Source organism: Pseudomonas sp. S2_A05 (assembly GCF_054668485.1).
This window is the reverse complement of sequence record NZ_CP162775.1, coordinates 458,617-515,098: the sequence shown is the minus strand read 5'-3', so window position 1 is coordinate 515,098 and position 56,482 is coordinate 458,617. Positions and strand designations below refer to the sequence as shown.

The window sequence follows — 56,482 nt, the reverse complement described above, 5'->3', positions numbered from 1 at the left end:
AATCACCTGACGACGCAGCAAGTGGTAGATCTGCGCTGGCGTGGTCGGCATGCACACCTGAATGTTGTGCTCGGCGCACAGCTGCAGGTAACGCTCAAGACGTGCCGAGCTGTGCTCAGGGCCCTGGCCTTCGTAACCGTGTGGCAGCAGCATGGTCAGACCGCAGAGACGGCCCCATTTGTGCTCGCCGCTGGTGATGAACTGGTCGATCACGACCTGAGCACCGTTGGCGAAGTCGCCGAACTGGGCTTCCCAGATCACCAGCGCGTTTGGCGTGGTGGTCGAGTAACCGTATTCGAATGCCAGTACCGCTTCTTCCGAGAGGAACGAGTCGTACAGGTCGAAACGTGGCTGACCGTCGTACAGGTTCTGCAGCGGAATGTAGGTGCCCGCGTCTTTCTGGTTGTGCAACACAGCGTGACGGTGCGAGAACGTACCGCGGCCGATGTCCTGACCGGTCATGCGGATCGGGTGACCTTCGAACGCGAGGGTCGCGTACGCCATGGTTTCAGCGTAACCCCAGTTGATCGGCAGGCCGCCGGCTTGCATCTTCTGACGGTCTTCGTAGATCTTCGCGACCTGGCGCTGAACGACGAAGCCTTCCGGAATTTCCAGCAGCTTGGCGGACAGCTCTTGCAGGGTCTTGAGATCGAAACGCGTGTCGTGACGCGCAGTCCAGGCGTGGCCCAGGTACGGACGCCAGTCGACGAACAGCTCTTTGTTCGGCTCTTTGACCAGCGATTTCACTACGTGCAGACCGTTGTCCAGCGCGTTGCGGTATTCGTCGACCTTGGCCTGAACGCGTTCAGCGTCAAGCACACCGGCCTGAGTCAGGCGATCAGCGTACAGCTCACGGGTGGTGCGCTGCTTGGTGATCTGCTGATACATCAGTGGCTGGGTGCCGCTTGGTTCGTCGGCCTCGTTGTGGCCGCGACGACGGTAGCAGACCAGATCGATCACCACGTCACGCTTGAACTGCATGCGGTAGTCGATGGCCAGTTGGGTCACGAACAGCACGGCTTCCGGATCATCGCCATTCACATGGAGGATCGGCGCCTGGATCATCTTGGCAACGTCGGTGGCGTACTCGGTGGAACGCGAGTCCAGCGGGTTGCTGATGGTGAAACCGACCTGGTTGTTGATCACGATGTGCACGGTACCGCCGGTCTTGAAACCGCGGGTCTGCGACATCTGGAAGGTTTCCATGACCACGCCCTGACCGGCGAATGCCGCGTCACCGTGGATGGAGATCGGCAGAACTTTCTCACCGGTCAGGTCGTTGCGACGGTCCTGACGGGCGCGCACCGAACCTTCGACCACCGGGGAAACGATTTCCAGGTGGGACGGGTTGAACGCCATGGCCAGGTGAACTTCACCGCCGGTGGTCATCACGTTGGACGAGAAGCCCTGGTGGTATTTAACGTCACCGGAACCGAGCTCGACCTTCTTCTTGCCTTCGAACTCGTCGAACAGCTCGCGCGGGTTCTTGCCGAAGGTGTTGACCAGTACGTTCAGACGGCCACGGTGGGCCATGCCGATGACGACTTCCTTGGTACCGTACGAGCCGGAACGCTGGATCAGTTCGTCGAGCATCGGAATCAGGCTTTCGCCGCCTTCCAGACCGAAACGCTTGGTGCCCGGGTATTTGGTGCCGAGGTATTTTTCCAGGCCTTCACCGGCAGTCACGCGCTCAAGCAGGTGGCTCTTGATGTCGGCGGAGTACGTCGGACGACCACGCACGCTTTCCAGACGCTGCTGGAACCACTGGCGCTGCTCGGAATCGGTGATGTGCGTGAATTCAGCGCCGATGGTGCGGCAATATGTCTGCTGCAACGCTTCGTGAATTTCGCGTAGGCTCGCTTCCTCTTTGCCGATGAACAGGTCGCCGGCACGGAAGGTCGTATCAAGATCGGCATTGGTCAAGCCGTAATGATTGATCGACAGGTCTGCAGGTGCAGGACGCTGCCACAGCCCCAGCGGGTCAAGCTGGGCTGCCTGGTGGCCACGCATACGGTAGGCCTGGATCAATCGCAGCACTTCAACTTGCTTCTTCTCGTGCTCACTGCTCACGCTGCCGGCGGAAACCGGTTGGGCGCGGCGCTGGTTCTTTGCCAGCAGCACGAAATGATCGCGAATCGTCGAGTGCGAAACATCAGTGGCAGAGTTGCCGTCGGCTGGCAACTTCTGAAAGTAGGTGCGCCACTCTTCTGGCACAGCGTTAGGGTCGTGCAGGTAGAGCTCATAAAGCTCTTCCACATAGGCAGCGTTTCCACCTGAAAGGTAGGCGCTGTTCCACATGCGCTGCATCACGCTTTCTTGCATGCTTGGTCACCCTCGGTTAGGGGAACACCATCGGTGTCGACACCGAGCAAACTTGCAGAAGTCCGAATGCAGCGACTAAAACAAGCCACCTAGGATCACACTGATAGTCCGGGTACCAGCCCGGATGCCCCTGCTTGTCTCATTTCTTCAAAAGAAGAGCTGCAGCTTATGGCTACTGCTCTGGTTATAGCCATGACGCGGGTTGAAGCCCGCGCCACAGCCTCTACGGTGCAACGGTTACAGCAGCTGAATCACACGCCGCTCGAAAGCAGCATGTTACGGATGTGACCGATGGCCTTAGTCGGGTTCAGGCCTTTCGGACATACGTTGACGCAGTTCATGATGCCCCGGCAGCGGAAAACGCTGAACGGGTCGTCAAGTGAAGCCAGACGCTCGCTGGTCTTGGTGTCGCGGCTGTCTGCCAGGAAGCGGTAGGCTTGCAGCAGCGCAGCAGGACCCAGGAACTTGTCCGGGTTCCACCAGAAGGACGGGCAAGAGGTCGAGCAGCAGGCGCACAGGATGCACTCGTACAGACCGTCGAGCTTTTCGCGCTCTTCTGGCGACTGCAGACGCTCGATGGCCGGAGCCGGCGTGTCGTTCTGCAGGTAAGGCTTCACCTTCTCGTATTGCTTGTAGAAGATGCTCATATCGACGACCAGGTCACGGATAACCGGCAAACCTGGCAGCGGACGAACGATCAGCTTGTTGCCTTTTACAACGGCAGACAGCGGCGTGATGCAGGCCAGACCGTTCTTGCCGTTGATGTTCATGCCGTCGGAGCCGCAGACGCCTTCACGGCAGGAGCGACGATAGGAGAAACCTTCGTCCTGCTCTTTGATCAGGGCCAGCACGTCCAGCACCATCAGGTCTTTACCACCGGTATCGACCTGGAAATCCTGCATGAACGGCGCGGCGTCCTGATCAGGGTTGTAGCGATAAACACTGACTTGCAACATGGCGGTCACCCTTAATAAGTCCGGACTTTAGGTTCGAAAGTCGGAACAGTCTTCGGCGAGAAGTTCACGGCACGCTTGGTGACGCGCTTGTCACCCGGGAAGTACAGGGTGTGGCACAGCCAGTTTTCGTCATCACGGTCTTCGAAGTCTTCACGGGCGTGAGCGCCGCGGGACTCTTTACGTACTTCGGCCGCGATGGCGGTAGCTTCAGCCACTTCCAGCAGGTTCTGCAGTTCCAGCGCTTCGATACGTGCAGTGTTGAACGCTTGCGACTTGTCGTTGATCTTCACGTTGGCGATACGCTTGCGCAGATCGGCCAGCTGAGCGATGCCCTTCTGCATGTATTCGCCGGTACGGAATACACCGAAGTAGTTCTGCATGCAGCTTTGCAGCTCGCGACGCAGGGTGGCAACGTCTTCACCGTCGGTACGGTTGTTCAGCGCGTTCAGACGCGACAGTGCAGCTTCGATGTCGGACTCGGTAGCGTCGTCGTATTCGATGCCATCGGTCAACGCCTTTTCCAGGTGCAGGCCGGCAGCGCGACCGAAGACCACCAGGTCGAGCAGCGAGTTGCCGCCCAGACGGTTCGCACCGTGTACCGATACGCAAGCCACTTCGCCTACCGCGAACAGGCCAGGGATGATCTGGTCCTGACCTTCGGCGTTCTGGGTGATCGCCTGGCCATGAATGTTGGTGGCAACGCCGCCCATCATGTAGTGGCAGGTCGGCACAACCGGAACCGGAGCAACGACCGGGTCAACGTGGGCGAAAGTCTTCGACAGTTCGCAGATGCCTGGCAGACGGCTGTGCAGCACTTCCTCGCCCAGGTGGTCGAGCTTGAGCATTACGTGGTCGCCATTCGGACCGCAACCGTTGCCGGCGATGATTTCCTTAACCATCGAACGGGCAACCACGTCACGACCTGCAAGGTCCTTCGCGTTCGGAGCATAACGCTCCATGAAACGCTCGCCGTGCTTGTTGATCAGGTAACCACCTTCACCACGGCAACCTTCGGTAACCAGTACACCGGCGCCGGCGATGCCGGTCGGGTGGAACTGCCACATTTCGATGTCTTGTACCGGCACGCCAGCACGCAGAGCCATGCCGACGCCGTCACCGGTGTTGATCAGGGCGTTGGTGGTGGACGCGTAGATACGGCCTGCACCGCCAGTGGCCAGAACCGTGGCCTTGGCACGAATGTAGGAGGTTTCGCCGGTTTCGATGCAGATCGCGATCACACCAACGAATTCGCCTTCCTGGTTTTTCACCAGATCAACAGCGTAGTACTCGTTGAGGAACGTAGTGCCGGCTTTCAGGTTGCCCTGATAAAGGGTGTGCAGCAGCGCGTGACCGGTACGGTCGGATGCAGCGCAGGTACGTGCAGCCTGACCGCCCTTGCCGTAATCCTTGGACTGGCCCCCGAATGGACGCTGGTAGATGCGGCCTTGCTCGGTACGCGAGAACGGCAGACCCATGTGGTCCAGCTCGAAAACAGCGGCAGGGCCTTCCTGACACATGTATTCGATAGCGTCCTGGTCACCGATGTAGTCGGAACCCTTGACGGTATCGTACATGTGCCAGCGCCAGTCATCGTTCGGGTCGGCGGAAGCGATGGCGCACGTGATGCCGCCCTGTGCGGACACAGTGTGCGAACGGGTCGGGAAAACCTTGGTGATCACCGCAGTCTTGTGGCCGCCCTGTGCCAGCTGCAGCGCAGCGCGCATGCCGGCACCGCCACCACCAATAATGATGGCGTCGAAAGAAATCGTTGGAATGTTAGCCATGAATCAGATACCCCAGAGAATCTGCACACCCCAGACGAAGTAAGCGAACATCGCAACGCCGCATACTGCCTGGAAAAGGAAACGTATCGCCGTTGCGGACTTGCCGAACGCCATTGGCGTCAGGTAGTCGGTCGCGATGGTCCACATGCCGACCCAGGCGTGAGCGCCCAGAGCAACAAGGGCCAGCAGGCTGAAAATACGCATTCCGTTGTGAGCGAACAGTTCATGCCACTGGGCATACTCGAGGCCAGGGTTGGCGACGATGTATCCGATCAGAAAGATGAAGTAAGCCGCGAGAACGACCGCAGACACACGCTGTGCCATCCAGTCATAGAGGCCCGAACGCGACAGGTTAGTGACGTTAGTTACCATATCCAGACTCCTGCCAGAACGATTACCACCACGGAAACGGCGATAACGATTTTCGAGCCCAGTTTGCCGCCTTCCAGCGTCTCACCGATGCCCATGTCCATGATCAAGTGGCGCACACCGGCTACCAGGTGATACAGCAGAGCGGACAGGATGCCCCAAATCACTAGCTTGGCTAGCGGACTGGTCAGACACGCTTTCACCTGACCGAAGCCTTCCTCGGAGCTCAGCGACTTGTCCAATGCGTAAAGCATGATGGCAAGGCACACGAAGAGGATGACACCGGAGATACGGTGAAGAATGGACGTGTAAGCAGTGACTGGGAGTTTGATGGTCCTTAGGTCTAGGTTTACAGGTCGTTGGCTTTTCACGGCTTTTTTTTCACACTGAAGAGCCCCTAACAATCAGGGCAAAGTTGTTGGGGAGTGCACTGGTCAGGTAACCACCACCCGGGGATGCGACCCCCAATGAAAGCAAGCCCAAAAGCCCTTGGCGGTCGGTGGCCGAGTATAGACAGTTAGGCTACTAATGACAACGCGTTCACCTACCCCCAATAGCGGATTGCACAAGTTGCATAAAAGGCGTAAATGGCAGGCAATTTCGAGGAAAAAGTCGGCTTAAAGCCTTCTGGAGCAAGACTTTAGGCAAATTGACATTCGAATTTATCTCACTATAGTGGTGCGGGCCCTGCGTGGGGGGTCTGTCTGATGGTTCAAGCATAAATAGGAGGCCACATGGCTGACAAAAAAGCGCAGTTGATCATCGAGGGCGCAGCCCCCGTCGAGCTGCCCATTTTAACCGGCACCGTTGGTCCCGATGTAATCGATGTTCGGGGCCTGACGGCCACGGGCCGCTTCACTTTCGACCCGGGTTTCATGTCGACCGCTTCGTGCGAATCGAAAATTACCTATATCGACGGCGACAACGGCATTTTGTTGCACCGCGGCTACCCGATCGAACAGCTGGCTGAAAAGTCGGACTACCTGGAAACCTGCTACCTGCTGCTCAACGGCGAATTGCCGACCGCAGAACAGAAGGCCCAGTTCGTCAGCACCGTGAAGAACCACACCATGGTTCACGAGCAGCTGAAAACCTTCTTCAACGGTTTCCGTCGCGACGCCCACCCGATGGCCGTCATGTGCGGTGTAGTCGGCGCCCTCTCGGCCTTCTACCACGACTCCCTGGACATCAATAACCCGCAGCATCGCGAAATTTCCGCGATCCGTCTGGTTGCGAAGATGCCGACCCTGGCAGCGATGGTTTACAAGTACTCCATGGGCCAACCCATGATGTACCCGCGCAACGATCTGACTTACGCGGAAAACTTCCTGCACATGATGTTCAACACCCCGTGCGAGATCAAACCGATCAGCCCGGTACTCGCCAAGGCCATGGACCGGATCTTCATCCTCCACGCCGACCACGAGCAGAACGCTTCGACCTCCACCGTGCGTCTGGCCGGCTCTTCGGGTGCCAACCCGTTCGCCTGTATCGCCGCCGGTATCGCCGCACTGTGGGGCCCTGCCCACGGCGGCGCGAACGAAGCCGTGCTGACCATGCTCGACGAGATTGGCGATGTGTCGAACATCGACAAGTTCATCGCCAAGGCCAAGGACAAGAACGATCCGTTCAAGTTGATGGGCTTCGGTCACCGCGTCTACAAGAACCGCGACCCTCGCGCGACTGTCATGAAGCAGACCTGCGACGAAGTGCTGAAGGAACTGGGCATCAACAACGATCCGCAACTCGAACTGGCCATGCGCCTGGAAGAGATCGCGTTGACCGACCCGTACTTCATCGAGCGCTCGCTGTACCCGAACGTCGACTTCTACTCGGGGATCATCCTCAAGGCGATCGGCATTCCAACCAGCATGTTCACGGTGATTTTCGCCCTGGCGCGTACTGTGGGCTGGATTTCGCACTGGAAAGAAATGCTTTCGAGCCCGTACAAGATTGGCCGTCCGCGCCAGCTGTACACCGGTTACGAGTCGCGTGACATTACCAAGCTGGAAGATCGCAAATAAGGGTTTTTCTTTTTTGTGATGGTTTAGTGGTGTGTCAGGAACGGCCTCTTATATAGAGGCCGTTTTTGTTTGTGGTTTCAGCGGCCTTCGGGCCGACTGGTTCTTGGATTTTGGGGGCATATCCGTTGCTGCGGGTGCTGCCGCTGGCGGTTTCGCTCTTACAGCGAGTCACCTTTTCCAAACGCCAAAAAGGTAACCCAAAAGGCTTTGCCCCGGCGTACGGCCCGCTCGCTGGGGCTCGGGGTACCTTCGTTACGGGACCGATCCGGGCGCAGCGGCTCCGGTTGGCTTCGCTGCACCTACACTCGCTGTGTACGACTGCGTCGTACGGTCGCTGCGCTCCCACACCCGGATCGATCCCGTAACGAAGCCTGTCGAAGGGGCAAGAGATCAAAACAAGAACCAAAGCCAAAGCCAAAGCCAGATCAAGAGCCCCTCACCCTAGCCCTCTCCCAGAGGGAGAGGGGACTGACCGAGGTGTTTGGGCGAAACACGCCGACTTGCGATACCGAGTCGAATGCAGGTTTTGAACACCACACAAATCGGCTCCCTCTCCCTCGGGAGAGGGCTGGGGTGAGGGGCGAATCCACCGAAAATCTCAAGCCATGCGACGCTTCTAACCACTCAACAATGAGCGCAAGCTCGAGTGCTTTTGATCTTGATCCACGGGCGACGTCGGAAGGCTGAGCGGAGGGATTGATCCGGGCGTGGGAGCGCAGCGACCGTCTGGCGCAGCCAGACACAGCGGAAGGAGGTGCAGCGAAGCAAACCGGAGCCGCTGCGCCAGGATCAGTCCCGGAGCAAAGGAACCCCGAGCCCCAGCGAGCGGGCCGAACGTAGGAGCTAGCGTTTTTTGCTTACTTTTTTAGGCGCTTGTAAAAAAGTAAGTCGCCGTAAGGGCGAAACCGCCAGCCGCAGCACTGCAAAAAACGGATATACACCCAAAACCAACCATAACCACCCACAAAAAAAACGCCCCAATCTCTCAATCAGGGCGTTTTCTTGAAGCTTGAAGCTTGCAGCTTGCAGCTTACAACTGATCTCTTAGTGCGAAACCGCCCCACTCGCCCCCAACCCGGTCTGCGAACGCACAAACTGCGGGAAGAACAGCGCCCGCTCGTTATCCGCAGCCGCCGACTTGTCGGTAATCGAGAAGAACCAGATCCCGATGAACGCAATCATCATCGAGAACAGCGCCGGATATTCGTAAGGGAAGATCGCCTTCTCGTGATGCAGAATCTGCACCCAGATGGTTGGGCCGAGGATCATCAGACCAACAGCACTCACCAGACCCAGCCAGCCACCAATCATCGCGCCGCGAGTGGTCAGCTTCTTCCAGTACATCGAAAGCAGCAGTACCGGGAAGTTGCAGCTCGCCGCGATGGAGAACGCCAGGCCGACCATGAACGCAATGTTCTGGCTTTCGAACAGAATGCCCAGACCAATCGCCAGCACCGCCAGGGCGATGGTGGTGATCTTCGATACGCGAATCTCATCCTTCTCGTTGGCCTTGCCCTTCTTGATCACACTGGCGTACAGGTCGTGAGAAACCGCCGAAGCACCCGCCAGCGTCAGACCGGCTACCACAGCCAGAATGGTTGCGAACGCCACTGCCGAGATGAAGCCAAGGAAGATGCTGCCGCCCACCGCGTTGGCCAGGTGCACCGCCGCCATGTTGTTGCCGCCGAGCAAAGCACCCGCTGCATCTTTGAAGGCCGGGTTGGTGCTGACCAGCAGGATCGCGCCGAAGCCGATGATGAAGGTCAGGATGTAGAAGTAGCCAATGAAACCGGTAGCGTACAGCACGCTCTTGCGCGCTTCTTTTGCGTCACTCACGGTGAAGAAGCGCATCAGAATATGCGGCAGGCCAGCGGTGCCGAACATCAGCGCCAGACCCAGCGAGAATGCCGAGATCGGATCCTTCACCAGACCGCCGGGGCTCATGATCGCTTCGCCCTTGGCGTGAACCTTGATCGCTTCGGAGAACAGCGTGTTGAAGTCGAAGCCGACGTGCTTCATCACCATCAGCGCCATGAACGAGGCACCGGACAGCAGCAACACTGCCTTGATGATCTGCACCCAAGTGGTCGCGAGCATGCCGCCGAACAGCACGTACATGCACATCAGCACGCCGACCAGAATCACCGCAACGTGGTAATCGAGGCCGAACAGCAGCTGGATCAGCTTGCCGGCACCGACCATTTGCGCGATCAGGTAGAACGCCACCACCACCAGCGAGCCGCAGGCGGACAGGGTGCGGATCTGGGTTTGCCCGAGGCGGTACGACGCCACGTCGGCAAAGGTGTATTTACCCAGGTTGCGCAGGCGTTCGGCGATCAGGAACAGAATGATCGGCCAGCCCACGAGGAAGCCGATCGAGTAGATCAGGCCGTCATAGCCGGAGGTGAACACCAGCGCGGAGATCCCCAGGAAGGACGCCGCCGACATGTAGTCGCCGGCAATCGCCAGGCCGTTCTGGAAACCGGTGATCTTGCCGCCCGCCGCATAGTAGTCGGCGGCCGAGTTGTTTTTCTTTGAAGCCCAGTAGGTGATGTATAAAGTCGCGCCGACGAAGGCCACGAACATCAGGATCGCCGGAATGTTCAGCGGCTGTTTGGCCACCTCCCCCGTCAATGCGTCAGCCGCCCAGACACTCGGCGCGAAAGCCGCAACACTCAATAAAGCCAGTAGACGCCGGATCATTGCTGAGCCTCCTTGAGAATCGCATTGTTCAGGTCGTCGAACTCGCCATTGGCGCGGCGCACGTAGATGCCGGTCAGGACGAAGGCTGAAATGATCAGGCCGACACCGATCGGGATGCCCCAGGTGATCGAAGATTCAGGACTGAGTTTCGCCCCGAGCACGTGCGGCCCGTATGCGATCAGCAGGATGAATGCGGAGTACAGCCCGAGCATGATTGCCGAGAGAATCCAGGCGAATCGTTCCCTTTTCTGAACCAGCTCCTTGAATCGGGGACTGTTTTGAATCGAGAGGTAAATGCTGTCGTTCATTGTTTTTATCCTCGCAGCACAAATTATTGTTGGAACGTAGCTAATGTATGCGGCTGCGAGAGAGGTTCCAGACGACCTTAGTAGTAGATGGCCATGATGTTTTAGCCATTTTCCGGTACACAGAAAAAAACTGTGGGAGCGAGCCTGCTCGCGAAGGCGTCGTATCAGTCGATATTGCATCAACTGACAGATTGCATTCGCGAGCAGGCTCGCTCCCACAGGGGTGTGGCGAGATTTAAATCATTTGGTCCAGTCAGCTACACGATCCGGGTGTTTGGCCACCCAGTCCTTGGCCGCTGCATCAGGCTTGGCACCGTCCTGAATCGCCAGCATGACCTCGCCGATTTCGTCTTTCGAGGCCCACTGGAAGTTTTTCAGGAATTTGGCCACTTCCGGCGCCTTGGCGTCCAGGCCTTTGCTGCCGATGCTGTTCACTGTTTCAGCCTGGCCATACACGCCTTTCGGGTCGTCGAGGAAGCGCAGTTTCCACTTGGCGAACATCCAGTGCGGCACCCAACCGGTGACGGCGATGGATTCGTTCTTCTTCTCGGCGCGGGTCAGCTCGGCAATCATGCCGGCGCCGGAACTGGCCTTGAGGCTGTATTTGTCCAGGCCGTAATCCTTGATCGCCTGATCGGTCTTGAGCATTACGCCTGAACCGGCGTCGATGCCAACAATGCGGTTTTTGAAGGTATCGTCGGTTTTCAGGTCTTCGATCGATTTGGCTTTGACGTACTCCGGCACGATCAGGCCGATCTTCGCGTCCTTGAAGTTCGGGCCGTAATCGACGACCTGATCCTTGTTTTTCGTCCAATAGTCACCGTGGGTCACGGGCAGCCAGGCCGAGAGCATCGCATCGAGTTTGCCGGTGGCCACGCCCTGCCACATGATCCCGGTGGCGACAGCTTGCAGCTTCACGTCATAACCGAGCTTCTGTTTGATCACTTCGGCCGCCACGTGGGTGGTCGCGACGCTGTCGGACCAGCCGTCAACGTAACCGATGTTCAGGGTCTGTTTTTCAGCGTTGGCGAAAGTGGAACTCATCGCAAGCGCCAAAGCGGCACCTGCGCCTAAAAGTCGTCGCATCTTCATCGTTTACTTCCCCGAAATGCTGCGCCCGACGGATGCCGGGCATCGTCAACGTATTGTTATGGTGCACAGCGCCCCCATCACGCCGGACCTCACACACCGAACATCAGCCGATTTTTCAAAAAGGGTACTGATGGTTTGATCATCAACCTCAAGCGGCCGGCGACCTGCTCTGTCAGCGACCTCAAGGCAGCGAGAAACGACATCAGAAAGCCATTAATCAAGCGAGATTAATTGACGCCAGACAATCCGCCCGAACTTTGCATGGACAACGCCTGCAAGCCACCAGCCCTTCTATAAATGCAGGTAACATGCGTCGCTTTGCAGCCACTCGGCCTGACCATGTCCGCAACGTACCGATTTCCTTTTCTGCCTTATCTGTTCGCCTGCCTGCTCGGGCTGTTGGCCCTTAGCGGTTTCTGGTATGGCCTCGGCCAACCGGTGATCCTGCCGGACGCCGCGACGCCAACGCACAAGTTGCAATGCGCCTCCTACACACCGTTCGACAAAGACCAATCGCCGTTCGACGTGCCGTTCAAATTGCGCCCCGAGCGCATGGACGCCGACCTCGCGCTGCTGGCGACGCGCTTTGAATGCATCCGCACCTACTCGATGACCGGCCTCGACGCCCTGCCCGATCTGGCGCGCAAGCACGGTCTGAAGTTGATGATCGGCGCCTGGGTCAATAGCAACCCCGTCGATACCGAGCAGGAAGTCGAGCTGCTGATCAAATCGGCCAATGCCAACCCCGACGTGGTCACCGCCGTAATCGTCGGCAACGAAGCGCTGCTGCGCAAAGAGGTCACTGGCGCGCAACTGGCCCGGCTGATCAACAAGGTAAAAAGCCAGGTCAAGCAACCGGTGACTTACGCCGATGTTTGGGAATTCTGGCTCAAGCACCCGGAAGTCGCCCCGGCCGTGGATTTTCTGACCATCCACTTGCTGCCGTACTGGGAAGACGATCCGTCGAATATCGACGTGGCGCTGCGGCATGTGGCGGATGTGCGTCAGGTGTTCGGCAACAAATTCGCTCCGAAAGACGTGATGATTGGCGAAACCGGTTGGCCCAGCGAAGGCCGCCAGCGCGAAACCGCCGTGCCGAGCCGGGTCAACGAGGCGAAATTCATTCGTGGATTCGTGGCGATGGCCGAGCAGGAAGGCTGGCGTTACAACCTGATCGAAGCCTTTGATCAACCATGGAAGCGCGGCAGTGAAGGCGCGGTCGGCGGCTACTGGGGGCTGTTCGATGCGGATCGGCAGGACAAAGGCGTGCTCGCCGGACCGGTGAGCAATGTGCCGTACTGGAAAGAATGGCTGGCAGTCGGTGCTTTGATTTTCCTCGGCACGCTGATCCTTGGTGGACGCGTGCGCACCACTCGTTCGGCGTTGCTGCTACCGCTGCTGGGCGCTGTCGCTGCTTGCTCGATTGGCGCCTGGGGCGATCTGGCGCGGCTGACCACGCGGTTTGCCGGGGAATGGCTGTGGGTCGGCTTGCTGACCGGGTTGAATCTGTTGGTGCTCACGCATGCCGCGCTGACGTTGAGCGCACGCACAGGTTGGCGCGCGCGAGCCTTCGATTTCCTCGAGCGTCGCGCCGGCTGGCTGGTCGCGGTGGCCGGTTTTGCCGCGGCGGTGATGATGCTGGAAATGGTCTTCGACCCGCGCTATCGCAGTTTCGCCAGCATGGCGTTCGTGCTGCCGGCGCTGGTCTACCTGTGCCGCCCGGTAAGCGTGCCGCGTCGGGAGGTTGCTCTGCTGACCTTTATCGTTGGCGCGGGGATTGCACCGCAGTTGTATCAGGAAGGGATGCTGAATCAGCAGGCGTGGGGCTGGGCGCTGGTCAGTGGATTGATGGTGGTGGCGTTGTGGCGCTGTCTGCGGGTTCGCAAGGCCTGATTTCAGCGCTTTCGAAATCGCCATCGCTGGCAAGCCAGCTCCCACAGGATTTCTGCTGCACACAAATGTTGTGTTCACCTCAATCCCTGTGGGAGCGGGCTTGCCCGCGATGACTGACTGTCAGGCGCTGCGGGACTCGCGGACCAGGCGCAATCCGGCAATCACCACCGCAAATACCGCTAATGTGGTGTTGTACAACGCCAGCGCCGGCAGGCCGAACACCAGCGCCAGCACCGCCAGCCACCACCCTGCCCGTCCCGGCAATACAAACGCCAATACCGCCGCGCCCACCGCCGCCCAGCCCAGCACCTTGAAATGAATCATCAGCCCGAGGTTCGACCGCACCACGCATTCCCAACGGCCGGCCTCGTCGACACAGATGCCCACCCACTGCCCGTCTTCCATGAAGCCATAGCGCGCGGCATAACTGCCGGCCAGCCACAGCGGCAACAAAACAAGCAGCACAATAACGGGCAAGCGGCGGGACATGGAGCACTCCAATCTGCGGAAATCGGCGGCCAGCTTAATCTGCCGACCGGCATTCGCAAGCACTAACAACTGTTAACTGTTCAGCGAGCCCTTGCAACGTGTATCGTCCAGCTACTATTACCCCGAATTCCGCCTGTTTGGTGCCGCAGCATGGCACTTTGGCGCACGGCCGGTGGTCATAGCCTGCGAACTTCAATCGGCACCTTCCTCTAAGGGATCTAGTCATGCTCCGTTCCTTGCGCTTCGCCGCGCTGTTCAGCGGCCTTATCTTGAGTGCGTCCGCGCTGGCGGTGGATATCGACGCCGCCAGCTATGGCTACCCGCTGACCAACCCGTTCGAGGCGACGATCGCCACGACACCGCCGGATCTGCGTCCGGAGTTGCCGCTGGACGACGACATCAATCAAACGGACCGCAGCCTCACCCTGCGCCCGGAGCGTGAATTCCAACTGCCGGACAATTTCTGGGCAGTGAAGAAACTCACTTACCGCATCGCCACGCAGGACAAACCGGCGCCGCTTATCTTCCTGATTGCCGGCACCGGCGCGCGCTTTGACAGCACGCTCAACGAATACCTGAAAAAGCTTTACTACAAGGCCGGTTACCACGTCGTGCAACTGTCGTCGCCGACCAGCTTCGACTTCATCAGCGCTGCCTCGCGTTTCGCCACCCCGGGCGTGACCAAGGAAGATGCCGAAGACATGTATCGGGTGATGCAGGCCGTGCGGGCGCAGAACCCGAAGCTGCCGGTCACCGAGTATTACCTGACCGGCTACAGCCTCGGCGCCCTTGATGCCGCGTTCGTCGCGCATCTGGACGAGACTCGCCGCAGCTTCAACTTCAAGAAAGTCCTGCTGCTCAACCCGCCGGTCAACCTCTATACCTCGGTGACCAACCTCGACAAACTGGTGCAGACCGAGGTCAAGGGCATCAACAACAGCACCACGTTCTACGAACTGGTACTGACCAAGCTGACCCGCTACTTCCAGCAGAAAGGCTACATCGACCTCAACGATGCGCTGCTGTACGACTTCCAGCAGTCCAAACAGCACCTGACCAACGAACAGATGGCCATGCTCATCGGCACGTCGTTCCGCTTTTCGGCAGCCGACATTGCCTACACCTCGGACCTGGTCAACCGTCGCGGCCTGATCACCCCGCCGAAATTCCCGATCACCGAAGGCACCAGCCTCACGCCGTTCCTCAAGCGTGCGCTGCAATGCGATTTCGACTGCTACATCACCGAGCAGGTTATTCCGATGTGGCGCGCACGCACCGACGGCGGCAGCCTGCTGCAACTGATCGATCAGGTCAGCCTGTATGCGCTCAAGGACTACCTGCACGACAGCCCGAAAATCGCCGTCATGCACAACGCCGACGACGTCATCCTCGGCCCTGGCGACCTGGGCTTCCTGCGGAAAACCTTCGGTGATCGCCTGACCGTTTATCCACTGGGCGGCCACTGCGGCAACCTTAACTATCGCGTCAACAGCGACGCCATGCTGGAGTTCTTCCGTGGCTAAATATCTCCTGCTGATTGCAGCGTTCCTCTGTGCAGGCGTGGCCCAGGCCGACAACAGTAAAGCCGATGCACCGGTGGTGGTCGACAGCGACGGCTTCAAGCAGCCGCTGACCAAACTCAAGTTCAACCCGGGCCTGGATCAGCGCGAATTCGAACGCTCCACGCTCAATGCGCTGAACGTCTATGACCCGCTGGAATCGTGGAATCGCCGGGTCTATCACTTCAACTACCGCTTCGACCAGTGGGTGTTCTTGCCAGTGGTCGATGGCTATCGCTACATCACCCCAAGCTTCGTGCGTACCGGGGTGAGCAACTTCTTCAACAACATTGGCGACGTGCCGAACCTGGTCAACAGCCTGCTGCAGTTCAAGGGCCAGCGCTCGATGGAAACCACTGCGCGCCTGCTGCTCAACACCACGATCGGCATCGCCGGTCTGTGGGATCCGGCAACCGCCATGGGCCTGCCGCGCCAGAACGAGGACTTCGGGCAGACTCTGGGCTTCTATGGCGTACCGGGCGGCGCCTACTTCGTACTGCCGATCTTCGGCCCGTCGAACATCCGCGACACCGCAGGTCTGGCCGTGGATTACACCGCCGACACCGCGATCAACTTCCTCAACGTCGCGGAAGTCAGCTCCAACCACCCGGAAGTCTGGGCCTTGCGTGCGATCGACAAGCGCTACCAGACCAGCTTCCGCTACGGCCAGATGAACTCGCCGTTCGAGTACGAGAAAGTGCGGTACGTCTACACCGAAGCGCGCAAGTTGCAGATCGCCGAGTAAATCGGCTGGCGCAAAACACTGTGGGAGCGAGCCTGCTCGCGAACGCGGAGTTTCAGTCAACATCGATATTGACTGAACTACCGCATTCGCAAGCAGGCTCGCTCCCACATTTGTTATGTGTTGCTGACTAACCCTTCAGCGCTTTCCAGAGCTTGCCTACGACCGAAACCACCGCCAACACCACAGCACCGGCAATAATCCCCGCAACACCATTGAGCAGCATCGGTACGGCAAACCCGGCACTGCCCGCCGCTGCGCCGACACCTTCGATCCAGTGATGCAGCACCGGCACGCCATGGGTCAGGATGCCGCCGCCGACCAGGAACATCGCTGCCGTGCCAACCACCGACAGGGTTTTCATCATGTACGGCGCGGCGCTGAGAATGCCGCCGCCGATCTTTTTCGCCATCTGCCCGGGCTTCTGCGTCAGCCACAGCCCCAGGTCGTCGAGCTTGACGATGCCCGCCACCAAACCGTAAACGCCCACGGTCATGACAATGGCTATGCCGGACATGACGACCACTTGCTGGGTCAGCGAGGCATCTGCCACGGTGCCGAGGGTGATCGCAATGATTTCTGCCGAGAGAATGAAGTCGGTGCGGATCGCGCCTTTGATCTTGTCCTTTTCGTACGCCACCAGATCGGTCGCCGGATCGGCCACTGCTTCGGTCAACTGTGCGTGTTCTGCCTCGTCTTCCTCTTTGCTGTGCAGAAACTTGTGCGCGAGTTTTTCAAAACCCTCGAAACACAGGTACGCGCCGCCGACCATCAACAGCGGCGTCACCAGCCAAGGCACAAAGGCGCTGATTGCCAGCGCCGACGGCACGAGGATCAGTTTGTTGACGAACGAGCCCTTGGCCACCGCCCAGACCACGGGAATTTCCCGCTCGGCGCGCACGCCCGATACCTGCTGGGCATTGAGCGCCAGATCATCACCGAGCACCCCGGCGGTCTTCTTCGCGGCCATCTTGGTCATCAACGCAACGTCATCCAGAACGGTGGCGATGTCATCGATCAGCACCAGCAAACTGCTTCCTGCCATGAATCCTGTTTCCTTCTGTGTATGAATGTTGCCAAGCATAACGCGACCGCCGGCCACAGGCTGCATTGTTGAGCGCCGCTCAAGGCCGGTGCTACCATGCGCCACCGCCAGAACAGGCAAGGAACCACCGGGTTTATGAGCACAATCCGCGAGCGTAACAAAGAACTGATCCTGCGCGCCGCCAGCGAAGAGTTTGCCGACAAGGGCTTCGCGGCGACCAAAACCAGCGACATCGCCGCCAAGGCGGGATTGCCCAAGCCCAACGTCTACTACTACTTCAAATCCAAGGAAAACCTCTATCGCGAGGTGCTGGAAAGCATCATCGAGCCGATTCTGCAGGCCTCGACCCCGTTCAACCCGGACGGTGTGCCGAGCGAGGTGCTGAGCGGCTACATCCGCTCGAAGATCCGCATCTCCCGCGACCTGCCCTACGCCTCCAAGGTGTTCGCCAGCGAAATCATGCACGGCGCCCCGCACCTGAGCGCTGACCTGGTAGAGCAGCTCAACGCCCAGGCCAAACACAACATCGCCTGCATCCAGAGCTGGATCGACCGCGGCCAGATCGCCCCGATCGACCCCAACCACCTGATGTTCAGCATCTGGGCCGCGACCCAGACCTACGCCGACTTCGACTGGCAGATTTCCGCAGTGACCGGGAAAGACAAGCTTGATGAAGCCGATTATGAAGCGGCGGCGCAGACGATTATCCGGTTGGTGTTGAAGGGGTGTGAGCCGGATCGGTGAGATCGGGGGAACCGCTTCGCGAGCAGGCTCGCTCCCACAGTGGGCTTCAGGTGTTCAGACATTTTGTGTCCAACCCTGATCCCATGGGGGAGCGAGCCTGCTGGCGAAAGCGGTTATTCAGACACTGACATTCAATCAACCACCCCACCATCCGCCCGCAAATCCAGCGCTTCCACCGCTCTGATCGCCACCTGCTCATCCACATCCGACAAATCCCCACTGATCCCGATCGCGCCTAGCACTTCACCCGCCTGATTTCGAATCAACACCCCACCCGGTGCCGGCACTACGCTGCCCTGCCCCATGCTGTTCAACGAAGAAAAAAACGCCGGGCGTTGTTGGGCGTCCTGGGCGAGCAGGCGGGAGCCTTTACCCAAGGCGATGGCGCCCCAGGCTTTGCCGATGGCGATGTTCGGGCGCAGCAGGCTGGCGCCGTCTTCGCGTTGCAGGGCGATCAGGTGGCCGCCGTTATCGAGTACCGCGATGGTCAGCGGTGCGGCGTTGATGCCGCGTCCTGCGTTGATGGCTTCGCTGACTAGGCTGACTGCGACTTTCAAGGTTAAAGCGCTCATGGTGCCGTCCTCATTTTGTTATAGGGAAAGTCGTGGGACTGCGCGTTTGTGCCGCAGTCCGATGCCACAAATAGAACACAATGAGTTATTGTTTTGTATACAATAATTCTCGAAAAGCGCCACATGCGACGAAAAGCCACAGCACAGCGGGCTTCCGACGAATGAAACAGACGCTTGAGAAAATGGATTGACCTGCGCCGTCCGCCGTGAATACACTCTGCGCAAAGCCACTTGTATACAATTACAAAACGTAAAGAGGCACAAAACCATGAGCAAAATGAGAGCAATCGAAGCCGCCGTTCTGGTGATGCGCCGTGAAGGGGTTGATACCGCTTTTGGCATCCCGGGCGCAGCGATCAACCCGCTGTACTCCGCCTTGCAGAAGGTCGGTGGCATCGATCACGTCCTTGCTCGCCACGTTGAAGGCGCCTCGCACATGGCCGAGGGCTACACCCGCACCAAGGCCGGCAACATCGGCGTGTGCATCGGCACGTCCGGCCCGGCCGGTACCGACATGGTCACCGGGCTCTACAGCGCCTCGGCCGACTCGATTCCAATCCTCTGCATCACCGGGCAAGCACCCCGCGCCCGTATGCACAAGGAAGACTTCCAGGCTGTCGACATCACCAGCATCGTCAAGCCAGTGACCAAGTGGGCAACCACGGTTCTGGAGCCGGGCCAAGTGCCTTACGCATTCCAGAAAGCCTTTTATGAAATGCGCTCCGGCCGTCCAGGCCCGGTGCTGATCGACCTGCCGTTCGACGTGCAGATGGCCGAGATCGAATTCGACATCGACGCTTACCAACCGCTGCCATTGGCCAAACCGACCGCAACCCGCGTTCAGGTTGAAAAAGCTTTGGCTTTGCTGGATCAGGCTGAGCGCCCACTGCTGGTGGCCGGCGGCGGCATCATCAACGCCGACGCCAGCGACCTGCTGGTCGAGTTCGCTGAGCTGACCGGCATCCCGGTGATCCCGACCCTGATGGGCTGGGGCACCATCCCTGACGATCACCCGCTGATGGTCGGCATGGTCGGTCTGCAGACTTCGCACCGTTACGGCAACGCGACGATGCTGAAATCCGACGTGGTGCTGGGCATTGGTAACCGTTGGGCCAACCGCCACACCGGTTCGGTTGACGTGTACACCGAAGGTCGCAAGTTCATTCACGTCGACATCGAAGGCACGCAGATCGGTCGTGTGTTCACCCCGGATCTGGGCATCGTTTCCGACGCCGCCGCAGCGCTGACCGTGTTCATCGAAGTGGCCCGTGAATGGCAAGCCGCCGGCAAGCTGAAGAACCGCAGCGCCTGGCTGCAGGATTGCCAGCAGCGCAAGGCCAGCCTGCATCGCAAGACCCACTTCGACAACGTGCCGGTCAAACCGCAGCGCGTTTATGAAGAAATGAACCAGGTGTTCGGCAAGGACACCTGCTACGTCAGCACCATTGGTCTGTCGCAGATTGCCGGCGCGCAGTTCCTGCACGTCTACAAACCGCGTCACTGGATCAACTGTGGTCAGGCCGGCCCGTTGGGCTGGACCATTCCGGCGGCGCTGGGCGTGGTCAAGGCCGATCCGAACCGCAAAGTCGTGGCCCTGTCGGGGGACTATGATTTCCAGTTCATGATCGAAGAACTGGCGGTCGGCGCTCAGTTCAAACTGCCGTACATCCACGTCGTGGTGAACAACTCGTACCTGGGCCTGATCCGTCAGGCCCAGCGCGGGTTCGAAATGGACTACTGCGTGCAGCTGTCCTTCGATAACCTGAATGCGCCGGAACTCAACGGTTACGGGGTTGACCACATCGCAGTCGCCGAAGGTCTCGGCTGCAAGGCGCTGCGTGTGTTCGAACCGTCGGAAATCGCCCCTGCCCTGCGCAAGGCCGAACAGATGATCGAAGAGTTCAAGGTGCCGGTGATCGTCGAGATCATTCTGGAGCGTGTGACCAACATCTCCATGGGTACCGAGATCAACGCGGTCAACGAGTTCGAAGACCTGGCACTGGTCGGCAACGATGCGCCGACGGCGATTTCGTTGCTCGATTGATTGCTTTTAGCCCCCTCTCCCTCTGGGAGAGGGCTGGGGTGAGGGAAAGGTTTTGCGGTGTTCGCACAATCGGGATCTGACTCAGGATTCCCCCTCACCCTAACCCTCTCCCCAAGGAGAGGGGACTGATCGCGTTCAGTCTGACCTACCGTGCCTCATCAGTTTTTAGGAGACCACCATGCCGCGTTTCGCAGCCAACCTGTCCATGCTGTTCACCGAACAGGATTTCCTTGCCCGTTTCGACGCCGCCGCCAAGGCCGGCTTCAGTGGCGTGGAATACCTGTTCCCGTACGACTTCAGCTCGGCTGAAATCAAGGCAAAACTCGAGGCCAACGGGCTGACCCAAGTGCTGTTCAACCTGCCGGCCGGTGACTGGGCCAAGGGCGAGCGTGGCATCGCCTGCCTGCCGGATCGGGTCGAAGAGTTCCGCGCCGGGGTCGATTTGGCGATCGCCTACGCACAAGTGCTGGGCAACACCCAGGTCAACTGCCTGGCCGGTATCCGCCCGCAAGGCGTTGACGATGCCTCGGTGGAGAAGACCTTCGTTGCCAACCTCAAATACGCCGCCGACAAGCTGCAAGCGGCGGGCATCAAACTGGTGATGGAAGCGATCAACACCCGCGACATTCCCGGTTTCTACCTGAACAACACGGCGCAAGCCCTGTCGATTCGCGAGCAGGTCGGCAGCGCCAATCTGTTCCTGCAATACGACATCTATCACATGCAAATCATGGAAGGCGATCTGGCCCGCACCCTGCAATCGCACCTGGGCGAGATCAACCACGTGCAACTCGCGGACAACCCGGGGCGCAACGAGCCGGGCACTGGTGAGATCAACTACCGCTTCCTGTTCGAACACCTTGATCGCATCGGTTATCAGGGTTGGGTCGGTTGCGAGTACAAACCGCTGACCACCACCGAAGCGGGCCTGGGTTGGTTGAAATCACACAACGCAATCTAAGAAACACAGCAAATCCCCAGTGGGAGCGAGCCTGCTCGCGAATGCGGTGGTTCAGTCAACACGGATATTGAATGTTCCACCGCATTCGCGAGCAGGCTCGCTCCCACATGAAAAGCAGCTCCCCTATTTGCTTGAGCACGACAAAAACAAGAGGATTTTCTCATGGCTAAAATCGGATTCATCGGCACCGGCATCATGGGCCACCCAATGGCGGCGAACCTGCAGAAAGCCGGTCACAGCCTGTTCCTGTCGCAACACCACGACGCGGCCCCGGCCGATCTGGTCGCCGCTGGCGCTGTCGCCCTGGCCAATCCGCGCGAAGTGGCGCAGGAAGCCGAATTCATCATCGTCATGGTTCCGGACACCCCGCAGGTCGATGACGTGCTGTTCCGCGCCGACGGCGTCGCGGCCGGTATCGGCAAGGGCAAAGTAGTCATCGACATGAGCTCGATTTCGCCGACCGCCACCAAAGCTTTCGCGGCGAAGATCAACGAAAAAGGCGCGCAGTACCTCGACGCTCCGGTTTCCGGCGGTGAAGTCGGCGCCAAGGCCGCAACCCTGAGCATCATGGTCGGTGGCGACGCCGATGCCTTCGAACGCGCCCTGCCGCTGTTCCAGGCCATGGGCAAGAACATCACCCTGGTTGGTAGCAATGGCGACGGCCAGACCGCCAAAGTGGCGAACCAGATCATCGTCGCGCTGAACATCCAGGCCGTAGCCGAAGCCCTGCTGTTCGCCTCGAAAAACGGTGCCGATCCAGCCAAGGTGCGTGAAGCGCTGATGGGCGGTTTCGCTTCTTCGAAGATCCTCGAAGTGCACGGCGAGCGCATGATCAAAGGTACCTTCGACCCGGGCTTCCGCATCAGCCTGCACCAGAAGGACCTGAACCTGGCCCTGCAAGGCGCCAAGGAGCTGAACATCAACCTGCCGAACACCGCCAATGCCCAGCAGGTATTCAGCACCTGCGCGGCCATCGGCGGCAGCAACTGGGACCACTCGGCGCTGATCAAGGGCCTGGAGCACATGGCCAATTTCTCGATTCGCGACAATAAATAAAGCCTGCACAAAACCCTGTGGGAGCGAGCCTGCTCGCGAAAGCGGCTTCACATTCAACATCCATGTTGGCTGACATACCGCGTTCGCGAGCAGGCTCGCTCCCACAAGGGACCTGAGTCGCCCTTTCGAATAACAAGAATTCCGGGAGCCCGCCATGTCGGTCGATCCGCAACAACTGCTGCGCGAGCTGTTTGCCACAGCCATCGACGCGGCCCATCCGAACCAAGTCCTCGAAGCCCATTTGCCTGCCGATCGCACCGGTCGGTTGATCGTCATCGGCGCCGGCAAAGCCGCTGCCGCCATGGCGCAAGTGGTCGAGCGCTGCTGGGAGGGTGAAGTCACCGGCCTGGTGGTGACCCGCTACGGCCACGGCGCCCCGTGCGAAAAAATCGAAGTGGTCGAAGCCGCACACCCGGTGCCGGATGCGGCCGGGCTGGCCGTGGCCAAACGTGTGCTGGAACTGGTCAGCAACCTGACTGAAGACGACCGCGTGATCTTCCTGCTCTCCGGCGGCGGCTCTGCCCTGCTCGCCCTGCCAGCCGAAGGCATTACCCTCGCTGACAAGCAGGCGATCAACAAAGCCCTGCTCAAATCCGGCGCGACCATCGGCGAGATGAACTGCGTGCGCAAGCACCTCTCGGCGATCAAGGGCGGCCGCCTCGGCAAGGCCTGCTGGCCGGCGACGGTTTACACCTACGCGATTTCCGATGTGCCGGGCGACCTCGCCACCGTCATTGCCTCCGGCCCGACCGTGGCCGACCCGAGCACTTCCGCCGAAGCACTGGCGATCATCAAACGCTACGGCATCGAGATTCCCGCTTCCGTGCGCACCTGGCTGCACAGCCCTGAATCGGAAACCGTCAAACCCGGCGATCCGGGTCTGGCGCGCAGTCATTTCCAGTTGATCGCCCGCCCGCAGCAGTCGCTGGACGCGGCGGCGGTGAAGTGCCGTCAGGCCGGTTTCAGCACCTTGATTCTCGGCGACCTCGAAGGCGAATCCCGCGAAGTGGCGAAAGTCCACGCCGGCATCGCCCGACAGATCATCAATCACGGCCAGCCACTGGCGACGCCGTGCGTGATTCTTTCTGGCGGTGAGACCACGGTAACCGTGCGCGGCAATGGCCGTGGCGGGCGTAACGCCGAATTCCTCCTCAGCCTGACCGACAGCCTCAAGGGCCAGCCCGGCGTCTACGCGCTGGCCGGCGACACCGATGGCATCGACGGCTCGGAAGACAACGCCGGCGCAATCATGACTCCGGACAGCTACGCCCGCGCCGCCGCACTGGGTCTGAGCGCCAGCGACGAGCTGGATAACAACAACGGCTATGGCTACTTCCAGGCGCTCGATGCGCTGATCGTCACCGAGCCGACCCGCACTAACGTCAACGACTTCCGCGCCATTCTGATCCTTGAGAACTGCAAATCATGACGCCTGATAAAAAGGTCAAAATCCTCGCCACCCTCGGCCCTGCGGTCGACGGTATCGACGACATCCGCGAGCTGGTCAAGGCCGGGGTCAACATCTTCCGGCTGAATTTCAGCCATGGCGATCACGCCGACCACGCCAAGCGCTATCAATGGATCCGCGAAGTCGAGCGCCAGCTCAACTATCCGCTGGGCATTCTGATGGACCTGCAAGGGCCGAAACTGCGTGTGGGCAAGTTCGCTGACGGCAAGGTGCAGTTGCATCGCGGTCAGGCGTTCCGCTTGGATCTCGATGCGACACCGGGCGATGAGCGCCGGGTCAACCTGCCGCATCCGGAAATCATTGCCGCGCTGGAAGCGGGCATGGACCTGCTGCTCGACGACGGCAAGCTGCGCCTGCGCGTGGTCACCAAGTACGCCGATGCGATCGACACCAGCGTGCTCAACGGCGGCGAACTGTCCGATCGCAAAGGCGTGAATGTGCCGCAAGCGGTGCTCGACCTCAGCCCGCTGACCGCCAAGGATCGCCGCGATTTGAGCTTCGGCCTGGAATTGGGTGTGGACTGGGTCGCGCTGTCGTTCGTACAGCGCCCGCAGGACATTGTCGAAGCCCGCGCATTGATCGGCGACAAGGCGTTTCTGATGGCGAAAATCGAGAAGCCTTCAGCGGTCGAGCAACTACGTGAGATTGCTGAGTTGAGCGACGCGATCATGGTCGCGCGCGGCGATCTTGGTGTGGAAGTGCCGGCGGAGAGCGTGCCGCAGATTCAGAAAAACATCATCACCACCTGCCGCGCGCTGGGCAAACCGGTGGTGGTGGCGACGCAGATGCTCGAGTCAATGCGCTTCTCCCCTGCCCCAACCCGTGCCGAGGTGACTGACGTCGCCAACGCCGTAGCCGAAGGCGCCGATGCGGTGATGCTCTCGGCGGAGACCGCGTCCGGCGAATACCCGCTGGAAGCCGTGCAGATGATGAGCAAGATCATCCGTCAAGTTGAGAACGGCCCGGATTATCAGACCCAGCTTGACGTCAGCCGACCGAAAGCCGAGGCGACGGTTTCCGATGCGATCAGCTGTGCGATCCGCCGGATCAGCAACGTGCTGCCGGTGGCGGTGCTGGTCAATTACAGCGAGTCCGGCGCCTCGACGTTGCGCGCATCCCGGGAACGGCCGAAAGCACCGATCCTCAATCTGACGCCGAACCTGCAAACGGCGCGGCGCTTGAGCGTAGCGTGGGGCATTCATTCGGTGGTCAACGATCGCCTGCGTCAGGTCGACGAAGTCTGCTCGACCGCACTGGAGATTGCTCAGGCGCAAGGCATGGCCGAGCGTGGCGACACGCTGCTGATCACCGCCGGCGTGCCGTTCGGGCAGCCGGGATCGACCAATTCGCTGCGCATCGAGACGTTGATTTAACCCCCCATAAAAGTGGGTGCATAAACTTGTGGCGAGGGGATTTATCCCCGTTGGGCTGCGAAGCGGCCCCCAATCGGAGAATGCGGTTTCTCTGTGGAAACCGTCACACCCTCAAAAGCGACGACTGCTGCGCAGCCGAACGGGGCGGTGCGACGTTTCGCTAAATCCCCTCGCCACAGTGACTTGCAAGACCTTTTGATGTTCCAACTGCCCAGATTTTCTCAACATGCCTGCCAATCACTTCAACACCCACTGCCCCGACTGGGCCGAGGCTTTGCTCAACGGTTTCAGTCAGATTTTCTTCCAGCGCCATCCGCTGTGCGGGCTGCTGTGTCTGCTGGCGATTCTGCTGACGGCGCCGGTGCTGTTCGCCGGGGCGCTGCTCGGTGGCGTTGCCGGTCTGCTCACCGCGCAGCGGCGCAACTACGCCAAGGCCGATCGCCAGGCCGGGTTGTTCAGCTACAACGGCGTGCTGCTCGGCCTGCTGCTGAGCCTGTATTTCCCTTGGTCGCCACTGCTGCCGCCGTTGATTCTTGCAGCCGGTGGCTTGAGCGCGATGCTTACTCAGCAATGGCTCAAACACGTGTACCGCAGTCGCGCCATACCGGCGTATACCTCGCCGTTCGTGGCGCTCAGCTGGGTGCTGCTGATGTTCGCCGAGCCGTCCGCGCCGGCGGCATCGGTCGACCTGAACACGACAAATCTGCTGGCCGCTGAACTGCGCGGATTCGGCCAGGTGATGTTTCTCGACCATCCATTGGCCGGGGCCTTGATCGCCAGCGGCTTGCTGCTCGCCGATCGCCGCGCGTTCTGCTGGGCGCTGCTGGCGTCGGCGATCGGCCTCGGCTCGAGTCTGCTGCACCACGACACGTCCGCCGCACTGCTCGGGCTCGGTGGCTACAACGCTGTACTCGCCGCCCTCGCCTTCAGCGCTCAGCGACAAAATCCGTGGCTGCCGCTGCTCGCCATTGTCCTGGCCTTGCTGGTGACGCCGCTGTTTGCCGCCCTCGGGCTGGCCACGCTGACCGCGCCGTTCATCCTCGCCTGCTGGTTGATTCGTGCCGGCATTCAAATGCTTGGCAAAGCGTCGCTCGCGCATGAGTCTTGCGCTCATGAGGAGAATCACCCTAGGCTGCGCTGATCTTCGATTCAGGCGTTATCCATGGACAGCAGCAACAATTGGCGCGAACGGCTTTACGTCATGATTTTCCAGAGCGACACCCCGGCCGGGCGTCGCTTCGACGGCATCCTGCTGTTGATCATCCTCGCCAGTCTGGTGATCGTGATGCTCGACAGTATCGACAGCATCCACCGTAATTACGCCGACGTTCTGGCCTATATCGAGTGGGGCTTCACGGCGATCTTCCTCGGCGAATACATCCTGCGTCTGTACTGCTCGCCCAAGCCGCTGCGCTATGCCTTCAGCTTTTATGGCCTGGTGGATCTGCTGGCGATCGTGCCGGGCATCCTCGCCCTGTATTACAGCGATGCGCAGTATCTGCTGATCATCCGCATCATTCGGATGCTGCGGATTTTCCGTGTGCTCAAGCTCAGCCCGTATCTCAAGCAAGCCAACTATCTGATGTCGGCGCTGCGTGGCAGCAAGCAGAAAATCGTCGTGTTTCTGGTCAGCGTGTGCACGCTGGTGACAGTGTTCGGCACGCTGATGTACGTGATCGAAGGCCCGGAACATGGCTTCACCAGCATTCCCAAAGGCATCTATTGGGCCATCGTGACCTTGACCACTGTGGGCTTCGGCGACATCGTGCCGAAGACGCCGCTGGGTCAAGTGATTTCCTCGCTGGTGATGATCACCGGTTACTCGATCATCGCCGTGCCCACGGGGATTTTTACCGCAGAACTGGCCAATGCCATGCGCGGCGAACAGCTGCAACATGACTGCCCGGGCTGTCAGAAAAAGAGCCATGAACAGAGCGCAGCGTTCTGTTCGCGCTGCGGCAGTCAGCTGTTCAAGAAAGTGGAATAAGCACAGAGCTTTTTAATCTTTAAGCGACTATGCGCTGACCGTTATAGTCGCTGGCAAATGGCTTCATTTTTGGCATAACACCCCCACAGAACAAGGAATGCGCAGTGAAAAAACTCTTTGGCGCCTCACTTCTCGCCGCCGGCCTGGCCTTGGCCAACATCGCCGAAGCAGCACCGACGCTGCTTAACGTTTCCTACGACGTGATGCGCGATTTCTACAAGGACTACAACACTGCGTTCCAGAAGCACTGGCAAGCCGAGCACAACGAAAACATCACCGTGCAGATGTCCTTCGGCGGCTCGAGCAAGCAGGCGCGTTCGGTGATCGACGGCCTGCCGGCTGACGTCATTACCATGAACATGGCCACCGACATCAACGCCCTCGCCGACAACGGCAAACTGGTGCCGGACAACTGGGTCACGCGCCTGCCGAACAACAGCGCACCGTTCACCTCGGCGACAGTGTTCATCGTTCGCAAGGGCAATCCAAAAGCGCTGAAAGACTGGCCGGATCTGCTCAAGGACGGCGTTCAGGTCATCGTGCCGAACCCGAAAACTTCCGGTAACGGCCGCTACACCTACCTGTCGGCCTGGGGCTATGTGCTGAAAAACGGTGGCGACGAGAATAAGGCCAAGGACTTCGTCGGCAAGCTGTTCAAGCAGGCGCCGGTACTCGATACCGGTGGCCGCGCCGCCACCACCACGTTCATGACCAACCAGATCGGCGACGTGCTGGTGACCTTTGAAAACGAAGCGGAAATGATCGCCCGCGAGTTCGGTCGCGATCAGTTCGAAGTCATCTACCCGACGGTCTCAGCGGAAGCCGAGCCACCGGTTTCGGTGGTCGACAAAGTCGTCGACAAGAAAGGCTCGCGCGCTGCGGCTGACGAGTATCTGAAGTACCTGTGGTCGCCGGAAGGACAGGAAATTGCGGCGGCCAACTACCTGCGCCCGCGTGACCCGGCGGTGCTGGCGAAGTACACCGACCGTTTCCCGAAAGTCGACTTCCTTTCGGTGGAGAAGACGTTTGGTGACTGGCGCACGGTGCAGAAAACCCACTTCAATGATGGTGGCGTGTTCGATCAGATTTACAGCGGGCAGTAAGGCTTGGTCTGAAAAATCAAAAGGCGACCCACCGGGTCGCCTTTTTGTTGCGCGGCAATACCGCTCATTACACTGCGTAATAACAGTTATCATCCGAAAACGTCTTCTGCCAGCCCACGTTGTCCATTAGCCTCAGCGCTTTCCTGTGCCCGACTCGAGATCCCCTATGACCACCACTCCTCACGCAATGACCCGAGGCATGGTCCTGCTGTTCGCGTTCTGCTGCGGCGCCATCGTTGCCAACATCTACTACGCACAGCCGATCATCGGCCTGATCGCGCCGGACATCGGCCTCTCCGACACCATGGCCAGTTTCATCGTCTCGCTGACGCAGATCGGTTACGCGTTGGGCCTGTTCTTTCTGGTGCCGCTGGGGGATCTGCTGGAGAACCGTCGGCTGATGATCATCACTACGCTGGTGGCGATCGCCAGTCTGCTTGGCGCCGCGTTCACTGAACAGCCGAACGTATTTCTGCTGATCTCGCTGCTGGTCGGCTTCAGCTCGGTGTCGGTGCAGATCCTGATTCCGCTGGCCGCGCATCTGGCGCCGGAAGAGTCCCGTGGCCGCGTGGTGGGCGGGATCATGGGCGGTTTGCTGCTGGGTATTCTGTTGGCGCGACCGGTGTCGAGCGTGGTCGCCGATCACCTCGGCTGGCGCGCCATGTTCATGATCGCCGCAGCATTGATGGCGGCTATCAGCGTGGTGCTGGCGCTGACCGTGCCCAAGCGCCAGCCAGATCACAGCGCTACTTATGACCAATTGATCGGCTCGCTGTGGACGCTGCTGCGCCAGCAACCGGTGCTGCGTCAGCGGGCGTTTTATCAGGGCTGCATGTTTGCCACGTTCAGCCTGTTCTGGACCGCCGTGCCACTGGAACTTGCACGCAACCATGGCCTGTCGCAAAGCGAAATCGCCATCTTCGCCCTGGTCGGCGCCATCGGTGCCATCGCCGCGCCAATCAGCGGCCGCCTCGCTGATGCCGGTCACACACGCATCGCCTCGCTACTGGCCATGCTCTTCGCCAGCCTGAGCTTCCTGCCCGCCTTCATTCACCCGGCCTATAGCGTCATCGGCCTGGCCGTGACCGGCGTGGTGCTGGACTTCTGCGTGCAGATGAACATGGTCCTGGGGCAACGCGCGGTGTACTCGCTGGACGCGAAAAGTCGTGGCCGTTTGAACGCGCTGTACATGACCAGCATCTTCATCGGCGGCGCGTTCGGCTCGTCGGTGGCCAGCGCGGTGTACGAGCATGGCGGCTGGTTGTGGATCGTCATTGTCGGCAGCGTGTTTCCGTTGTTGGCGTTGTTACGGTTTTTGAGCACTTCACGACGCGCTTCATTGGCCACGGCTTAAGGCTTCAAAAGCTTCGCGAGCAGGCTCGCTCCCACAGGTTTTGGGTGACCTTCCAATCACTGCAACACACAAAACCAGTGTGGGAGCGAGCCTGCTCGCGAAGGCGTCAGTTCAGATCATGTTTGCACCGACTGACACACCGCTTTCGCGAGCAGGCTCGCTCCCACAATTGCGCAGACCCTCAATACCGAACCAGTTTCTCCATCGCCGCATCCGCCAGAAACGAGGAGCGGCTTTTCACGTTATGCTCGCGTACATAGCGATCAATACGCTGAATGACATAGCCGGGCAGCGTAACGTTGACCTTTTCGGTCTTGCCAAGGTACGGCGAGATATCCAGCTCCAGCATGCCCCAGCCCATCTCGGCAAAATCCGGATGATTGCGATGCGCCGCTGCCGAGGTCGGCATCGGAATCGCCTGACCGGCCGCCGCGATCTCCTGCAGCATGAGGTGAGCCACTTCCACGGCCGCGTTGTAGGCCTCCTCAAAGCTGTCCCCGGCCGTGACTGCGCCGGGAATATCGGGGATCTGAATGCCGATGGCAGTGTTCTCGTCACCCCACTCGATGCAAATGGGATATTGCATTACGGATCTCCTTCATGACGGGTTGGCGGGCTGAATAACCCCGCGCGCCGCCGAATGCTTTTGACTGTCCCCAACGGTAAATCCTTTTTCGGATGCGGGACGGCAATCGTGTCCGGGTTGTAACGATGAGTGAAGATGTAATGACTGCCCGCAACCCGATCCAGCGTCCAGCCCGCCTCCTCCAGCTCCTTCATCAATAGCCTGCTCTGCACCAACCGCCTCCTTGGCCTGGCCCATTAAAAATAACTCTAGAGTTATCTTTACTCAAGCACAGAATGGGACGGGGTGACGGTTGGTTGTTTTACAAAGTATTCCTGCACCAGTTTCGTTTATTGCGAATTTCGTTTGATTCGAATAACGTCCGCGGATCTTCCTTACAATGCTGGAACAGTCTTATGACCACTGCTACTCCATCTGCCATCAATCTGCCTGTCGAACGAGAGGTCAAAGCCGCGATTGAAGGCCAGCGCGCCCTGACCGCATTTCTCGCAAGCGGTTTTGAAACTCAGCGAATCCAGATTTTTGATGAACAGAACGAAGCCCACAGCGTCGAGCTGCCAACATCGGCGTTGCGCTTGCTGAGCGATATCCTCGCGGCGCTGGCGCAGGGCAACGCTGTGAAGGTGGTACCGATCCACGCGGAGCTGACCACGCAGGAAGCTGCCGATCTGCTCAACGTCTCACGTCCGCACATGATCAAACTGCTGGAGAGCGGTGAGATTTCCTACCACAAAACAGGCAAGCACCGACGTGTGCGTTTTGCTGATCTGATGGAATATAAAACCCGGCGAGACACCGCCAGCGAGCAGGCAATGATGCTTCTCGCGGAGCAGGCACAGGCGCTAAGGACAGGATACGAGTGAGGCATTCCTCTTTCACTGCTGTATACGATGCATGCGTTTTATATCCGGCCCCTCTAAGAGATTTCCTGATGTGGCTCGCACTGTCAGGGTGTATCGGGCTCGCTGGACTCAGGAAATACACCACGAATGGAAGCGTAACTTATTGAAGAACAGGTCCGACCTGACCCTCGAACAACTCGATCGCACATCGCAATTGATGGACCTGGCCATTCCAGACGCGTGTATCGATGGCTATGAAGACTTGGTGTCAGGCCTGACACTGCCTGATGAGAACGATCGCCATGTTCTAGCGGCCGCAATCCGATGCGGTGCCGATGTAATAGTGACGTTCAACCTGAAAGATTTCCCCACCCGTCACCTCGCGCCATACGGCATTGAAGCTCAGCACCCGGATGAGTTTGTGGAAAACCTTTTCCATCTTGATTCGGCTGCCGTCGTCGCTGCGGCTCAAAGCCAGCGACGGCAATTGAAAACGCCCAATGTGGAGGTGGACAAATATCTTGGCTTTCTCCAACGGCAAGGATTGGTCGAGTCGGTAAAGGCGTTAGGTAACTATCGTGCGATTCTCTGAAAATCAGACGCAAAAAAAACGGCGATCCCAGGATCGCCGTTTCTCTCACTGCCCGAACTTCTTGCCCAACCCCGGCGGGACGCCGTGGATGTTGGTGTCTTCCCACGGGCCGTTGGGGCTGACCGAGCGGCTCCAGCCGTTGTTCCAGCGGTAGTAGGTGCGCTGGCGGTAGAAGGTGTTGGTCTGGTCGTCGAGCACGTAGACGCCGAGCTTCTGGTCCCAGTGGCTGTTGCCGCCCGGTGGCGGGGCGAAGCTGGCCGAGGTACGTGGCACGGGCTTGGCGGGTTTGGCCGGGATGCTCTTGCCGGGAGTCGGCGAGGTCGACGGGGTTGGGCTTGGCTGAGACGGCGGGATCGGCGGCAGGCTGGTGGTCGGTTCCGGGCGTTGTACCGCACATGCACTCAAGCCCGGGGCCAGTGTGAGGACTGTGATGCGGGCGATGGTGTGCATGGCGGTGCTTTCCTGTTGGATCCGGTTACTTGTCCGGGCTGTCGATAGTCAGTTTTTGTGGCGCGGTGGTGCTGCTGGCCACTGGGCCGCTGCGACCGATCCACTCACCGGCAGTCGGTTGACCGGCCCGTGAGATGCGCGCAACCAGTTGGACTTCAGGGAAGTTGGACAGTTTCAACTGCGGCATCATCGCGTCGGCATCGCCCAGTTCGACGGTCACCGGCAGGTCAGCCACGGTCAGGCGTTTGGCCGCCAGCGGCGCCGGTGGGCCTGAAGTGGCGCGGGCGAAGATGAACACGCTGTCGCCCGGTTGCACCTTGCTCTTGAGTTCGCTGGCCAGATCAACGCTGACTGTCAGCAATGCCGCTTTCGGCGCCGGTGCCCGGGCAACTTTGCCGCCGCTGGCTTTCAAGCGTTCGGCGGCACGCTCGATGCCGCCTTGCAGCGCAGCGCGAGAGTTGTCATCCGGCGGCAGTTGCGCGAGCAGGCGATTCCAGTAGTCGATGGCCTCCTGATAACGCTCGCCTTCGAACGCGGCGATGCCGAGCAGGCCGAGGCTGGTAACTTCCTTCGGATCGGCCTTCAGCGCTTCGTCGGTCAGTTTCTGAATCTGCTCCGACCACTTTTTACCGTCAGCAAAATACTGCGCCTGCGCCCACTGGCCGAGCAGTTCCGGCTGGCGACCGGCGAGGTTGGCGGCGCGTTCGAACATCTTCGCCGCGTCTGCCGGACGGTCTTGAGCCATGTAGGTACGGCCGAGGAAATACAGGCCTTCAGCGGAATCCGGTTGCGCGGCAACCGCACGCTCCAGACGCTGGGTCATCTCTTCCATCGACTGTGGTGCCTGAGCGAATTCGCGGGTCAGTTCGACCTTGTCGGCGGCGCCGAAATGCAGGTACAGACCGAGACCCAGCACCGGTACCAACACGGCGGCCAGCAGCGGCAACGGCTTGCCCAGGCGGGAGACACGCGGTGCGGTGACGCCTTCGGTGTCAGCGAGCAATTCACGCGCGGCTTCTGCGCGGCCGCTGTCCAGTTGCGCGGCGTCGAGCACGCCTTCGGCCTGCTGCGCTTGCAGCTCGGCAACCCGTTCCTGGTACAGCGCGACGTTCAACGCGGTGCGATCTTCTTCCCGCTGAGCGCGGCGTTCGCGCAGTACCGGGATCAGCAGAAAACTCAGGGCGACCAGAAGCAACAGCCCTGCGGCGAGCCAGAAATCAATCATTCTTGGTTTTTATCCAACAGTTGGTCGAGGCGCTGACGTTCTTCGGCAGACAGCGATGACGGCGTTTCGGCACGTTGCCCGCGACGCCTGCGCACGATCAGCGCGATCACCACGAAACCACCGAGCAGCAGACCGGCCGGGCCGAACCACAGCAGCGCGGTCTTGGCATTGAGCGCCGGTTTATAGCGAACGAAATCACCATAGCGATCGACCATGAAGTCGATGATCTGCTGATTGTCCTTGCCCTCGCCGAGCATGCGGAAAATCTCTTTGCGCAGGTCGGCGGCAATCGGTGCGTTGGAGTCGGCGATGTCCTGGTTCTGGCATTTGGGGCAGCGCAGTTCCTTGGTCAGCTCGCGGAAACGCTCGCGGTCGCCCTCTTTGGCAAATTCGTAGGTATCGATGGCCGCGTGGGCGACACCGGCCAGGCTCAAACCCAACACGACCGCAGCGAGAAAACGCTTCATGGCTTGGCCTCATCGACCAGCGCCTGATACTTGGCCGCGAGTTTTTCGCGCCAGACCTGCTCGTCGATCACCCCGACGAACTTGTCGCGGATGATGCCTTTGGCGTCGATAAAGAAGGTTTCCGGCGCGCCGTAGACACCGAGGTTGAGGCCCAGCGAACCCTCGTCGTCACGAATATCCAGCGCATACGGATTGTGGAACTCGGCCAGCCATTTCAAGGCGTCGGCATTGGTGTCCTTGTAGTTGATGCCGTAGATCACCACGCCGCGCTCGGCAAGTTTGTTCAGCACCGGATGCTCGACCCGGCAGGAAATGCACCAGGTGCCCCAGACATTGACCAGCGCCGGTTTGCCGAGAATGTCGGCCTTGGTCAGCGTCTTGTCACCCTGCACACTCGGCAGGGAAAACTCCGGGAATGGCTTGTTGATCATCGCCGACGGCAGCTCCGCCGGATCCAGGTACAAGCCGCGATAGAGAAACACCGCCACCAGCAAGAAAATCGCCAACGGCAACAACATCAACCAACGCCTCATGCCGCCGCTCCCGTCATGCCCAGCGCTTCGCGCACTTTGCTTTTCACCTTGACCCGATAACGCCGATCCAGCGCCGCCAGCACACCACCCAATCCGGTGAGCAAGCCGCCGAACCAGATCCAGCGCACGAACGGTTTGACGTGTACGCGCACGGCCCAGGCGCCGTTATCCAGCGGCTCGCCGAGGGCGACGTAGAGATCGCGAGTGAAACCGGCATCGATGCCGGCTTCGGTCATCACCGAGTTCTGCACGGTGTACAGACGTTTTTCCGGGTGCAGCACGCTGATTTCCTCGCCGTCACGAATGACGCGGATGGTGCCTTTGTCCGAGGTGAAATTCGGCCCTTCGAAATGCTTCGCGCCTTCGAAGACGAATTGATAGCCCGCCAGGTCCATCGACTCGCCCGGCGCCAGACGCAGGTCGCGCTCGGCGCTGTTCTGGCTCGACAACACCACGCCCAGCGCGCACACCGCGATGCCTAGGTGAGCGATCTGCATGCCCCAATAGCTGCGGGTCAGCGTCGGCAAACCGTTGATCAGGCCTTTGTGCCGAGTCTTGTCGAACAGATCGCGCACACCGGCAAGCAACACCCACGCCGCCAGCAGGAACGTCGCGATCACCGCCCAGTTGAAATCGCCATAAGCCACGCCGGCCACCACGGCCAATGCGACGCTGCCGAGCAGCACCGGAGTGAGCATGCTCGCCAGCCATTTCACTGGCGTGTCCTTCCAGCGCACGATCACGCCGATCGCCATGACCAGCATCAGCAACGCCATCAACGGAATGAACAACGCATTGAAGTATGGTGGGCCGACCGACAGCTTGGCGCCGCTGATGGCATCAAGAATCAGCGGATACAAGGTCCCAAGCAGGATCATCGATGCAGCGACGACCAGCACCAGGTTGTTGCCCAGCAGCAAGGTTTCCCGTGACCAAAGATTGAACCCGACCTGACTTTTCACCACTGGCGCGCGCAGGGCGAAAAGGGTCAGCGAACCGCCCACCACGAACAGCAGGAAAATCAGGATGAACACACCGCGCTCGGGATCCGAAGCGAAGGCATGCACCGAAGTCAGCACGCCCGAGCGGACGAGGAAGGTGCCGAGCAGGCTCAACGAAAAAGCGGCAATCGCCAGCAACACCGTCCAGCTCTTGAACACGCCGCGTTTCTCGGTGACCGCCAACGAGTGAATCAACGCGGTGCCGACCAGCCATGGCATGAACGAGGCGTTTTCCACCGGGTCCCAGAACCACCAGCCGCCCCAGCCGAGTTCGTAATACGCCCACCACGAACCGAGGGTGATGCCGATGCCGAGGAAGGCCCAGGCGACGATGGTCCATGGCCGCGACCAGCGCGCCCATGCCGCATCGAGACGGCCGCCGAGCAGCGCGGCGATGGCAAATGCGAAGGCCACAGAGAAACCGACGTAACCCATGTACAGCATCGGCGGATGCACGATCAGGCCAATGTCCTGCAGCAACGGGTTGAGGTCGCGACCGTCTGCGGGAATCTGTGGCAGGATCCGCGAAAACGGGTTCGATGTGAGAATCAGGAACAGCAGGAAACCGGTGCTGATCATGCCCATCACCGCCAGTACCCGGGCGAGCATGACTTGTGGCAACTGTCGGGAGAACACCGACACGGCGAAGGTCCAGCCGCCGAGGATCAACGCCCACAGCAGCAGGGAACCTTCGTGGGCGCCCCACACCGCGCTGAATTTGTAGTACCAGGGCAGCGCGCTGTTGGAGTTCATAGCCACGTAGCCGACGGAGAAATCGTCGGTCATGAACGCATAGGTCAGGCAGCCAAAGGCAAACAGCAGAAAGGCGAACTGGCCCCACGCAGCCGGTTGCGCCAGGCTCATCCACAAGCGGTCGCCGCGCCACGCGCCGAGCATCGGTACCAGCGCTTGGACGAGTGCAAAACACAGGGCGAGGATCATCGCCAAATGGCCCAGCTCGGGAATAAACAGTGCAGCAGCCATCGATCAACCCTCCTTCACAGGCGTCGGTGCGGATTGACCGCTGTCCTTCAGCGCTTTGGTCACTTCCGGCGGCATGTACTTCTCGTCGTGCTTGGCCAGCACTTCATCGGCGACCACCACGCCATCGGCGTTGAGCTTGCCGAGGGCAACGATGCCCTGCCCTTCGCGGAACAGATCCGGGAGGATGCCGCGATAGGCGATGGTCACGGATTTGTTGAAATCGGTGACGACGAATTTGACGTCCAGCGAATCCTTGGAGCGTTGCAGCGAACCGGCCTCGACCATGCCGCCGGCGCGGATGCGCGTGTCCTGCGGCGCATCGCCGTTGGCGATCTGCGTCGGCGTGTAAAACAGATTGATGTTTTCCTGCAACGCGCTCAGGGCCAGGCCGACAGCAGCGCCCACTCCGACCAGAATCGCCAGAATGATGATCAGACGTTTTTTGCGCAGCGCATTCACTTGCCGTTCTCCCGGCGCAGACGACGCGCCTCTTGTTGCAGATAACGCTTACGCGCCGCAATCGGCGCCACCACGTTGAGGGCCAGCACCGTCAGGCAGATGCCGTAGGCCGACCAGACATACAGGCCGTGATGGCCCATGGCGAGAAAATCGCCGAATGAAGCAAAACTCATTGCGCCGCCTCCAGACTCTGCTGCACTTCGGCCTTCACCCAACTGGCGCGGGCCTCGCGCTTGAGCACTTCCAGCCGCATGCGCAGCAACAGCACGGCGCCGAAGAAGCAGTAGAAACCCAGCACCGTCAGCAGCAGCGGCAGCCACATTTCCGCTGGCATCGCCGGTTCTTCCGTGAGGGTGAACGTCGCGCCCTGGTGCAGGGTGTTCCACCACTCCACCGAGTATTTGATGATCGGAATGTTGATCACGCCAACGATCGCCAGCACCGCGCAGGCCTTGGCGGCGCTGTCGCGGTTGCTGATGGCATTGCCCAGCGCGATCACGCCGAAATACAGAAACAGCAGAATCAGCATTGAGGTCAGGCGCGCATCCCACACCCACCACGAGCCCCAGGTTGGTTTGCCCCAGATGGCCCCGGTGACCAGCGCCACGGCGGTCATCCACGCACCGATCGGTGCGGCGCATTGCAAAGCGACGTCGGCCAGTTTCATCTTCCACACCAGCCCGACTACGCCGCACACCGCGAGCATCACGTAGATCGACTGGGCGAGCATCGCCGCTGGCACGTGGATATAGATGATGCGAAAGCTGTTGCCTTGCTGGTAATCCGGCGGCGCGAACGCCAGGCCCCAGACCACGCCAACGCCGATCAGCAGCAACGCTGCAATGCTCAACCACGGCAGGAACTTGCCGCTGATGCCGTAGAACCACTTGGGCGAGCCGAGCTTGTGAAACCAGGTCCAGTTCATACTGTTTCCGTCACGGTTGCCGCTCATCATCGCGAGCTGGCAGAGGGTCATGCCTTTCTTCTGGAAGAAGTGGTCAATTTTTGACCAGGCCTCATTATTATTCGCCGACGCTGATCTTCAGGCCAGCGGCTATTGCAAAGGGTGTCAGGGTGATCGCCAGCGCTGTAAGGCTGGCCATCCACAACAGGTATCCGGTCGCCGGCATGCCTTGCAGCGCCGCTTGCAACGCGCCGCTGCCTAGGATCAACACCGGGATGTACAACGGCAGAATCAGCAGCGCCAGCAACAGCCCGCCGCGCTTCAGGCCGACCGTCAGCGCCGCCCCGACTGCACCGAGCAGGCTCAACACCGGCGTTCCCAGCAGCAACGACAGCAGCAGCACCGGCAGGCACGCGGCCGGCAAACCGAGCATCAGCGCCAGCAACGGCGACAGCAGCACCAGCGCCAGACCGGAGAACAGCCAGTGTGCCAGCACCTTGGCCAAGACCAGAAGCGGCAGCGGGTGCGACGAAAGGACCCACTGTTCCAGCGAGCCGTCTTCGAAGTCACTGCGAAACAATCCGTCCAGCGACAGCAGGACCGACAACAACGCCGCCACCCAGACTAACCCCGGGGACAGGTTTTGCAAGACTTGAGTTTCCGGGCCGACGGCGAGCGGGAAAAGGGCAATGACGATGGCAAAGAAAATCAGCGGATTGGCCAGCTCCGCCGGGCGGCGGAACAGCAGTCGCGATTCGCGGGCAAGCAGCAGGCCGAAGACACTCATACCGCCCATTTCCCCAGATCGATGTCGCGATAACCGGCCGGCATGCGGCTCAGGGTGTGGTGGGTGGTCAGCACCACCAGACCGCCGCGTTCGCAGTGGCCGGCCAGATGCTCTTCCAACTGAGCGACACCCTGCTTGTCCAGCGCGGTGAAAGGTTCATCGAGAATCCACAACGGCGGGCTGTCCAGATACAACCGCGCCAGCGCCACACGGCGCTGTTGACCGGCGGAAAGGCTGTGGCAGGGAACGTCTTCGAAACCGCGCAATCCTACCGCTGCCAGCGCCTGCCAGATCGCCTCGCGTTCGGCGGGATGATGCAGGGCGCACAGCCACGACAGGTTTTCTTCGGGAGTGAGCAGATCCTTGATCCCGGCAGCGTGGCCGATCCACAAAAGGTTTCGCGCCAGTTCGCTGCGTTGCTCGGTCAGCGGCTGACCGTTGAGCAGCACCTGGCCGTCGGTGGGTTGCATCAAACCGGCGAGCAGACGTAAAAGACTGGTCTTGCCGCTGCCGTTGGGGCCGCTGATCTGCACCATGTCACCACTGGCCAGGCGCAATTCGAGGTTTTCGAAAAGCAGCCTGAGGTCGCGTTCACACGCCAGGGCAACGGTTTGCAGGACAGGACTGGTCAAGGGATCACGGGCCTTATACGGTTCAAGTCGGCTCTAGAGCGGCCGTTAAAGAGATGCAGCATAGATGCTTTGATCGCTCGATCTGGCGAGCTGGATCAAACAATTGCCAGGTTTTTTGAACGAAGCGCACGACGCGCGGCATTATACATGCCGTGCCTTACTCTCAAGAGCGCAATTTCCTCAGGTTGTGTCCGCGTATGACAGGCGAAATGAACATCCTCCCGCTGCCGCCCACCGTGCCGGCGAGCGCTCGCCCGCAGACGGGTGAACTGCTCAAGCTGCTGACGCCGGTCGAGGGCTTGATCGGCGCGGGACAAAGCGCCAAGGCTGAGGTGTTGTCGCTCAAGCAGGCCGATCAGACCTTTGAATTGCTGTTGAAAGTGACCCTCGACAGCGGCCGTCAGACCACCGTGCAGGCCAGCAGCAACCTGCCGTTGCCACAGGGCACCAACCTGGCGATCACTCAGCCATCGGCCGGTAATCTGGCGATCACCGTACAGCAAGCGATCGCCAGCAGCGTCGCCACCCTCACCCGCATCGATACCGCGCAATTGCCCGCCGGCACCTTGCTGCAAGGCAAAGTCGTGACCTCGCAGGCCCTGCCGCAGACGCCGGGGCAAGCGGCGGTGTTTCGCTCGATGGTCACCCTGCTCAACACCGCATTGAGCGGCAGCACTTTGACCGTCGACAGCCCGCAACCGCTGCGCATCGGCACCTTGTTGTCGGCGCAGGTGCAGGATGCGCAAACCCTCAAATTCGTGCCGCTGAGCAGCCGTCAGGAGCAACTGGCGGTCAGTCAGCAATTGCTCGGTCAGCAAAGTCGTCAGGGCTCGCTCGATGGCCTGCTGAAGATGTTGCAGAACCTGCCGCCATCCAGCGATCAGACTTCGGCCGATCTGCGCGCGGTGGTCGACAAGCTGCTTGCCAGCCTGCCGGACCTGCCGCAAATGAGCACCGCCAAAGGCGTGGCGCTGGCATTGGCCAACAGCGGCGCGTTCCTCGAAGCGAAATTGCTCGGCGGACAAAACCCGACTCTCGCCCCGGACATGAAAGCCGACCTGCTCAAGCTGATCGCGCAACTGACCCCGGGCCTGCCGAGCAACACCAATTTCAATGCGATCATCGCCGCCAATACCCTGGCCCAGGCGCTGCCGAGTTTCGTCCGGAACGCCCTCGGCACCCTCGGCCAGGTCAGCGCCAAACCGGTGCCCAGCAGCTTCCCGTTGCCCGAACGACTGCTGGCGAAACTCGAGGGCGAAGGTGATCTCGAACAACTGCTGCGCCTCGCCGCCGCAGCGGTGTCGCGCCTGCAAAGCCATCAGTTGTCGAGCCTGGAACAGACCGGCGTCACCGACGATGGCCGCCTGCTCAGCACCTGGCAGCTGGAAATCCCCATGCGCAACCTGCAAGACATCGTGCCGTTGCAGGTCAAGTTTCAGCGTGAAGAAGCGCCGGAGCGCGAACCGCAGCCGCATGAACGCCGCGATGAACGCGAAGCCAAACAGCAACTGTGGCGCGTCGATCTGGCCTTCGATCTGGAACCGCTCGGGCCAATGCAGATTCAGGCGCAACTGATCGCCGGCAGCCTGTCCAGTCAGCTGTGGGCCGAGCGGCCGTACACCGCCGACCTGATCGAGAACAACCTTTTCGCCCTGCGCCAGCGCTTGCTCGATTCCGGGCTCAACGTCGGCGACCTCGACTGCCACCACGGCACCCCGCCGCAAGGCAACCAAACCCGCCTCGAACACCGCTGGGTCGACGAAACCGCATGAACGATTCCACCGCCCCACGCCAGGCCATCGCCCTCAAGTATGACGGCAACCACGCCCCGACCCTCACCGCCAAGGGCGACGAGGAACTGGCCGAAGAAATCCTGCGTATCGCTCGCGATTACGAAGTGCCGATCTACGAGAACGCCGAACTGGTGCGCCTGCTGGCGCGGATGGAACTGGGCGACAGCATTCCCGAAGAGCTCTATCGCACCATCGCCGAGATCATCGCGTTTGCCTGGAATCTGAAGGGCAAATTCCCCGAAGGACAAGACCCGAACGCGCCGATGGTCGAGAAGGACATCACCGCGCGCGGGGATGACTACTGAGCCGCAGTCGCAGTCTCTTCTGCGCCCTGCCATATACCGTTTGTCGCTACTGTCAGGTCTGACAGTAGCGCATGCCCGATCCCGCAGCGCTTGATTACGGACCAGACCTGACCAGGTTGCCCGCAGGTCCACAATCTTGAGGGATTGATTCCATGCCAAACGAGAAAGATGAATTGCCCCTGAAGATAAACGCTGAAGGCGGACTGCTGGTCATGGGCGCACGCGGCAATCGGGGTGGTCTTGGCAACTTCTACACGCGCAGCTGGCGACTTGTAGCGCTGGACGCCTCAACGCTCAAACCGTTGAACGTCACGTGGCAGTATGTTGGAGACAAGCAGCCAGCCACTGGTAGCGAATTTTTCGATGTCCGGCCTTATGAGGAACTGGTCGTCTGGTCGGGCAAGAAACGGATAACCCTGAACCCGTCAAACATTATCGGTACATCATTCGCCCTGTGCGCTGTTTTGGACAGCCGGGCAGTCCATGCATGGGGTCACGTCGATGGCGGCGGCACTTTGCCGGAACCGGTAAGAGAAGCGCACGACGTCGTAGAGTTGTCGGCGGGGATGAGAGCCTTTGCGATTCGGCGCGCGCAAGGCAATGTCCTCGCTTGGGGACTTCAGCCCAGCGGGACCGTCCCCGAAGATATCGCACAGCTGAATACGGTTGTCGCGGTGTCGGGAAGCACTTATGTTTTCGTAGCCCTTCTTGAATCGCGCAAGCTTGTCGCATGGGGCATGCCCGAGATGGGAGGCGCACTTCCGCCCGAAATCGCCGATTTGACCGATATCATGCAAGCGTCGGGTGGCCAGTATGGTTTCGCCGCGCTGCGCAGCACTGGCAACGTCGTCTGTTGGGGCTATCATGACCATTCAGCGCAGTTGCCGGACGATATCGCGTTGCTCACCGACATAACCAGACTGGCTTGCTCGACTCATGCTTTCGCAGTACTGAGCGGCAATGGCCAAGTGCGCGCATGGGGGCATGAATCGCTTGGAGGCCAAGTGCCGTCGGACATCGCAGCGCTGAGAGATATCGTCGACCTGGCCAGTAACAGCTCAGCCTTTGCAGCACGCAGAAGCAATGGCGCACTGGTCGTATGGGGACATATGCCGGCCATGCCAGAAGAGATTGCCAGTCGCAACGACATCGTCCACGTCATAGGCTCCGGATCCGGATTTGTCGTGCTGTGCGGGGATGGCTCAGTGCACGCTTGGGCTACCCTCCCCAGCGATATCGTTAACATTCCGCCAGACATTCGCCAGTTGAGAGACATTGTCGCCATTAATGCCAACCAAGACGCGGTCGTAGCATTGCGCAGCAACGGCGTGGCAGTTGCGTGGGGAAGAGAGAACGGCGGCGGCGATACCAGCGCAGTTGCCCATTTGCTCACTGACGTGCGTGCTGTGTACGGAGGAGGCGATACCTTCGTGGCACTCAGGGCAGATCGTCGGGTAGTGGCCTGGGGCAACGCCGACTTCGGCGGTAACGGTGAGCAGAAAGCCCTGTATCAACTGATCAGTTACACAAAAACTCCGGCGAGCTGATGCGGACAACTGCGGATCGCTATGCCTGCGATGCAATCGAGAAAAAAGATCGCAGCCTTCGACACCGCTTACACGAGATTTATGCAGGCGCTGCCTCCGATGCGATCTTTTGATCTTGCTTGCCGCTTGAAGCTTGAAGCCCCTAGCTGCCCTTGTGCAACTTGCGCATCAACTCCGCCTCAGCCTGGGTCAACCCGCACGACTGAGTCAATTCATCGACGCTGGCGCCCATGCCCACCAGTTTCGCCGCTTGGGCGAATGACAGGCTCGACGGGTCGCGTTGTTCCAGTGCAACGATCTTGTCCGGCAACGGGCTTACCACCGCGCGCAACTCGTGCAGGGCCTCGCCCATGCGCACGTTGCCGTTCTGGTAATCGTCGACGCGTTTGGCCAGTTCCTTGATGCGCTGATCACGCAGCGCATCGCCCTGGGCCTGCTGTGCAGCGATCACTCGCTGCGCCTTGATGTACGAGACGAACATCACCAGCGTGCCGGCCCAGAACAGGAACAGAACAATTACCGCAACCTCGAGAATCAAATCAGATGCTCTCCAGTTCCGACCATTCTTCTTCGCTCATCATCTTGTCCAGCTCGACCAGAATCAGCAGTTCGTTGTTCTTGTTGCACACGCCCTGAATGAACTTGGCCGATTCTTCGTTACCGACGTTCGGCGCGGTTTCGATTTCCGACTGACGCAGGTAAACCACTTCGGCCACGCTGTCGACCATGATGCCAACGACTTGCTTGTCGGCTTCGATGATGACGATACGGGTGTTGTCGCTGATCTCGCCGCTGTGCAGGCCGAAGCGCTGACGGGTGTCGATCACGGTGACCACGTTACCGCGCAGGTTGATGATGCCCAGCACGTAGCTCGGTGCACCCGGCACCGGCGCGATCTCGGTGTAGCGCAGCACTTCCTGCACGCGCATCACGTTGATGCCGTAGGTTTCGTTATCCAGTTTGAAGGTCACCCATTGCAGGATCGGATCTTCAGAACCTTTTGCATTCGACGCCTGATTACTCATACCCTGACCCCTCGAAAAAACCGCCCCGGGCGGTGTGTGTTCTGTGTGGTGGCATTGGAAAATGCCATCGCCTGATTGTTATGTCGGCTGCTATGTCGGTTTATGTAGCGGCTTGTTGCCACTCAAGTGCTTTGCCCCGCCGCTGGCGATCAACTCGGCCAGTGCGGATACGTCAAGCAATGCACACATGTGCTCGATCACGGTGCCGGCGAGCCATGGCCGCTGACCCCGGTGACTTCTCCATTTGATTTCATTCGGGTCAAGGCGCAACGAGCGGCTGACCTGATGCACCGCCAGCCCCCACTCGTAACCTTGTACCGAAATCACGTATTGCAGGCCCTGCCGGAAGTCATCGCGGTAACGGTCCGGCATGACCCAGCGCGCGGTGTCCAAAACTTTCAGGTTGCCAGCCTGGCTCGGCAGAATGCCGAGGAACCACTCCGGCTGACCAAACAGCGGCGTCAGCTCGTGGCCGGCCAGCGAATAGATCGAGCCGAGGCACACCAGCGGCACCGCCAGGGTCAGCCCGGCAACGTCGAACAGCAAGCATTCGAAAGCATCGGCAGCCCAGGCCGGACGGCCATCGGGTTCGACCGGTGGCGGCGGGTTGTTCGGTGGCAGGTGCACTTCGACCAGCGGCGGGACCAGCACCTGCGGTTCCGCCACTGGCGGCGCGGCTTCAGGCTCCGGCTCGGGTTCCGGCACGGTCAATAATTGCGTTTGCAGCAGCGGCGCCAAGGTCGACAGCGGCGCGCGCGGTTCGTCGATCAGCGCGACTGGCGCCTTGCCCACGGGGGCAGCAGCGGGCGCGGTAATCGGAGCGACGGATTTCTGCGCGTCGCGGGCCTGTTCTTCCAGCACCGCGGCCTGGAACTCGTCCATGGCCTCGGTGCTTTCCACCACTTCAGGCTGCGCCTGTTCGACGACTGGCGGCGGCGCTTCGACCGGCGCAGGCAAGTCCTCGGGCAGGTCGAGCAACAGGTCTGCCAGATAGGACTGCAAGGCCTGTTGCGGACGTGACGTGAGTTTCACTGGGCGGTTCATCGGTGATCAACGCCAGGCAGGGAAACCGCGTCGTCTGCTTCGCGAGCAGGCTCGCTCCCACAGGGTTCGGGCAAGCGAATAAGGATCATGCTCAGGCCACCTGCGGAACAAGTTGCTGCGCGAGCAGGTGCTTGAGCAGTGCGCGGTAGGCCAGCACGCCACGGCTCTTGCCGTCGAATTGCGAAGGCGTGACACCGGCCCGGCTGGCGTCGCGCAGACGGGTATCGACCGGGATGTAGCCGTGCCAGATGTCGTCGGGGAATTTGTCACGCAGCACGCGCAAGGTGCCCATCGACGCCTGCGTGCGGCGGTCAAACAGGGTCGGCACGATGCTGAAGGGCAGCGGCTGTTTGCGCGAGCGATTGATCATCGCCAGGGTGTTGACCATGCGCTCCAGACCTTTCACGGCCAAGTGCTCGGTCTGCACCGGGATCACCAGTTGCTGGCTCGCCGCGAGGGCGTTGACCATCAGCACACCGAGCAACGGCGGGCTGTCGATGATCGCGTAATCGAAGTCCTGCCACAATTGCGCCAGACTCTTGGCGATCACCAGGCCCAAGCCACTCTGCCCCGGCGACTGCCGCTCAAGGGTGGCCAGTGCGGTGCTCGATGGCAGCAGGGAAATGCGTTCGTCGCTGGTCGACAACAGCAACTGCCCGGGCAGGCCTTGCGGCACGCTGCCCTTGTGCAGAAACAGGTCGTAGTTGCTGTGCTCCAGGCTGTCGGGGTCGTAACCGAAATAGCTGGTCATCGAGCCGTGCGGGTCGAGATCGACCACAACCACGCGCTTGCCCGCCTCGGCCAGCAATCCGGCTAAAGCGATGGAGGATGTGGTTTTACCGACACCACCCTTTTGATTGGCGACTGCCCAGACTCTCATTCAGTTCGTTCCTCCCGGCCAGATCGGCTGGCCGAGACATGCTTCAGCGTGTTAATGCGGGCGACGGAGAATTGACGGCACTCTCGCGTCCCGGCGTCTTGACCGGGGTCGGTGCAGTTTGTGTGCCAGCGCGCTTCAACGCCGCGTCCGGTTGCGCATTGGCGGTTCCGGTGCCCGTCAGGCTGCGGCGCACATCGAGATTGCGCGACACCACCAGCACCACTCGACGGTTCTTCGCCCGGCCTTCGACCGTGGCGTTGTTGGCCACCGGCTGGAATTCGCCGTAGCCCACCGACGCCAGTCGCCCGGGGTTTACGCCCTGCATGGCGAGCATGCGCACGATGCTCGCCGAGCGCGCCGAGGACAGTTCCCAGTTGGTCGGGTACTGCGCGGTGCGGATCGGTTGATCGTCGGTGAAGCCTTCGACGTGGATCGGGTTATCGAACGGTTTGAGGATCGCCGCGACCTTGTCGATGATGTTGAACGCGATGTCGCTCGGCATGGCATCGCCGCTGCCAAACAACAGGCTGGAATTGAGCTCGATCTCGACCCACAACTCGTTGCCGCGCACGGTCATCTGGTTGGAGCTGATCAAGTCACCGAAGGCGGCGCTGATGTCATCGGCAATGCTTTTCAGTGGATCGCTGGCCCCGGAAATACCGGCGTCGACCTGTTCGGCATCCTTGACCAGCGGCTTGGCCGGGGTCACGGTTTTCGGTCGTTCGTCGCCGATCGGAATCGGCTTGAGCGAGCGATCGGAGTCGGTAAACACGCCGATCAGCGCTTCGGAAATGACTTTGTATTTGCCTTCGTTGATCGACGAGATCGAGTACATCACCACGAAAAACGCGAACAGCAAAGTGATGAAATCCGCGTAGGACACGAGCCAGCGCTCGTGATTGACGTGTTCTTCCTGGTGGCGACGACGAGCCATGAGGTTATTCCCTTAGTCCATGAAGCCTTGCAGCTTCAACTCAATGGAACGAGGGTTTTCACCTTCGGCGATCGACAGAATTCCTTCCAGCAACATTTCGCGATAACGCGACTGCCGCAACGCGATGGACTTGAGCTTGGCCGCGACCGGCAAGAGGATCAGGTTGGCACTGGCCACGCCGTAGATGGTCGCGACGAACGCCACGGCAATCCCGTTACCCAGTTGCGACGGATCGGCGAGGTTGCCCATCACGTGGATCAGGCCCATCACCGCACCGATGATGCCGATGGTCGGCGCGTAGCCGCCCATGCTTTCGAACACCTTGGCCGCTTCGATGTCGCGGGATTCCTGAGTGTAGAAATCCACTTCGAGAATGCTGCGAATGGCTTCCGGCTCGGCGCCGTCGACCAGCAGTTGCAAACCCTTGCGCGAGTAGCTGTCAGGTTCAGCGTCGGCCACGCCTTCGAGGCCGAGCAAGCCTTCCTTGCGCGCCGTAAGGCTCCAATTGACCACGCGGTCGATGCCGCCGGCCAGATCGACACGCGGCGGAAAGAAGATCCAGCCGAGAATCTGCATGGCGCGCTTGAACGCACTCATCGGCGATTGCAGCAGCGCAGCACCGACCGTGCCGCCCAGCACGATCAGCGCTGCCGGGCCGTTGGCCAGCGCGCCGAGGTGACCGCCTTCAAGGTAGTTGCCGCCGATGATGGCGACGAACGCCATGATGAGGCCGATTAGGCTGAGAACATCCATCAGATACACGCCTCGACGATGTGCTTGCCGATGTCGTCCAGACCGTACACCGCGTCAGCCAGATCGGCTTTGACGATGGCCATCGGCATGCCGTAGATCACGCAGCTTGCTTCGTCCTGCGCCCACACCGAACTGCCGCCCTGCTTGAGCAGACGCGCGCCTTCGCGGCCGTCGGCGCCCATGCCGGTCAGCACGACTGCCAGAACTTTGTCGCCGTAGGACTTGGCAGCAGAACCGAAAGTGATATCCACGCACGGCTTGTAATTCAGACGCTCGTCACCCGGCAAAATCTTCACCGCGCCACGGCCGTCGATCATCATCTGCTTGCCACCCGGCGCCAGCAGCGCCAGGCCCGGACGCAGGATGTCGCCATCCTCGGCTTCCTTGACGCTGATACGGCAGAGCTTGTCGAGGCGTTCGGCAAACGCTTTGGTGAACGCCGCCGGCATGTGCTGGATCAGCACGATCGGCGCCGGGAAGTTCGCCGGCAATTGCGTCAGTACGCGTTGCAGCGCAACCGGGCCACCAGTCGAAGTGCCGATGGCAACCAGTTTGTAGGCTTTGCGTTTCGGTGCCGGCGACGAAGCGCTGGCAGCGGATGCGCGAGCAGGCGCTGGCGCAGGTGCCGGACGTGCCGGGACAGGGCTGCTGTGGCTCGTGTGGCTGCCGTAGCTCGACGCTGCCGGAGCAGGCGTCGGCGCTGGCGCAGCGGCGGGAGCCGGCGCGCTGTAGGCACTGAAACGACGATTGCTGCGCGAGATGCTGTGGACTTTCTCGCACAGCAGCTGCTTGACCTTCTCGGGGTTGCGCGAGATGTCTTCGAAATTCTTCGGCAGGAAATCCACCGCGCCGGCGTCCAGCGCATCGAGGGTTACCCGCGCGCCTTCATGCGTCAGCGAGGAGAACATCAACACCGGGGTCGGGCAGCGCTGCATGATGTGCCGCACTGCCGTGATGCCGTCCATCATCGGCATCTCGTAGTCCATGGTGATCACGTCAGGCTTGAGGGCCATGGCCTGATCGATCGCCTCTTTACCGTTGGTGGCCGTACCGACCACCTGGATGCTCGGATCCGCCGAAAGAATTTCCGAGACGCGGCGGCGGAAAAAACCCGAATCGTCCACCACCAGGACTTTGACTGCCATAAACACTCCATTAGGTGCAGCGGCGCGTCATCGCGCCGCCGCCCCGGATTCAAATACGCTTTGTGGCGTAACGCTTGAGCATGCTTGGAACATCGAGAATCAGCGCAATGCGGCCGTCACCGGTGATGGTGGCGCCGGACATGCCCGGAGTTCCCTGGAGCATTTTGCCCAATGGCTTGATGACCACTTCTTCCTGGCCGACCAGTTGATCGACGACGAAGCCGATCCGCTGAGTGCCCACCGAAAGAATCACCACATGGCCTTCGCGCTGCTCTTCGTGAGCGGCGGAGCTGACCAGCCAGCGCTTGAGGTAGAACAATGGCAGCGCCTTGTCGCGCACGATCACCACTTCCTGACCGTCGACGACATTGGTGGTCGACAGGTCGAGGTGGAAGATTTCGTTGACGTTGACCAGCGGGAACGCGAACGCCTGATTGCCCAGCATGACCATCAGCGTCGGCATGATCGCCAGGGTCAGCGGCACCTTGATGACGATCTTAGAACCCTGGCCCTTGGTCGAGTAGATGTTGATCGAACCGTTGAGCTGGGAAATCTTGGTCTTCACCACGTCCATGCCGACACCACGGCCGGACACGTCGGAGATTTCGGTCTTGGTCGAGAAACCCGGAGCGAAAATCAGGTTGTAGCACTCGGTATCGCTCAGGCGATCGGCGGCGTCCTTGTCCATCACACCGCGTTTTACCGCGATCGAACGCAGGACGTTCGGGTCCATGCCTTTGCCGTCGTCGGAGATCGACAGCAGGATATGGTCGCCTTCCTGCTCGGCCGCCAGCACCACGCGACCGCCACGGGCCTTGCCCGATGCTTCGCGTTCTTCCGGCGACTCGATGCCGTGGTCGACGGCGTTGCGCACCAAGTGGACCAGCGGGTCGGCGAGGGCCTCGACAAGGTTTTTGTCGAGGTCGGTTTCTTCGCCCACCAGTTCCAGGTTGATCTCTTTCTTGAGCTGACGTGCGAGGTCGCGAACCAGACGCGGGAAGCGCCCGAAGACCTTCTTGATCGGCTGCATCCGCGTTTTCATCACGGCGGTCTGCAGGTCAGCGGTGACCACGTCGAGGTTCGACACGGCCTTGGACATGGCTTCGTCGCCGCTGTTGAGGCCCAGACGCACCAGACGGTTACGCACCAGCACCAGCTCGCCGACCATGTTCATGATCTCGTCGAGCCGCGCGGTGTCGACGCGCACGGTGGTTTCCGCTTCGCTGGCCGGCTTTTCTGCCGGGGCAGCAGCTGGCGCGCGGGCCGGAGCCGGTGCAGCAGCGGCGGCCGGTTTCGGCGCCTCGGCTTTCGGTTCAGGCTTGGCGGCAGGCTTCGGCGCAGCAGCGGCAGCCGGAGCTTTCGCCGCTGGCGTGGCGACGCTCGACACGGAGCCGGCAGTCGCAGCGCTGGCGTCAAACTTGCCTTTGCCGTGCAGTTCGTCGAGCAGCGATTCGAATTCGTGATCGCTGATCAGGTCACTGCCGGCCGCAGCGGCTGCCGGTGCAGCAGGTGCTGACGGGGCCGAAGCGATGGCCGATTCCAGCGCGTCAACGGCGAAGTTGCCCTTGCCGTGCAACTGATCGAGCAAGGCTTCGAATTCGTCGTCGGTGATGTCCGAGCTGTCGCCAGCAGCAGGCGCGGCCGGAGCAGCCGGCGCTGCTGGTGCCGCCGGAGCGACCGCATCGACAGCAAACTGGCCCTTGCCGTGCAGCTGATCGAGCAGCGATTCAAATTCGGCGTCGGTGATTTCATCGCTGGCCGCCGTGTCGGCAACCGGCGCGGGCGCCACAGCAGCGGCCGGAGCCTCAGCCTGGGCCTTGACGGCATTCAGCGAGTCCAGCAGTTGTTCGAATTCGTTATCGGTGATGTCCTCCGAGGAGTCGCTTTCAACAACCAGGTCTTCGATCATCTCGGCAACCGGCGAAGCCGGGGCTTCATCCGCCGATTGCGGTTCGGCCAGACGCGCCAGCGCGGCCAACAGTTCCGGCGTGGCAGCGGTGATCGGTGCACGCTCACGGACTTCGCTGAACATGCTGTTCACTGCGTCCAGTGCTTCGAGCACCACGTCCATCAGTTCTGCATCAACGCGACGCTCACCCTTGCGCAGGATGTCGAACACGTTTTCGGCGATGTGACAGCACTCCACCAGCTCATTGAGCTGAAGGAAGCCGGCGCCCCCTTTTACAGTGTGGAAACCGCGAAAAATTGCATTGAGCAGATCTGCATCATCCGGGCGGCTTTCCAGCTCGACCAGTTGTTCGGACAGTTGCTCAAGAATCTCGCCGGCCTCAACCAGGAAATCCTGAAGGATCTCTTCATCGGCGCCGAAGCTCATTAATGGGGTGCTCCTACAGGTCTAAAAACCCAAAAAACCCGAATTCCGAAACTCTAGAATCCAAGGCTGGATAACAAATCGTCCACATCGTCCTGACCGGACACAACGTCTTCTCGTTTATCGGCATGAATCTGCGGACCTTCACCCTGCGAGAGATGTTTTTGTGGATCTTTTTCAGCAAGCATTGCGGCGCGGTCATGTTCGATGCCCGCAAAGCGGTCGACCTGACTGGCCATGAGCACGAGTTTGAGCAGATTGCTTTCGACTTCGGTGACCAGTTGGGTCACACGCTTGATCACTTGACCTGTGAGGTCCTGGTAATCCTGAGCCAGCAGGATGTCGTTGAGGTTGCTCGACACCGCACGGTTGTCCGTGCTGCTGCGTGACAGAAAACCGTCGACCCGGCGCGCCAGTTCACGGAACTCTTCAGCCCCGACCTCGCGACGCATGAAGCGGCCCCAATCGGCGCTCAACGTCTGCGCTTCATCAGCCAGACTGTTGACCACCGGGGTGGCGCTTTCCACCAGATCCATGGTGCGGTTGGCCGCGGCTTCCGTCAGCTTGACCACATAGCCCAGGCGTTCGGTGGCGTCGGTGATTTGCGACACTTCCTCGGCCTGCGGCATGTGCGGATCGATCTGGAAATTGACGATCGCACTGTGCAGTTCACGTGTGAGCTTGCCCACTTCCTGATACAGGCCGCGGTCACGGGTCTGATTGAGCTCATGGATCAGTTGCACCGCGTCGCCGAACTTGCCTTTTTCAAGGCTCTCGACCAGTTCGACCGCGTGTTTTTTCAGGGTCGATTCGAAATCGCCCTGTGATGATTCGTTATGCTCCATAGCTCCCCCGCGCATTCATCAGCCGATGCGTTCGAAAATCTTCTCGATTTTGTCTTTCAACGCCTGAGCCGTGAAAGGTTTGACTACGTAACCGTTCACACCGGCCTGAGCGGCCTCGATGATCTGCTCGCGCTTGGCTTCAGCAGTCACCATCAACACCGGGAGGTGCTTGAGTTTTTCATCGGCGCGCACGTGACGCAGCAGGTCGATACCGGTCATGCCCGGCATGTTCCAGTCCGTTACCAGAAAGTCGATGCTGCCGCTGTTGAGCACCGGAATGGCAGTGGTGCCATCGTCGGCCTCGACGGTGTTGGTGAACCCAAGATCGCGCAGCAGGTTCTTGATGATCCGCCGCATCGTTGAGAAGTCATCAACGATGAGGATTTTCATGTCTTTGTTCAATTCGACCTCCAAGCAGTCTTAAACGCGCCCAGCACCTGGACGCGCCACTTCAATCAATCGGCGCAGCACTTAAAGTTTGTCTGGAGCACAACGGATCGAGACCGGCGCCGTTCATCACCGCACCAGCCTCGTTTCGCAGTGTCCCCACACTGCCTTCAGCGCGCTCGCCACTCCCCCAAACGCCCCCGCAGACGGGCCGCGCACTGGCTGTGTAACTGGCTGACCCGCGATTCACTGACGCCAAGGACTTCACCGATTTCCTTGAGGTTCAGCTCTTCGTCGTAGTACAGCGCCAACACCAGTCGCTCACGCTCCGGCAAATTGGCAATCGCGTCCGCCAGCGCCGCCTGGAAGCGTTCATCTTCCAGATCGCGTGACGGCTCCATATGAGCACTCGCGCCATCCTCGTGCAGCCCTTCGTGTTCGCCGTCCTGCAACAGGTCGTCGAAACTGAACAGGCGACTGCCCAAGGTGTCATTCAGAATCCCGTAGTAATCGTCGAGACTCAATTGGAGTTCGGCCGCAACCTCGTGATCTTTAGCGTCACGGCCGGTTTTAGCTTCAATCGAGCGAATCGCGTCGCTGACCATCCTGGTATTACGGTGAACCGAGCGTGGTGCCCAATCCCCTTTGCGCACTTCATCGAGCATCGCGCCGCGGATTCGAATGCCCGCGTACGTTTCGAAACTGGCGCCTTTGCTGGCGTCGTATTTGGTCGAGACTTCCAGCAACCCGATCATCCCGGCCTGGATCAGGTCTTCGACCTGCACGCTGGCCGGCAGGCGCGCCAGCAAGTGATAGGCAATGCGCTTGACCAGCGGCGCGTAGCGCTCGATCAATTCGTATTGCGCGTCACGCGCCGACTTTTTGTAAAGATTCATGCCACTGGCGGTCATATCACAGGCCCTGCGGTTTGCTGCACGAGACGCTCGACGAAAAATTCCAGATGCCCGCGCGGGTTGGCGGGCAGCGGCCAGGTATCGACCTTCTGGGCGATGGCCTTGAAGGCCAGTGCGCACTTGGAACGGGGAAAGGCTTCGTAGACGGCGCGCTGCTTCTGCACTGCCTTGCGCACGCTTTCGTCGTATGGCACGGCGCCGACGTATTGTAGGGCGACGTCGAGGAAGCGATCCGTGACCTTGGTCAACTTGGCGAACAGGTTGCGCCCTTCTTGCGGGCTCTGCGCCATGTTGGCCAGCACGCGGAAGCGGTTCATGCCGTAGTCGCGGTTGAGCAACTTGATCAGCGCGTAAGCGTCGGTGATCGAAGTCGGCTCGTCGCAGACCACCAGCAACACCTCTTGCGCGGCACGAACGAAACTGACTACCGAGTCACCAATACCCGCAGCGGTGTCGATCACCAGCACGTCGAGATTGTCGCCGATGTCGCTGAACGCCTGGATCAGGCCGGCGTGTTGCGCCGGGCTCAGGTGCACCATGCTCTGCGTGCCGGAGGCCGCCGGCACGATGCGAATCCCGCCCGGGCCTTGCAACAGCACGTCGCGCAGTTCGCAACGGCCTTCGATAACGTCGGCCAGTGTGCGCTTGGGTGTCAGCCCCAGCAGAACGTCGACGTTCGCCAGGCCCAGGTCGGCGTCCAGCAGCATGACCCGACGGCCAAGCTCTGCCAGCGCCAGCGACAAGTTCACTGACACGTTAGTCTTGCCGACGCCACCTTTGCCGCCGGTCACCGCGATCACCTGTACGGGATGCATGCTGCCCATGTTATTTCTTTACCTTGTCTTGCATAGACGGAGGCCACATTACTGGCTGCGCGTTCCTGATCGGAACAATGCGTGGCAGACCATCGATGTAGGTACAAAAACTGTTCATGATTACCTCAGCCAACCTGCTTGGTCGGGCTGTGATAGATATCAGCGAACATGTCAGCCATGGCTTCTTCGCTGGGTTCTTCCTGCATTTGCACGCTGACGGCGCGGCTGACCAATTGATGACGACGCGGCAGATGCAGATCATCCGGAATCCGTGGGCCATCGGTCAGATACGCGACCGGCAATTCATGACTGATCGCCAGGCTCAACACTTCGCCGAGACTGGCCGTTTCATCCAGTTTAGTCAGGATGCAGCCGGCCAGCCCGCAACGCTTGTAACTGTGATAAGCGGCGGTTAGAACCTGTTTCTGGCTGGTGGTTGCCAGGACCAGATAATTTTTTGAGCGAATGCCACGCCCGGCCAGGCTCTCAAGCTGCATGCGCAACGCCGGATCACTGGCTTGCAGGCCGGCAGTATCGATCAAAACCACGCGTTTGCGTAGCAGTGGATCCAATGCCTGCACCAGCGACTGACCCGGATCGACGTGCGTTACCGGCACGTTGAGGATGCGCCCGAGGGTTTTCAATTGTTCCTGCGCGCCGATGCGGAAGCTGTCCATGCTCACCAGCGCAACGTTCTGCGCGCCGTACTTGAGCACATAACGCGCGGCAAGCTTGGCCAGCGTGGTGGTCTTGCCCATGCCGGCCGGGCCGACCATGGCAATCACACCGCCCTCTTCCAGCGGCTCGACTTCCGGTACGGCAATCATCCGCGCCAGGTGCGCCAGCAGCATGCGCCAGGCCTGACGGGGTTCTTCGATATCGGTGATCATCGCCAACAGATCGCGCGACAGCGGGCCGGACAGGCCGATGCGCTGCAGACGGCGATACAGATTGGCCTGGGCCGGACGGCTGCCTTGCAGCTGATTCCAGGCCAGGGTGCCGAGCTGCACTTCCATCAGCTCGCGCAGGCTGTTCAATTCAAAACGCATCGAATCCAGTGCACGCGGATCGACACCCGCCGAGGCCTGCGCAGGCGCTGCGGCCGGGCGCGTCGGTGCGGCGTAGGTCGGCTCGCTCAGCGGCTCGGCAGCAGTCAGCGGCAGGCCTGCGGTCAACGGCAGCCCGGCGAACAACTGCTGATTGGTGTTGCCGTCGGCTTCGCCACGCAGGCTCAGCTCGGCCTGGGCGGTGACGATGCGCGACTGGGTCTTGCGCAGCTCGTCTTCGAGTTCCATGTTCGGAACCCGTGGCGCCAGCGCCGACAACTTGTAATCCAGAGCCGCCGTCAACTCGACGCCGCCGGCAATGCGGCGGTTGCCGATGATGGCGGCATCAGCGCCCAGCTCATCGCGAACCAGCTTCATGGCCTGACGCATATCGGCGGCGAAAAAACGCTTAACTTGCATAAACCACTACCTCAGCCGTTGGGCCCTACTGTCGCAACGATGGTCACTTGCTTGTTGTCCGGTACTTCCTGGTAGGCCAGTACATGCAGCCCTGGCACTGCGAGGCGGCCGAAACGCGAGAGCATCGCGCGGATCGGTCCTGCTACCAGCAGGATCACCGGTTGGCCTTGCATTTCCTGACGCTGGGCCGCTTCGATCAACGAACGCTGCAGCTTCTCGGCCATGCTCGGCTCCAGCAGAACGCCCTCTTCCGAGCCTTGTCCTGCCTTCTGCAGACTATTGAGCAATATCTGTTCCAACCTTGGTTCCAATGTGATTACAGGCAGCTCGGACTCAGTGCCTACAATGCTTTGGACGATTGCACGGGATACGCCGACCCGCACAGCGGCGACCAGCGCGGCGGTATCTTGACTCTTGGCAGCGTTGTTCGCGATCGCTTCGGCGATGCTGCGAATGTCGCGCACCGGCACGTGCTCGGCGAGCAGCGCTTGCAGGACCTTGAGCAACTGCGACAGCGAAACCACGCCCGGCACCAGCTCTTCCGCCAGTTTCGGCGAGCTCTTGGCCAGCAATTGCATGAGTTGCTGCACTTCCTCGTGGCCGATCAGCTCACTGGAGTGCTTGTACAGAATCTGGTTCAAGTGCGTGGCGACCACGGTGCTGGCGTCAACCACGGTGTAGCCGAGCGATTGCGCCTGGGCGCGCTGGCTGATTTCGATCCACACCGCCTCCAGGCCGAAAGCCGGATCTTTGGCGTTGATCCCGTTGAGCGAGCCGTAGACCTGACCCGGGTTGATCGCCAGTTCGCGATCCGGGTAGATCTCGGCCTCGGCGAGAATCACGCCCATCAGCGTCAGCCGATACGCGCTCGGCGCCAGATCGAGGTT

At 60.4% G+C, this 56,482-nt stretch carries 55 protein-coding genes and 1 pseudogene (2 of these 56 running past the window's edge); 19 read left to right on the top strand and 37 right to left on the bottom strand.

Features of this window, described 5'->3' with window-relative positions:
- The 5 genes from AB4O12_RS02430 to sdhC all read right to left on the bottom strand — a co-directional run.
- Positions 1–2,322, bottom strand: the 5' portion of a protein-coding gene (locus AB4O12_RS02430; RefSeq protein WP_041479560.1) for a 2-oxoglutarate dehydrogenase E1 component. Its footprint begins 510 nt before the window's first position; the window shows 2,322 of its 2,832 coding nt (coding positions 1–2,322); it begins with the start codon at positions 2,320–2,322; its stop codon lies off the left edge, out of view.
- Between the two features lie 251 nt (positions 2,323–2,573).
- A complete protein-coding gene (locus AB4O12_RS02425; protein ID WP_016773675.1) occupies positions 2,574–3,278 on the bottom strand; it encodes a succinate dehydrogenase iron-sulfur subunit in 705 nt (234 codons plus the stop codon).
- Positions 3,279–3,289: 11 nt separating this feature from the next.
- Complete coding sequence (gene sdhA / locus AB4O12_RS02420; RefSeq protein WP_024012149.1) at positions 3,290–5,062, bottom strand: succinate dehydrogenase flavoprotein subunit; 1,773 nt, start codon at positions 5,060–5,062, stop codon at positions 3,290–3,292.
- Between the two features lie 3 nt (positions 5,063–5,065).
- The gene (gene sdhD, locus AB4O12_RS02415) at positions 5,066–5,434 is read right to left on the bottom strand and encodes a succinate dehydrogenase, hydrophobic membrane anchor protein (protein ID WP_008049683.1); all 369 of its coding nucleotides are present in this window, start codon (positions 5,432–5,434) and stop codon (positions 5,066–5,068) included.
- Positions 5,428–5,802 carry a succinate dehydrogenase, cytochrome b556 subunit gene (gene sdhC, locus AB4O12_RS02410; RefSeq protein WP_016773673.1) on the bottom strand — a complete coding sequence of 125 codons (375 nt, stop codon included), beginning with the start codon at positions 5,800–5,802 and terminating at the stop codon, positions 5,428–5,430. Before sdhC ends, sdhD begins: the two co-directional genes overlap by 7 nt.
- Before the next feature lie 363 nt (positions 5,803–6,165).
- Here sdhC and gltA point away from each other — a divergent pair, with 363 nt between their 5' ends.
- Complete coding sequence (gltA, locus tag AB4O12_RS02405; RefSeq protein WP_003222994.1) at positions 6,166–7,455, top strand: citrate synthase; 1,290 nt, start codon at positions 6,166–6,168, stop codon at positions 7,453–7,455.
- A 1,044-nt stretch (positions 7,456–8,499) separates the two neighbouring features.
- Here the strand turns inward: gltA and AB4O12_RS02400 are convergent.
- The 3 genes from AB4O12_RS02400 to AB4O12_RS02390 all read right to left on the bottom strand — a co-directional run bounded on the left by AB4O12_RS02400 (position 8,500) and on the right by AB4O12_RS02390 (position 11,558).
- Entirely contained in the window at positions 8,500–10,158 is a 1,659-nt protein-coding gene (locus AB4O12_RS02400) for a cation acetate symporter (RefSeq protein ID WP_016771015.1), read from the bottom strand.
- Positions 10,155–10,466: a DUF485 domain-containing protein gene (locus AB4O12_RS02395; protein ID WP_016771016.1), complete on the bottom strand. Its 312-nt coding sequence runs from the start codon at positions 10,464–10,466 to the stop codon at positions 10,155–10,157. The genes AB4O12_RS02400 and AB4O12_RS02395 overlap by 4 nt, the downstream gene beginning before the upstream one ends.
- Positions 10,467–10,706: 240 nt before the next feature.
- The gene (locus AB4O12_RS02390) at positions 10,707–11,558 is read right to left on the bottom strand and encodes a glycine betaine ABC transporter substrate-binding protein (protein WP_041479599.1); all 852 of its coding nucleotides are present in this window, start codon (positions 11,556–11,558) and stop codon (positions 10,707–10,709) included.
- A gap of 297 nt (positions 11,559–11,855) precedes the next feature.
- On the opposite strand from AB4O12_RS02390, the gene AB4O12_RS02385 reads away from it, so the two are divergent.
- On the top strand, positions 11,856–13,451 hold the full coding sequence (locus tag AB4O12_RS02385) for a glycoside hydrolase family 17 protein (protein ID WP_460060262.1): 1,596 nt from the start codon (positions 11,856–11,858) through the stop codon (positions 13,449–13,451).
- A gap of 120 nt (positions 13,452–13,571) precedes the next feature.
- Here AB4O12_RS02385 and AB4O12_RS02380 read toward each other — a convergent pair whose 3' ends face one another.
- The gene (locus AB4O12_RS02380; protein WP_236169683.1) at positions 13,572–13,940 is read right to left on the bottom strand and encodes a hypothetical protein; all 369 of its coding nucleotides are present in this window, start codon (positions 13,938–13,940) and stop codon (positions 13,572–13,574) included.
- 224 nt (positions 13,941–14,164) lie between these two features.
- Here AB4O12_RS02380 and AB4O12_RS02375 point away from each other — a divergent pair, with 224 nt between their 5' ends.
- Both AB4O12_RS02375 and AB4O12_RS02370 read left to right on the top strand, forming a co-directional pair.
- Positions 14,165–15,463 carry a serine protein kinase PrkA gene (locus AB4O12_RS02375; protein WP_024012145.1) on the top strand — a complete coding sequence of 433 codons (1,299 nt, stop codon included), beginning with the start codon at positions 14,165–14,167 and terminating at the stop codon, positions 15,461–15,463.
- Positions 15,456–16,244 (top strand): MlaA family lipoprotein, encoded by a 789-nt coding sequence (locus tag AB4O12_RS02370; protein WP_041479602.1) that lies wholly within the window; start codon positions 15,456–15,458, stop codon positions 16,242–16,244. The genes AB4O12_RS02375 and AB4O12_RS02370 overlap by 8 nt, the downstream gene beginning before the upstream one ends.
- 127 nt (positions 16,245–16,371) lie before the next feature.
- Here AB4O12_RS02370 and AB4O12_RS02365 read toward each other — a convergent pair whose 3' ends face one another.
- Entirely contained in the window at positions 16,372–17,286 is a 915-nt protein-coding gene (locus AB4O12_RS02365) for a DUF808 domain-containing protein (RefSeq protein WP_310215026.1), read from the bottom strand.
- A gap of 135 nt (positions 17,287–17,421) precedes the next feature.
- Between AB4O12_RS02365 and AB4O12_RS02360 the strand changes: the two genes are divergently transcribed.
- Positions 17,422–18,030, top strand: a complete 609-nt coding sequence (locus AB4O12_RS02360) for a TetR/AcrR family transcriptional regulator (RefSeq protein WP_041479604.1) — start codon at positions 17,422–17,424, stop codon at positions 18,028–18,030.
- Positions 18,031–18,161: 131 nt separating this feature from the next.
- Here AB4O12_RS02360 and AB4O12_RS02355 read toward each other — a convergent pair whose 3' ends face one another.
- Positions 18,162–18,602, bottom strand: a complete 441-nt coding sequence (locus AB4O12_RS02355; protein ID WP_460060260.1) for a GlcG/HbpS family heme-binding protein — start codon at positions 18,600–18,602, stop codon at positions 18,162–18,164.
- Positions 18,603–18,870: 268 nt separating this feature from the next.
- Between AB4O12_RS02355 and gcl the strand changes: the two genes are divergently transcribed.
- The 9 genes from gcl (at position 18,871) to AB4O12_RS02310 (ending at position 29,948) form a co-directional block, all read left to right on the top strand.
- Positions 18,871–20,646 (top strand): glyoxylate carboligase, encoded by a 1,776-nt coding sequence (gene gcl / locus AB4O12_RS02350; RefSeq protein WP_042607573.1) that lies wholly within the window; start codon positions 18,871–18,873, stop codon positions 20,644–20,646.
- Positions 20,647–20,824: 178 nt separating this feature from the next.
- A complete protein-coding gene (gene hyi / locus AB4O12_RS02345; protein ID WP_460060259.1) occupies positions 20,825–21,607 on the top strand; it encodes a hydroxypyruvate isomerase in 783 nt (260 codons plus the stop codon).
- 162 nt (positions 21,608–21,769) lie between these two features.
- Entirely contained in the window at positions 21,770–22,663 is an 894-nt protein-coding gene (locus AB4O12_RS02340; protein ID WP_150741301.1) for a 2-hydroxy-3-oxopropionate reductase, read from the top strand.
- A gap of 154 nt (positions 22,664–22,817) precedes the next feature.
- Positions 22,818–24,092: a glycerate kinase type-2 family protein gene (locus AB4O12_RS02335; RefSeq protein WP_460060258.1), complete on the top strand. Its 1,275-nt coding sequence runs from the start codon at positions 22,818–22,820 to the stop codon at positions 24,090–24,092.
- A complete protein-coding gene (gene pyk / locus AB4O12_RS02330; RefSeq protein ID WP_460060257.1) occupies positions 24,089–25,504 on the top strand; it encodes a pyruvate kinase in 1,416 nt (471 codons plus the stop codon). Before AB4O12_RS02335 ends, pyk begins: the two co-directional genes overlap by 4 nt.
- A gap of 226 nt (positions 25,505–25,730) precedes the next feature.
- Positions 25,731–26,645 carry an urea transporter gene (locus tag AB4O12_RS02325; protein WP_252869021.1) on the top strand — a complete coding sequence of 305 codons (915 nt, stop codon included), beginning with the start codon at positions 25,731–25,733 and terminating at the stop codon, positions 26,643–26,645.
- A 21-nt stretch (positions 26,646–26,666) separates the two neighbouring features.
- A complete protein-coding gene (locus tag AB4O12_RS02320; protein WP_041479613.1) occupies positions 26,667–27,491 on the top strand; it encodes an ion transporter in 825 nt (274 codons plus the stop codon).
- A 104-nt stretch (positions 27,492–27,595) separates the two neighbouring features.
- Positions 27,596–28,594, top strand: coding sequence for a sulfate ABC transporter substrate-binding protein (locus tag AB4O12_RS02315; RefSeq protein WP_217863988.1), 999 nt, complete (start codon positions 27,596–27,598; stop codon positions 28,592–28,594).
- 166 nt (positions 28,595–28,760) lie between these two features.
- Positions 28,761–29,948 carry an MFS transporter gene (locus AB4O12_RS02310; RefSeq protein WP_460060255.1) on the top strand — a complete coding sequence of 396 codons (1,188 nt, stop codon included), beginning with the start codon at positions 28,761–28,763 and terminating at the stop codon, positions 29,946–29,948.
- 181 nt (positions 29,949–30,129) lie between these two features.
- Here the strand turns inward: AB4O12_RS02310 and AB4O12_RS02305 are convergent, their stop codons facing one another.
- Positions 30,130–30,534 (bottom strand): type II toxin-antitoxin system HicB family antitoxin, encoded by a 405-nt coding sequence (locus AB4O12_RS02305; protein ID WP_016771035.1) that lies wholly within the window; start codon positions 30,532–30,534, stop codon positions 30,130–30,132.
- Positions 30,534–30,746, bottom strand: coding sequence for a type II toxin-antitoxin system HicA family toxin (locus tag AB4O12_RS02300; protein WP_095180735.1), 213 nt, complete (start codon positions 30,744–30,746; stop codon positions 30,534–30,536). The genes AB4O12_RS02305 and AB4O12_RS02300 overlap by 1 nt, the downstream gene beginning before the upstream one ends.
- 183 nt (positions 30,747–30,929) lie before the next feature.
- On the opposite strand from AB4O12_RS02300, the gene AB4O12_RS02295 reads away from it, so the two are divergent.
- Both AB4O12_RS02295 and AB4O12_RS02290 read left to right on the top strand, forming a co-directional pair.
- Positions 30,930–31,397 (top strand): helix-turn-helix domain-containing protein, encoded by a 468-nt coding sequence (locus AB4O12_RS02295; protein ID WP_095180734.1) that lies wholly within the window; start codon positions 30,930–30,932, stop codon positions 31,395–31,397.
- A pseudogene (locus AB4O12_RS02290) lies at positions 31,394–31,968 on the top strand (PIN domain-containing protein). Before AB4O12_RS02295 ends, AB4O12_RS02290 begins: the two are co-directional and overlap by 4 nt.
- 45 nt (positions 31,969–32,013) lie before the next feature.
- Here the strand turns inward: AB4O12_RS02290 and AB4O12_RS02285 are convergent.
- From AB4O12_RS02285 to ccmA, 10 genes are all read right to left on the bottom strand, one after another.
- The gene (locus AB4O12_RS02285) at positions 32,014–32,418 is read right to left on the bottom strand and encodes a hypothetical protein (protein ID WP_460060253.1); all 405 of its coding nucleotides are present in this window, start codon (positions 32,416–32,418) and stop codon (positions 32,014–32,016) included.
- A 25-nt stretch (positions 32,419–32,443) separates the two neighbouring features.
- Positions 32,444–33,643, bottom strand: coding sequence for a c-type cytochrome biogenesis protein CcmI (gene ccmI, locus AB4O12_RS02280; RefSeq protein WP_460060252.1), 1,200 nt, complete (start codon positions 33,641–33,643; stop codon positions 32,444–32,446).
- Entirely contained in the window at positions 33,640–34,110 is a 471-nt protein-coding gene (locus tag AB4O12_RS02275) for a cytochrome c-type biogenesis protein (RefSeq protein WP_016771041.1), read from the bottom strand. Before AB4O12_RS02275 ends, ccmI begins: the two co-directional genes overlap by 4 nt.
- On the bottom strand, positions 34,107–34,643 hold the full coding sequence (locus tag AB4O12_RS02270; protein WP_016771042.1) for a DsbE family thiol:disulfide interchange protein: 537 nt from the start codon (positions 34,641–34,643) through the stop codon (positions 34,107–34,109). Before AB4O12_RS02270 ends, AB4O12_RS02275 begins: the two co-directional genes overlap by 4 nt.
- Positions 34,640–36,628, bottom strand: a complete 1,989-nt coding sequence (locus tag AB4O12_RS02265; RefSeq protein WP_460060251.1) for a heme lyase CcmF/NrfE family subunit — start codon at positions 36,626–36,628, stop codon at positions 34,640–34,642. Before AB4O12_RS02265 ends, AB4O12_RS02270 begins: the two co-directional genes overlap by 4 nt.
- A 3-nt stretch (positions 36,629–36,631) precedes the next feature.
- Positions 36,632–37,087 (bottom strand): cytochrome c maturation protein CcmE, encoded by a 456-nt coding sequence (ccmE, locus tag AB4O12_RS02260; protein ID WP_056783845.1) that lies wholly within the window; start codon positions 37,085–37,087, stop codon positions 36,632–36,634.
- A complete protein-coding gene (gene ccmD / locus AB4O12_RS02255; protein WP_071171457.1) occupies positions 37,084–37,260 on the bottom strand; it encodes a heme exporter protein CcmD in 177 nt (58 codons plus the stop codon). The genes ccmE and ccmD overlap by 4 nt, the downstream gene beginning before the upstream one ends.
- Positions 37,257–38,012 carry a heme ABC transporter permease gene (locus AB4O12_RS02250; protein WP_460062371.1) on the bottom strand — a complete coding sequence of 252 codons (756 nt, stop codon included), beginning with the start codon at positions 38,010–38,012 and terminating at the stop codon, positions 37,257–37,259. Before AB4O12_RS02250 ends, ccmD begins: the two co-directional genes overlap by 4 nt.
- 97 nt (positions 38,013–38,109) lie before the next feature.
- Positions 38,110–38,778, bottom strand: coding sequence for a heme exporter protein CcmB (gene ccmB / locus AB4O12_RS02245; RefSeq protein ID WP_039763615.1), 669 nt, complete (start codon positions 38,776–38,778; stop codon positions 38,110–38,112).
- Positions 38,775–39,410, bottom strand: a complete 636-nt coding sequence (gene ccmA, locus AB4O12_RS02240; protein WP_073472746.1) for a cytochrome c biogenesis heme-transporting ATPase CcmA — start codon at positions 39,408–39,410, stop codon at positions 38,775–38,777. Before ccmA ends, ccmB begins: the two co-directional genes overlap by 4 nt.
- A 197-nt stretch (positions 39,411–39,607) precedes the next feature.
- On the opposite strand from ccmA, the gene fliK reads away from it, so the two are divergent.
- From fliK to AB4O12_RS02225, 3 genes are all read left to right on the top strand, one after another.
- Positions 39,608–41,182, top strand: coding sequence for a flagellar hook-length control protein FliK (gene fliK / locus AB4O12_RS02235; RefSeq protein WP_071171455.1), 1,575 nt, complete (start codon positions 39,608–39,610; stop codon positions 41,180–41,182).
- Positions 41,179–41,508 carry an EscU/YscU/HrcU family type III secretion system export apparatus switch protein gene (locus AB4O12_RS02230; protein WP_041479625.1) on the top strand — a complete coding sequence of 110 codons (330 nt, stop codon included), beginning with the start codon at positions 41,179–41,181 and terminating at the stop codon, positions 41,506–41,508. The genes fliK and AB4O12_RS02230 overlap by 4 nt, the downstream gene beginning before the upstream one ends.
- A gap of 152 nt (positions 41,509–41,660) precedes the next feature.
- A complete protein-coding gene (locus tag AB4O12_RS02225) occupies positions 41,661–43,055 on the top strand; it encodes an RCC1 domain-containing protein (protein WP_460060248.1) in 1,395 nt (464 codons plus the stop codon).
- A gap of 142 nt (positions 43,056–43,197) precedes the next feature.
- Here AB4O12_RS02225 and AB4O12_RS02220 read toward each other — a convergent pair whose 3' ends face one another.
- The 14 genes from AB4O12_RS02220 to flhA all read right to left on the bottom strand — a co-directional run.
- Positions 43,198–43,593, bottom strand: coding sequence for a DUF2802 domain-containing protein (locus AB4O12_RS02220; protein WP_460060247.1), 396 nt, complete (start codon positions 43,591–43,593; stop codon positions 43,198–43,200).
- 1 nt (position 43,594) lies between these two features.
- Complete coding sequence (locus AB4O12_RS02215) at positions 43,595–44,080, bottom strand: chemotaxis protein CheW (RefSeq protein ID WP_095180727.1); 486 nt, start codon at positions 44,078–44,080, stop codon at positions 43,595–43,597.
- A 90-nt stretch (positions 44,081–44,170) separates the two neighbouring features.
- Positions 44,171–45,124, bottom strand: a complete 954-nt coding sequence (locus AB4O12_RS02210; RefSeq protein WP_150636674.1) for a CheW domain-containing protein — start codon at positions 45,122–45,124, stop codon at positions 44,171–44,173.
- A 91-nt stretch (positions 45,125–45,215) separates the two neighbouring features.
- A complete protein-coding gene (locus AB4O12_RS02205) occupies positions 45,216–46,004 on the bottom strand; it encodes a ParA family protein (protein ID WP_024012121.1) in 789 nt (262 codons plus the stop codon).
- A gap of 43 nt (positions 46,005–46,047) precedes the next feature.
- Positions 46,048–46,938 (bottom strand): flagellar motor protein MotD, encoded by an 891-nt coding sequence (gene motD, locus AB4O12_RS02200; RefSeq protein ID WP_016771054.1) that lies wholly within the window; start codon positions 46,936–46,938, stop codon positions 46,048–46,050.
- A gap of 12 nt (positions 46,939–46,950) precedes the next feature.
- Positions 46,951–47,691, bottom strand: coding sequence for a flagellar motor protein (locus tag AB4O12_RS02195; protein WP_016771055.1), 741 nt, complete (start codon positions 47,689–47,691; stop codon positions 46,951–46,953).
- Complete coding sequence (locus AB4O12_RS02190; RefSeq protein WP_056783833.1) at positions 47,691–48,836, bottom strand: protein-glutamate methylesterase/protein-glutamine glutaminase; 1,146 nt, start codon at positions 48,834–48,836, stop codon at positions 47,691–47,693. The genes AB4O12_RS02195 and AB4O12_RS02190 overlap by 1 nt, the downstream gene beginning before the upstream one ends.
- 49 nt (positions 48,837–48,885) lie before the next feature.
- Positions 48,886–51,171 (bottom strand): chemotaxis protein CheA, encoded by a 2,286-nt coding sequence (locus AB4O12_RS02185; protein WP_353188656.1) that lies wholly within the window; start codon positions 51,169–51,171, stop codon positions 48,886–48,888.
- Positions 51,172–51,224: 53 nt separating this feature from the next.
- Positions 51,225–52,013 (bottom strand): protein phosphatase CheZ, encoded by a 789-nt coding sequence (locus tag AB4O12_RS02180; protein WP_016771058.1) that lies wholly within the window; start codon positions 52,011–52,013, stop codon positions 51,225–51,227.
- Between the two features lie 18 nt (positions 52,014–52,031).
- Positions 52,032–52,403, bottom strand: coding sequence for a chemotaxis response regulator CheY (locus tag AB4O12_RS02175; RefSeq protein WP_024012118.1), 372 nt, complete (start codon positions 52,401–52,403; stop codon positions 52,032–52,034).
- Between the two features lie 167 nt (positions 52,404–52,570).
- Positions 52,571–53,311, bottom strand: coding sequence for an RNA polymerase sigma factor FliA (gene fliA, locus AB4O12_RS02170; RefSeq protein ID WP_016771059.1), 741 nt, complete (start codon positions 53,309–53,311; stop codon positions 52,571–52,573).
- The gene (fleN, locus tag AB4O12_RS02165) at positions 53,308–54,138 is read right to left on the bottom strand and encodes a flagellar synthesis regulator FleN (RefSeq protein WP_016771060.1); all 831 of its coding nucleotides are present in this window, start codon (positions 54,136–54,138) and stop codon (positions 53,308–53,310) included. The genes fliA and fleN overlap by 4 nt, the downstream gene beginning before the upstream one ends.
- A gap of 116 nt (positions 54,139–54,254) precedes the next feature.
- On the bottom strand, positions 54,255–55,595 hold the full coding sequence (gene flhF, locus AB4O12_RS02160) for a flagellar biosynthesis protein FlhF (protein ID WP_024012117.1): 1,341 nt from the start codon (positions 55,593–55,595) through the stop codon (positions 54,255–54,257).
- An 11-nt stretch (positions 55,596–55,606) separates the two neighbouring features.
- Positions 55,607–56,482, bottom strand: the final stretch of a protein-coding gene (gene flhA / locus AB4O12_RS02155; protein WP_016771062.1) for a flagellar biosynthesis protein FlhA. Its footprint extends 1,254 nt past the window's final position; only the last 876 of its 2,130 coding nucleotides appear in the window; its start codon lies beyond the right edge, outside the window — the gene reads right to left on this strand; the stop codon is at positions 55,607–55,609.

What these genes read in the sequence shown, in the direction of transcription:
- AB4O12_RS02425 (WP_016773675.1), bottom strand. Translation starts at nt 3,278, where the DNA reads ATGTTGCAAGTCAGTGTTTATCGCTACAACCCTGATCAGGACGCCGCG.
- sdhA (WP_024012149.1), bottom strand. Translation starts at nt 5,062, where the DNA reads ATGGCTAACATTCCAACGATTTCTTTCGACGCCATCATTATTGGTGGT.
- sdhD (WP_008049683.1), bottom strand. Translation starts at nt 5,434, where the DNA reads ATGGTAACTAACGTCACTAACCTGTCGCGTTCGGGCCTCTATGACTGG.
- gltA (WP_003222994.1), top strand. Translation starts at nt 6,166, where the DNA reads ATGGCTGACAAAAAAGCGCAGTTGATCATCGAGGGCGCAGCCCCCGTC.
- AB4O12_RS02400 (WP_016771015.1), bottom strand. Translation starts at nt 10,158, where the DNA reads ATGATCCGGCGTCTACTGGCTTTATTGAGTGTTGCGGCTTTCGCGCCG.
- AB4O12_RS02395 (WP_016771016.1), bottom strand. Translation starts at nt 10,466, where the DNA reads ATGAACGACAGCATTTACCTCTCGATTCAAAACAGTCCCCGATTCAAG.
- AB4O12_RS02390 (WP_041479599.1), bottom strand. Translation starts at nt 11,558, where the DNA reads ATGAAGATGCGACGACTTTTAGGCGCAGGTGCCGCTTTGGCGCTTGCG.
- AB4O12_RS02385 (WP_460060262.1), top strand. Translation starts at nt 11,856, where the DNA reads ATGCAGGTAACATGCGTCGCTTTGCAGCCACTCGGCCTGACCATGTCC.
- AB4O12_RS02380 (WP_236169683.1), bottom strand. Translation starts at nt 13,940, where the DNA reads ATGTCCCGCCGCTTGCCCGTTATTGTGCTGCTTGTTTTGTTGCCGCTG.
- AB4O12_RS02375 (WP_024012145.1), top strand. Translation starts at nt 14,165, where the DNA reads ATGCTCCGTTCCTTGCGCTTCGCCGCGCTGTTCAGCGGCCTTATCTTG.
- AB4O12_RS02365 (WP_310215026.1), bottom strand. Translation starts at nt 17,286, where the DNA reads ATGGCAGGAAGCAGTTTGCTGGTGCTGATCGATGACATCGCCACCGTT.
- AB4O12_RS02360 (WP_041479604.1), top strand. Translation starts at nt 17,422, where the DNA reads ATGAGCACAATCCGCGAGCGTAACAAAGAACTGATCCTGCGCGCCGCC.
- AB4O12_RS02355 (WP_460060260.1), bottom strand. Translation starts at nt 18,602, where the DNA reads ATGAGCGCTTTAACCTTGAAAGTCGCAGTCAGCCTAGTCAGCGAAGCC.
- gcl (WP_042607573.1), top strand. Translation starts at nt 18,871, where the DNA reads ATGAGCAAAATGAGAGCAATCGAAGCCGCCGTTCTGGTGATGCGCCGT.
- hyi (WP_460060259.1), top strand. Translation starts at nt 20,825, where the DNA reads ATGCCGCGTTTCGCAGCCAACCTGTCCATGCTGTTCACCGAACAGGAT.
- AB4O12_RS02340 (WP_150741301.1), top strand. Translation starts at nt 21,770, where the DNA reads ATGGCTAAAATCGGATTCATCGGCACCGGCATCATGGGCCACCCAATG.
- AB4O12_RS02335 (WP_460060258.1), top strand. Translation starts at nt 22,818, where the DNA reads ATGTCGGTCGATCCGCAACAACTGCTGCGCGAGCTGTTTGCCACAGCC.
- pyk (WP_460060257.1), top strand. Translation starts at nt 24,089, where the DNA reads ATGACGCCTGATAAAAAGGTCAAAATCCTCGCCACCCTCGGCCCTGCG.
- AB4O12_RS02325 (WP_252869021.1), top strand. Translation starts at nt 25,731, where the DNA reads ATGCCTGCCAATCACTTCAACACCCACTGCCCCGACTGGGCCGAGGCT.
- AB4O12_RS02320 (WP_041479613.1), top strand. Translation starts at nt 26,667, where the DNA reads ATGGACAGCAGCAACAATTGGCGCGAACGGCTTTACGTCATGATTTTC.
- AB4O12_RS02310 (WP_460060255.1), top strand. Translation starts at nt 28,761, where the DNA reads ATGACCACCACTCCTCACGCAATGACCCGAGGCATGGTCCTGCTGTTC.
- AB4O12_RS02305 (WP_016771035.1), bottom strand. Translation starts at nt 30,534, where the DNA reads ATGCAATATCCCATTTGCATCGAGTGGGGTGACGAGAACACTGCCATC.
- AB4O12_RS02295 (WP_095180734.1), top strand. Translation starts at nt 30,930, where the DNA reads ATGACCACTGCTACTCCATCTGCCATCAATCTGCCTGTCGAACGAGAG.
- AB4O12_RS02285 (WP_460060253.1), bottom strand. Translation starts at nt 32,418, where the DNA reads ATGCACACCATCGCCCGCATCACAGTCCTCACACTGGCCCCGGGCTTG.
- ccmI (WP_460060252.1), bottom strand. Translation starts at nt 33,643, where the DNA reads ATGATTGATTTCTGGCTCGCCGCAGGGCTGTTGCTTCTGGTCGCCCTG.
- AB4O12_RS02275 (WP_016771041.1), bottom strand. Translation starts at nt 34,110, where the DNA reads ATGAAGCGTTTTCTCGCTGCGGTCGTGTTGGGTTTGAGCCTGGCCGGT.
- AB4O12_RS02270 (WP_016771042.1), bottom strand. Translation starts at nt 34,643, where the DNA reads ATGAGGCGTTGGTTGATGTTGTTGCCGTTGGCGATTTTCTTGCTGGTG.
- AB4O12_RS02265 (WP_460060251.1), bottom strand. Translation starts at nt 36,628, where the DNA reads ATGGCTGCTGCACTGTTTATTCCCGAGCTGGGCCATTTGGCGATGATC.
- ccmD (WP_071171457.1), bottom strand. Translation starts at nt 37,260, where the DNA reads ATGAGTTTTGCTTCATTCGGCGATTTTCTCGCCATGGGCCATCACGGC.
- AB4O12_RS02250 (WP_460062371.1), bottom strand. Translation starts at nt 38,012, where the DNA reads ATGAACTGGACCTGGTTTCACAAGCTCGGCTCGCCCAAGTGGTTCTAC.
- ccmB (WP_039763615.1), bottom strand. Translation starts at nt 38,778, where the DNA reads ATGAGTGTCTTCGGCCTGCTGCTTGCCCGCGAATCGCGACTGCTGTTC.
- fliK (WP_071171455.1), top strand. Translation starts at nt 39,608, where the DNA reads ATGACAGGCGAAATGAACATCCTCCCGCTGCCGCCCACCGTGCCGGCG.
- AB4O12_RS02230 (WP_041479625.1), top strand. Translation starts at nt 41,179, where the DNA reads ATGAACGATTCCACCGCCCCACGCCAGGCCATCGCCCTCAAGTATGAC.
- AB4O12_RS02225 (WP_460060248.1), top strand. Translation starts at nt 41,661, where the DNA reads ATGCCAAACGAGAAAGATGAATTGCCCCTGAAGATAAACGCTGAAGGC.
- AB4O12_RS02215 (WP_095180727.1), bottom strand. Translation starts at nt 44,080, where the DNA reads ATGAGTAATCAGGCGTCGAATGCAAAAGGTTCTGAAGATCCGATCCTG.
- AB4O12_RS02210 (WP_150636674.1), bottom strand. Translation starts at nt 45,124, where the DNA reads ATGAACCGCCCAGTGAAACTCACGTCACGTCCGCAACAGGCCTTGCAG.
- AB4O12_RS02205 (WP_024012121.1), bottom strand. Translation starts at nt 46,004, where the DNA reads ATGAGAGTCTGGGCAGTCGCCAATCAAAAGGGTGGTGTCGGTAAAACC.
- motD (WP_016771054.1), bottom strand. Translation starts at nt 46,938, where the DNA reads ATGGCTCGTCGTCGCCACCAGGAAGAACACGTCAATCACGAGCGCTGG.
- AB4O12_RS02195 (WP_016771055.1), bottom strand. Translation starts at nt 47,691, where the DNA reads ATGGATGTTCTCAGCCTAATCGGCCTCATCATGGCGTTCGTCGCCATC.
- AB4O12_RS02190 (WP_056783833.1), bottom strand. Translation starts at nt 48,836, where the DNA reads ATGGCAGTCAAAGTCCTGGTGGTGGACGATTCGGGTTTTTTCCGCCGC.
- AB4O12_RS02185 (WP_353188656.1), bottom strand. Translation starts at nt 51,171, where the DNA reads ATGAGCTTCGGCGCCGATGAAGAGATCCTTCAGGATTTCCTGGTTGAG.
- AB4O12_RS02180 (WP_016771058.1), bottom strand. Translation starts at nt 52,013, where the DNA reads ATGGAGCATAACGAATCATCACAGGGCGATTTCGAATCGACCCTGAAA.
- AB4O12_RS02175 (WP_024012118.1), bottom strand. Translation starts at nt 52,403, where the DNA reads ATGAAAATCCTCATCGTTGATGACTTCTCAACGATGCGGCGGATCATC.
- fliA (WP_016771059.1), bottom strand. Translation starts at nt 53,311, where the DNA reads ATGACCGCCAGTGGCATGAATCTTTACAAAAAGTCGGCGCGTGACGCG.
- fleN (WP_016771060.1), bottom strand. Translation starts at nt 54,138, where the DNA reads ATGGGCAGCATGCATCCCGTACAGGTGATCGCGGTGACCGGCGGCAAA.
- flhF (WP_024012117.1), bottom strand. Translation starts at nt 55,595, where the DNA reads ATGCAAGTTAAGCGTTTTTTCGCCGCCGATATGCGTCAGGCCATGAAG.